The sequence below is a fragment of the Pseudomonas sp. RIT-PI-S genome (assembly GCF_025642975.1).
Lineage (GTDB): Bacteria > Pseudomonadota > Gammaproteobacteria > Pseudomonadales > Pseudomonadaceae > Aquipseudomonas.
Genome location: NZ_JANZKJ010000018.1, coordinates 56,776 through 105,490 on the forward strand (window position 1 = coordinate 56,776; position 48,715 = coordinate 105,490).

A 48,715-nucleotide genomic window follows, 5' to 3' on the forward strand; every position below is an offset into this window, starting at 1 on the left:
GGTGGTGGCGGCGATAGTGCGCAACTCGCCGCGCGCCAGTGCCGGCTTGAGCAGGTTGGCTGCGTCGTTCTGCCCGGCCTGGCCGCCGGAGCCAATCAAGGTATGGGCCTCGTCGATGAACAGGATGATCGGGTGCAGGCTGCGCTTGGTTTCCTCGATCACCCCCTTGAGGCGGTTCTCGAACTCGCCCTTCACCCCGGCGCCTGCCTGGAGCAGGCCAAGGTCCAGGGTATGGATAGCGACGCCTTTGAGCACCTCGGGGACGTCGCCTTGGACGATGCGCAGTGCCAGCCCCTCGACCACCGCGGTTTTACCCACGCCTGCCTCGCCGGTCAGGATGGGGTTGTTCTGGCGTCGACGGGTCAGGATATCGACCATCTGGCGAACTTCGAACTCGCGGCCCAGCACCGGGTCGATGTGGCCTTCGCGAGCGCTTTGGGTAAGGTTGACGGTGTACTGGTCCAGGGCCGGGGTTTTACCGTTGCCCGTGGCCAAGCTGCCCGTGCCTGCCAGCGGGGCGCCAGCCATGGCCTCGGCGGTTTTGCTTTCGGCCCCACCCTCGATCAGCGCAGCCAGGTTGGCGCGCAGGTCGTCCACGTTGATTTTTCCTAGCTCTGGCGCCGAGGCCAGCACCAGCTGGTGCAACTGTGCGTCTTCGAGCAGCGCCAGCAGTAGGTAGCCGGTACGGATCCGCGCCTGGCCGAACTCGATGGAAGCCAACAGCCAGGCTTGTTCGATCATGCGCGTGAGCTGCGGAGAGAGCGCCGGCGTGCGGGTGTTGCCTTTTTTGAAGGTGGCCAGGGCGGTCACCAGCTGCGCCTGCAGCCGCTCGGGCACCACCTCGTAATAGCGCAGGAGGGCAGGCAGGTCGTTATCGGTGCGTTCGAGCAATTGCAGCAGCAGGTGCTCGACCTCGACGTCGTAGTGCTGTTCGGACAGGCACAGGGCCGCGGCGCTTTCGGTGGCGGTGCGGGCGGTGTCGTTCAGCTTGGCGAAGAGGGACTTCAGGTTCACAGGCAAACCCCATCGAAAGGAATATGGAAGAGAGCGCAGCGGGTGGGTTCGACCTCGACTCCTGGGCGCTTGAGCCAGCCCAGCCAGCCCAGGGCGACATTGCCTTGGCGGCCCAGGCGCGCGGGCGGCACCGCCTTGGGTTCAAGCGTTGGGGCGAACTGGAAGTCCAGCTCGGCGCCCACGTAAAAGCGCACCAGCTCCACCAGCTTGCGGTAGTCGGCAGTGCCGGGCTGAAAGCGTTGGTAGTCGGCCAGGCCCAGCGGGCCCGCTTCGATGCGTACACAAGACTGGTAATCCCACACGCGGTTGCCGATGAGCGCACTCTGCCCCAGCACGGCGTTCTTGCGGCCCAGTTGCGTGCACTGCGCCGCTTCGAGCTTCAGCCAGCGGCCGGCGAACGGCTTGACCTTGAACGGCAAGGAAAACCAGAAGCAAAGGATCGCTTGCAGGTTCAGCGCGTTGCGCGGCTTTTGCGTAAACATCCCGGAGAAATAACTGAACAGTTCACCGCGCAGTGAGGTTCCACGGCCGTCGCGCATCCGTTGCTGAGCCACCGGGCCGAACCCCACCAGGTTGAGCAGGTACCGGTCGAAACTGGAGCGGCCAGTGCGCTCATGCTCGATATGAAACTTGTATTTCTGCCAGGCCTCGTAGAACAGCGTGGTCACGCGGTGCCCGAACAGGTCGAGGAATGCATGCGCGGCGTCGTCGCGGTGCTGGATATGTCGCTCCATCAACAGTTCGGTGTACGGCCGTGGCAGCACCCCGGACGGCCCGACCAGGCCCATGAAAGTAACCTGCACTTCCGTCAACGGCAGCCCGGCCGGCGATAGCTTGGCCTCCCGCTCGAAACGCAGGTCGCTGACTTCGCTGGCGGGGAAGTTGAGCGACAGCTGCGAGCGGAAACGCAGCGGATCCTCATGCGGCCGGGTTTGCGGATCTATTCGCCCGGCCCTGCTGTAATGCAAACGGAGCAAGCGCACCAGTTGAAAGAATTCAAACCGGTGCGGCTCAGCCCGTGCCTGGTCGATCAGACCAGGGGTTGATCGCCGGTTCGTGCGGGCCATTGGACCACTCTCTTTTCACGTTGCAGGGTGCGCAGGGTTAATTGGGTGAAGCTGTTCAACGTGCAGTACTGGCCGAAGAACTGGTTCAGCACCATGCCGAACAGGAACACGCCACTGCCGGTGTATTGGCTCTCGTCGAAGGTGAGGGTAACGCCTACGCCGCGGACGAAATTCGGTCGAGGATGGCCAATGCGCGCCACTACCGGCTCGCTGTTCACCGCAACGATGCCGTTGATCTGTTTGCGGATGGCCGAGGCGTTGCGGTAGTTGTACAGCGACAGCAGTTCGAGCAGCACTTCCCGGCCCTGGCTGACCAGCGACATATGGTTAAGCGACAGGTGCGCGATCAATCGCCAGATCACGCCTTTGCCCAGAGGCACGCGGACCGTCGGGCTCGGCTTGCGCAGGCAGCGGATGTGCGTGATTACCGAGTTCGATGGGATATTGAAGTCGCCACGCTCGCCGCCGAAGGGCAGCAGCAGGGGCAGGTCGCGATTGCTACAGGTCAGGCGCAGGCTCAGGGCGTCATTGCTGGCGCCAAGTAGCTCCAGGTCCCGGTCTACCACTCGGATGAACATGTCCGTGCCTTCGCGCTGCCGAGCGGGTGCCGGGCGGCGGCGGGCGACCCAGTAGCTCGCCCCCGGGCTCTGTTCGCCACGTGGCTCGAAGAATGGATGGCAGGTGTCTACCTGGTCGACGCCGCCGACCTTTTTGATCCGGCGCACACGGTCGATCGATATCACCTCGGCGGCGCCCTGAAGGCGAACGTCCGGCTTGACCGGGTACTCGTGCTGGGCATGGCTCAGCTTGATCGGCTCGGCCTGCTGGCGGAACAGGTTGATGATCGGGGTGCAATTGAGCTTGAAGTTGTTGCGGCCAATGTTCTGGGCCAGGCGCGCCAACCGGTCGCCCAGGTCGTAGTCGGAGAAATAGAAGTTGAGCTCCACCGTCTCCAGCGCCTTGCCCGCCAATATCCGGGCGAAACCCGACAGGTCGAAGAACATGAATTTATCGGGGTAAGTGAAGTATTCGTGCAGCAGCCGATAGCCGAGGAACGAGCGCTCGGAATAATCCACGAGCCCCTCTTCCAGGCCATAACCCACCGCTTTCAGGGCGTCTACCGGCAAGGCCACTTCCCGGGTGCGACCTTGGTCCTCGAACGCCAGGGTGACCTTGGCCAGGTTGTTGAACAGCATTTCGTAGAGCTGCAGCATCAAGGTGCTTTCGCCGTCGAGGAAAAACCGCAGGCTGTCCAGGGACATCTTGCCGAAGGGCACGTCGGACGTAGCCGCAAGGCTCAGGCGCAAGCGTGCCACCAGCTCGGCGCTGTGCCCGTTGAAGGCAGACCGCTCCATCTCCACGAAGGTGGCCTGGCGTACGGCCACTGGCCAGAGCTCAACCGGGTAACACGTGCGGAACTTGCATACCACGCCGTCGACCGGGTTGGCGTGCAACTCGGTATGCCGGGCGATCCGATAGCCCTCGGTAACTTTCTCGTGCTTGCCCAAGCTCATTTGCGCAATGGAAATCGACGGGGTAGGGCGCAGGTAATGCGGGTAAAGCACTTCGAGGAACGACTCGACGATTTCCGGGAATTCGTCGTCGAGCTTTTTATGCACGCGCGCGGCCAGGAACGAAAACGCCTCGATCAGGCGCTCAGTGTGCGGGTCTTCGCAGTTGTCGCCCTCGATCAGCAAGCGCGAGGCGATCTTCGGATACTGGCTCGCGAATTCCTGGCCGAGAAAGCGCAGGTGCGAAAGCTCCTTTTCGTAATAGGGGAGAAGATCGTCGAGCATCAGTTGAGGTTTTGCACTGTGTATTCTTGGGTGTTGACCTGCAACACCGCGTCGAAGGACACCTGCCGGGAGATGTCCTGCAGGCGCAGCACCGCATCCACGCGGAAGGTCAGCATGCGGCGGTTGGCCTGTTGCGCGAGCAGTTGCACCCTCACGCTGCGAAAACGCCGGTCGCCAACGCTGATTGCCTTTTCCAGTTGCCTCTGGATCAGCAAGCGATCCTGTGGGTCCAGAACGCTTTTGCTGGTGAAGTCCGGCATGCCGTAGTCCAGGATGGTCCCGCCCAGTTGGGCGAAGCCATCCAGATCGTTAGCGACCAGGCTCTGGCGGGTGTTCACCAGAATCTCCAGATCGCGCACGATGCTGGCCTTGTAGTCGGCCAGCGAACACAAGCGCTGCGACGCCGCCTCGGCGCGCTGCTGTGGGCTGTCGTCCAGCAGCCGGTCCAGCAGGGATGGCAACAGCTTGTGTTGACTACTCATTTCGCCTTCCTGGCAACGTTCGGGGTTCAGCCGCGGGTCGATTGCGGCAGTTCGGCGACCAGGCGCAACGAAGCGGTCAGTTCATCGAGCTGATAGTGCGGGCGCAGGTACGTCACGGCCTTGTACACACCAGGCTTGCCCGGCACCTCGACCACCTCGGCACGGGCTTCGCGCAGCGGGAACTTGGCTTTGGCTTCCTGGCTGGCGGTATCGTCGAGCAGCACGTAGGTGGCCAGCCACTTGTTGAGGTACATCTCTACGTCCTTGCGGGAGGCGAAGCTGCCGACTTTGTCCCGCATGATCGCTTTCATGTAATGGGCGATGCGGGAGGTGGCGAAGATGTACTGCAACTGCGCGGAAAGCCGGGCGTTGGCATTGGCGATATCGGTGTTGTACTGCTTCTGTTTCTGCGCCGACTGGGTGCCGAAGAAGGCCGCGTAGTCGGTGCCCTTGCAGTGCACCAGGGGAATGAAACCCAGGTCCGACAGCTCTTTTTCGCGACGGTCGGTGATGGCGATTTCGGTCGGGCACTTGAGGGCCACTTCACCGTCATCGGTCTTGAAGGTATGGGTCGGCAGGCCCTCGACCAGCCCACCGCCTTCTACCCCGCGGATCGCCACGCACCAGCCGTAACGGGAGAATGCATCGGTGACCCGTGTGCCCAGCGCGTAGGCGGCGTTCATCCACAGGTACTTGTTGTGGTCGCGGCCATCAACGTTCTCGACGAAGTTGAATTCCTCCACCGGCGTGGTCTCGGGGCCATAGGGCAGGCGGCCGAGCACGTGGGGCAGGGTCAGGCCCACATAGCGAGAATCTTCCGAGGCCCGGAACGACTTCCACTTGGCGTATTCGACGGTATCGAAAATTTTCGCCAGGTCGCGCGGGCCGGACATGTCCGTGAACGAGTCCCAGCCGAACAGTTCCGGCGAGGCCGCCGAAATGAAGGGGGCATGCGCGGCCGCGGCTACGTGCGACACCTCCTCGAGCAGGTACATGTCTTCCGGGGTACGGTTGAACTCGTAGTCGCCCACCAACATGCCGAAGGGGGCGCCACCGAAGGTGCCGTATTCCTCTTCGTAAACCTTCTTGAACAGCGCGCTCTGATCGAATTCCGACGCTGCCTTCAGGTCACGCACCAGGTCCTTTTTCGAGGCATTGAGCAGGTGGACCTTGAGCGTGGTGTTGGTCTCGGTCTGGTCGACCAGGTATTTCAAACCGCGCCACGACGCTTCCAGCTGCTGGAATTCGCTGGCATGCATGATCTCGTTCATCTGTTCGGACAGCATCGCGTCAATCTCGGCGATGCGGGCGTCGAGCACGGCGATCAGGTCTTTGCTGGGCGTAAGCTCGCCCTCCAGCACCTGGCCGACGAGCTCGCCGATCAGGTCGCGGGTACGGGTGCGCTCGGTTTCCGAGCGGGCCACGCGGCTTTCGGAAATGATGCTGTCCAGCAGCGAGGACTGGGGGGCGAAGTGTTCAACCTCCACCAATGCCGCGCCTTGCTCGGTCAGGTTTTGCTTGTCGTTCATGGTCAGGCTCCTGCTTGCTCTTTGCCGTCAACGGCGGCTTCGCGGCCGAATTCCTGGCCCAGGGTCTTGAGCTTCTCAGTGTTTTGCAGCACGTCCATCAGCAGCTCTTCGAGCTTGTCGTTGCCGCCCATCTTGTTGCGCAGGTCTGCCAGCTTGTTGCGCACTTCCAGCAGCTTGCGCAGCGGTTCGACCTGCTTGACCAGGTTCTGCGGCTCGAAGTCTTCAACGCTGTTGAAGTTGAGCTCTACACCCAGTTGGGTGCCGTCCTTGGCCAGGGTGTTTTCAACGCGGTAGCTCAAGCGAGGCTTGACGCCCTTGAGCACGCCGTTGAAGTTGTCTCGGTCGATATAAACGAACTTGCGCTCCTTCAATTTGGGCAACGGTTCCAGCGGGTTACCGGAGAAATCACCCAGCACGCCGACAACGAAGGGCAGCTCTTTCTTTTCCTGAGCGTCGCCGATGTCCACGTCGTACGTGATGTGCACCCGAGGCGCGCGAACGCGGTCGAGCTTGTGCTGGGTACTGTCCTTCTTCGCCATCGTTATCTCCAGTGCGAGCAAGTCGCTGCAAGTCGTTTGTTTTCGCCGCCGGGGCCGGCCTGGGGCTTACAGGCCTTCGATCATCAGCAATAGGCGCTGACGGATTTCGTCGTTCATGTTCAGGATGCTTTCGCGACCTACCAGCTCTTCGAAGCGGGTGTTGCCTGAGATCTGGGTGCTGCTGCGAATCACCGATTCATCGGGCAACCAGGCGCGCACCGGGGCATTGATCACGCAGAAAGGCAGGTCGCCGAAGTCCTTGAGGCGCTCGAAGGTGACCGGAAAACGCAGGCCCTCGAAGAGCCGGCCAAGGCCTGGGGACTGGCTGAGGCAGTAGAAGAGCACCAGGTAATGCACCACGTAGCGGTACAACTCGGCGCCGCTGCGGTTGGGGTCTTTGATCAGCTTGCGAAACGACGACAGGTCGAATGAGCTAAACCCCACCACCCAGCGTACCGGGCTGGTGATGCGGATGGCCTGGCCGTTGTCGTCGAGCGTTTTGTCGTACTCGAGCGCGAACAGCTCTGGCGTGGTGCTCAGCAGGTTCAACGGCACTTCGAGTTCGTTGACCAGTTGAAAAGGGGCGGCGCAGGCGATGCGGTCGTACAGCGCCTTGAGTTCTTTGAAGTGGTGCTGGGTTTCTCGCCCGCTGCTGCGAGGCGCGCCCTGCAGGTATTCGCCCAGCAAGGTTTGCGGGCGGATCAACAGGGCCAACGTGGCCAGGTAATCAGTGGCCTGGGCCTTGAGGGTGTCGGAAACGGCGCGGGTCTGCTTGCGCAGGCCGATCAATGCTTCCACATCGAACGTTTGATTCATCGTACATCGTCCTTGAACTGCCCTCGTCGGCGGCTTCAGGGCAACCGAAGGCGCAAGGACAGTTACGAATTTTCGGAGCCGCGCTGACACTCAAGGGCGGCTTACCGAGGCTTAACCTTGCAACCCACTGGGCAGCGGCCTCCGTTATGGCACTGCCGGCCGGATAGATCGCTGGTTAGGCTCACCATCTGGACGGCACTGGAGCGGGTACTTGCAAGGGCGCGGATTTTTCCTTGGATATCAGTTCCTTTGCAATGATGTTATTGCGCTATCACCGGTCGATTTCCTACCCTCCTTTTAGTTGAAAGCCAAGCGGCGCGCGGCTTTGAGTGGGCTCCATGGATCCATAAAAAAATTTATTCGAGGATATGTTTTCAGTGAGGCGCTGATTGACAGAGTTAGAAAACATCCGCGCCTCGAATCAGTCTGTCTCAGCGAGGGCTACACCTTAAAAGGCATTTTGTTCCCCGCTGCTCAGCTCATCGTACGACCGTTCGTCGGATTCGATTTCAGATAGTTCTCTCTCAGGCGATACACAACACGACCGGATTACCCAAAAACGTCACAGATGGAACGCGCTACCGCCCTGCGTGCATGCTCTGTCTATCGTCGATGCCTCTTATTGGAACGTGGAACGCATGGCCAGACAGCTCTCTCTGACGATCAAGTTTTCGATGCTGCCCGCGGTCGCGCTGACCGGGTTGTTACTCTTCGTTGGCTTTACGTACGTGCAGCTCTCTGCAAACGACCAGCGCCTGCTGGAAGTAGAGAACCAGAGCTATCCCACCCTGGAGAAGGCCGATGCGGTGCTTTTCCAGTTCTCGCGCATTCCAGCGCTGCTCAACAGTGGCGTGGCCGCCGGTGAGCAGGAAACCATCGAGGAAGCGCGCCGCGTGGTTGCCGCGATCGGCACCAAGCAGCAAGAGCTGCAGCAACTGACCGAGCACCAGCCGGAGCGCAGCGCCGAGCTCAAAGCATGGCGCGAGGCGATCCAGGCGTATGCCGATAACGCGCTCACGTCTTCATCTCAGCTGATCGCCGGCAAGGCCAGCTTCGACGACTTGCGCCCGAACCTGGACCGCATGGCGACCGACCTGACCAAAGCGCAGGGGCTGGGGGACAAATTCCGCGCCCAGGCCTATCAGGATTTCCGCCAGACGTTGGTCAAAACCCGTACCGACAACGCCGCCACGACTCAAGTGGGTATCGTGCTGACCGTTCTGCTGTTTGTGCTGGTCAGCCTGGCCTCGTGGCTGGTGATCCGCAGGATCATGGCGAACGTGCATGGCGTGATCGACTCGCTCAAGGCGATCGCCAACGGCGACGGCGATCTCACCCGCCGGGTGAACGTTGAGTCCAAGGACGAAATCGGCGAGATGACCCGCCTGTTCAATGCCTTCCTGGATCAGTTGCAGACCACCATCAGCCAGGTGATCGAGTCCGCCGGCCCGCTGGGTTCGATGTCCAAGGACCTCTACCGCCTGACCCAAGATTCGCGCAAGAACGCTAAGTCTCAGCAAGGCCATACCGATTCGATCACCCGAGATATCCAGACCATGACCGGCAGCATCCAGGAAGTCGCCCAGCGCTCGCGCCAGGCTTCCGACGAAGCCGGGGATGCGTCCCGTCAGGCCAGTGGTGCCCGTGAGAACATCGGTGGCTTGTCTACCAGCATCAGCGACCTAGGCAGCAGCGTGGTCAACGCTGTGAAGGCCATGGAGCAGTTGGAAGAAGAGACCCAACAAGTGGGCTCGGTGCTGACGGTCATTCGTAGCATCGCTGAACAAACCAACCTGCTGGCCCTCAACGCCGCCATCGAGGCCGCGCGGGCAGGGGAGCAAGGTCGTGGCTTTGCCGTGGTCGCCGATGAAGTGCGCAACCTCGCCCAGAAGACCGCAGCCTCCACCGCCGAGATCCAGCAGATCATCCAGCGCCTGCAGAACAGCGCCAATGGCGTGCTCGACGTGATGACCGTCAGCGGCGCCAAGGCCCAGAGCAGTATCGAACGCTCCATCGAAGCCACGCGCATGCTCGACGCCATCGCCGAAACGGTAGCTCGCATCGATGGCCTCAATGCTGGCATTGCCCAATTCACCCAAGAACAGATCGGCTTGTCCAACTCGATCCAGCAAGAAACCGGTGTACTTCAAAACGACGCCCAGTCCACGGCCGATGGCGCTCAAGCCACTGCTCGCCTGGGAGAACAACTTGTGGAAACGGGCGACCAGTTGCGCTCAGCCACCTCCCGCTTCCGTATTTGACCCTTTTAACCCCTAGGAGCTTACCTGCGATGAAACTTCGCACGCTCGCGCTCGCCATCACCGTGGTCAGTGCCCCCGCTTTCGCCCTCGAACAAGGCGAGACCCGTTTCAACGGCTTTGGTACCGCAGGTGTTTCCCACTTGGGCGGGGAAAGCGACGGCCATGGCTACGGCATCACCGGCCAGACCACCGACGGTTGGCGCGGCGACCAGCTGAGCAAGCTGGGCGGGCAGTTCCAATATGGCGTGACCGATAAGGTCGGCGTGACCGTGCAAGCGACCGCCAAGGCCGAGCAGGACGAATACAAAGCCAACCTGGAGTGGCTGTACGCCTCCTGGCAGGCCACCGATAACCTGATGCTGCGCGTTGGCCGCCTGCGCACTCCGGTTTACATGTACTCCGAGACGCTGGACGTAGGGTTCACCTACCCGTGGCTGCGCCTGCCGGATGAGGTTTACAGCCAGGTCCAGCTGTCCAACTACGAAGGCGCGGACGCGGTCTACACGCTGCCTCTGTCGTTCGGCTCGATGACCTTCCAGGCCGCCGGCGGCCAGGCGAAGAATCGCGATTACTTCAGCCTCGATGACCAGTACGACATCGACTACAGCAAGATCTTCGCCGCCAACGTGAGCCTGGCCACCAACGACTACGGCACCGTGCGCGTGGGTTATGTGGAGTCGGACCTGAAGATTGATGTGAACGACGCTGTGGTTACGCCCTTCGGCCGCCGCAACGTCACCTTCAACCAACTGGACGGCAACAAGGGCAAGTTCACCTCCGTGGGCTATCAGTACGACAACGGCACTTGGCTCACCTCCAACGAATGGACCCGCCGCGTGATCGAAGGCGACCAGCAAACCAGCGTCGAGGCCTTCTACCTGATGGCCGGCCGCCGCTTCGGTGACTTCCTGGCGCACGTGACCTATGCACAGCTGGATGCCGAGGGCCGCCAAAGCTCCTGGACCTACGGCCTGAACTACAACCTCACGCCGTCGGTGATCCTCAAGGGCGAATACAAACGTGTGAACACCAGCGGCGGCTACTCGGGCACTTTCGTGCGCACTTCGCAAGAGGCGTACAACAACGCCCTCAACGCGCAAACGGGTTTCTTCGGATCGCCCGCACGTAACTACGATGGCGACGTGATCAGCGTCGGCCTAGATTTCGTGTTCTAAGGAGTTCACATGAAACGCTCTATTCAAGTGCTCGGCCTTGGCCTGTTGATGGGCAGCGGCTTGGCCCAGGCCGGCGTGGCGGTGATCGTCAACCCGGCTGCCACGGCATCGCCGTCGCAATCGGACGTGGCGAACATCTTCCTGGGCAAGGACAAGTCCCTCAAGGGCGTGGACCAGAAAGACTGGAACCCGACCAAGGAAAAGTTCTACGCGGCAGTGGCCAGCAAGAACGAGTCCCAGCTCAAATCTTACTGGTCTGGCCTGGTGTTCACCGGCAAGGGCCAGCCACTGGCCAGCGAAGCCGGTGATGCCGGTGTGGCCGCGAAGGTGGCTGCCGAAGCGGACGCTATCGGCTATGTGGACAGTGCGGCGGTGACCGACAAAGTCAAAGTGCTGTTCACCCTGCCATAAGGCCGGGCCGCAACATCAAGCACCCCGTGAGCGCAACTGCGTTCGCGGGGTGTTTGCATTTTGCCCTGGTAGCCCTGCTTCTGCGGCGCCCGCCTAAGTGGGCGCGAACCAGGCCATGCAGATATCGTCGATCAAGCGGCCATTCGGCAGGCGCACGTGCTTGGCTTGGCGGCCTTCCTCGGTGAAACCGAAGCGCTCGTAAAGCCGCCGCGCGCTGGCGTTGGGTTCCCGCACCCGCAGTTCGATTTTCACCAGCCCGGGCCGTTCGCTCGCCCAGCCCAGCAAGCCTTGCATCAACGCGCTGCCCACGCCCTGCCCAACATACCCGGGATGCACAACGATGGTCAGGCTCATCACATGAGCCAGCGCTTGCAGCCCTAGAGGTTCAGCAAAGCGTGGCCAACGCAGCTGCCGTCACGCTCTGCCACCAGATAAAGCCCATCGCCGCTGAGCTTCTGAATTTTGCGTGCGAAAGCCTCCGGGCTGAATTCGCTTGGCTGCGAAATCAGCCGCCCCGGCACCCTAGCGGTTTCGCGTTCGGCCTCGCACAGAACGGCGGCGTCGGTTTCGATAGCACGGCGCAGGGTCAAATTGTTCAAGGGGAGCGTGCCTGGTTTCGGGGGCTATGACTGTTCAGTCGAATAGATGCCAGGCCGATGAACCTGCCATAGAAGATTCGGCTGATTGACGGCCGTGAAGCCAAGTTTCTCGTACAGCCACGGCGCGGTAGTGGTAGCCAACAGGATACGCCGCATGGTCTGAACCTCCGGCAGGTCAAGCAGCGCTGAGGATAAGCGCCGCCCCAGCCCTAGACCGCGATACTGAGCGTCGACAAACACGTCACAGAGATACCCAAAGGTGGCGAAGTCGGTAACGAGGCGGGCGAAGCCGACCTGTCGCCGCCCGTGGAAGGCACCGACGCAAAGGCTATTGGCGATGCTCTTTTCAACGCGCTCACGCGAAATGCCGGCTGCCCAGCTGGAAGTGGTCAGAAAACTGTGGATGAACTCGATATCGAGTTGCTCTTTATCCACGGTAAGCGTGATGGCGCGGGGTGCTTCGCTATTGTCGGTCATCCTTCATTCCTTGAGTTCAGAGTGCCGGATCATAAAGAACGCTCAGGGGCAGTTATTCCATCAAGCCCGGTGTAGCCGCCTGCACAAGGTGGGCGTGTTGTTGCCAGCCTACCGCCGCCCCGCCAGTGTCTTTCCTGGGCACTCCAGGAACAGCGCCCGATACGCCTGCGCGAAGCGCCCCAAGTGCCAGAACGAATACCCCATCGCCACTTCCGCTACGGTGGTTTCCCCCGGCAGGGCCGTCAACAGCGCCTGGCGTGCGAGGTTGAGCCTGCGCATGCGCAACCAGGTGGTGGGAGGCATACCCACGCACTCGGCGAAGGCCAAGCGCAGTTGCTGGAAGGAAGCGTCGGCGGTGTCGGCCAACTGCACCGCGCTGAAATGCTCGGTGGGGTGGGCGCTGACCAGATCGAACACCCGCTGCACGATCCGCCGGTTGTTCCGCACCCGGTGGATGGTAGAGGCGTGTTGGGCCTGGGCAGATTGCTCGAGCACGAACAGGCAGTCGTCGATCAATTGCTCCGCCAGCAGCTCGCCGGCGGCAGGGCTTTCGTCCGCCGCCTGGGCGATATGGCCGAGCATGGCACTGAGCCAACGCATGAACAGCGCGCCATGGGCGGATTTGAGCGGCGTCAGCAAGAGGTCTTCGAACGTGCGGTTCAACTGCCTGGCGCGGAGCTGATCCTGACGCACCACCACGGCGATTTCCCGGTAGTTCTCCGGCGTGATCCACAGGTTCTGGGTGCTGGCGTCGAGGAGATAGAGGCTGGCATCGGCCATGTCGAAGCTGAACACCAGCGCGTCGCCGGGCGCTTTGTAGTACTGCTCGATGCGGGTGTTCATGTGTTCTTCATACACCTGCACGCCGCCGAGCTCGGCCTCGATCAACCGGCCCTTGAACTGGCCCGCGGACATTTGCGCATAGTGCAGGTGCCAGCCAGTGCTGGACGCGCCTTGCTGATCGGCGGCGACGGTGTCGAGGACCTTGACCGACATGAATGGCCTGGCTTGGAGAAGGGAGGGGCTGCGCCACCTTAGCAGCAGGTTCAACGACCCGGCAAGGTGGCAGTCGCGAGCGTCGCAGCGGTATGAGGCCGCACCAAAAAGAGGCGCTGCGCTTCGGCGAAAGTGGATAGACCACCTTGCCTGCAATCTTCCAGCATGCGGGCAGCGAACCGGCAGCACGCCGGCGCATAAGCATAACGTCCCATCGAAGATGGCAGAGGCCACATGAACAGCAGTGTGAAAGCGCCCCTCACCGAGTGGTTGAAAACCTACGGCATCACCGAAGTGGAATGCGTGGTCAGCGACCTGACCGGCATTGCCCGCGGCAAGATCCTGCCCACTAAAAAATTCCTCGATGAGCACGGCATGCGCTTGCCCGAAAGCGTGCTGCTGCAAACGGTGACCGGCGACTTTGTCGACGATGACATTTACTACGCGCTGCTGGACCCGGCGGACATCGACATGACCTGCCGCCCGGACCCGCAAGCCGCTTATGTGCTGCCCTGGGCCATCGAGCCGACGGCGATGGTGATTCACGATACCTTCGACCGCTATGGCAACCCTATCGAGCTGACCCCTCGCAACGTGCTGAAGAAAGTGCTGGCGCTCTATGCCGAACAAGGCTGGCGGCCGGTGGTGGCCCCGGAAATGGAGTTCTACCTGACCCAGCGCTGTGACGACCCAGACCTGCCGCTGCAAGTGCCGCTGGGGCGTTCGGGGCGCCCCGAAAGTGGCCGGCAATCGTTCTCGATCGAGGCGGCTAACGAATTCGACCCGCTGTTCGAAGACGTCTACGACTGGTGCGAGGCGCAGGGGCTGGACCTGGATACGCTGATCCACGAAGACGGCCCGGCGCAGATGGAGATCAACTTCCGCCACGGCGACGCACTGGACCTGGCCGACCAGATCACCGTGTTCAAGCGCACCATGCGTGAGGCCGCGCTCAAGCACAACGTGGCGGCCACCTTTATGGCCAAGCCGATCACCGACGAGCCGGGCAGCGCCATGCACATCCACCAGAGTGTGGTCAGCATAGAGACGGGCGAAAGCATCTTCAGCACCCCTGAAGGCGAACCCAGCGCGCTCTTCCTGCATCACATCGGCGGCTTGCAGCGCTACATCCCCGAAGTGCTGCCGCTGTTCGCGCCCAATGCCAACTCGTTCCGCCGTTTCCTGCCAGACACTTCGGCGCCGGTGAACGTGGAATGGGGCGAGGAGAATCGCACCGTGGGCCTGCGGGTGCCCGGCTCCAGCGCCCGAGCGCGCCGTGTGGAAAACCGCCTGCCCGGCGCCGACGCCAACCCTTATCTGGCCATCGCGGCCAGCCTGCTGTGCGGCTACCTGGGAATGATCGAAGGCTGCGAACCGAGCGCGCCGGTGCAGGGCCGCGGCTATGAGCGCCGCAACCTGCGCCTGCCGCTGACCATCGAAGACGCCCTGGAGCGCATGGAGGGCAGCACCGCGCTGCGCCGCGTGCTGGGTGAGAAATTCGTTCAAGGCTACGCCGCGGTAAAACGGGCCGAGCATGAAAACTACAAGCGCGTGATCAGCTCCTGGGAACGTGAGTTCCTGATGATGAGCGTTTAATCGAGCCCACCTTCCCACCTTAGTTGGAGGCACCATGAAGTCGATCGTTGCAGCGTTGTGTTTACCGGCGGTTCTGCTCGGTGCAGCCGCCCAGGCCCAGGCCGCTGGCGGCACCGTGAAGATTTACAACTGGACGGACTACATCGGCCCGACCACCCTGGAAGACTTCCAGAAAGCCACCGGTATCAAGCCGGTCTACGACGTGTTCGACTCCAACGAGACCTTGGAAGGCAAGCTGCTGGCTGGCCGCACCGGGTATGACGTGGTGGTTCCGTCCAACCACTTCCTTGGGCGCCAGATCAAGGCGGGCGCGTTCCAGAAGTTGGACCGCAGCAAGCTGCCGAACTGGAAAAACCTCGATCCGCAATTGATGAAGCAGCTCGAGGCCAACGACCCCGGCAACCAATACGCCGTGCCTTACCTGTGGGGCACCAATGGCATCGGCTACAACGTGGAGAAGGTCAAAGAAGCACTGGGCGTCGACAAGATCGACTCCTGGGCCGTGCTGTTCGAGCCGGAGAACATGAAGAAGCTGCAAAAGTGCGGCGTGACCTTTATGGACTCGCCCGATGAACTCTTCCCGGCAGTCCTCAATTACATGGGCCTGGACCCGCGCAGCACCAAGCCCGATGACTACAAGCGCGCGACCGAGAAGCTGAAAGCCGTAGCGCCGTACGTGACCTACTTCCACTCCTCGAAGTACATCGGCGACCTGGCCAACGGCAACATCTGCGTGGCCTTCGGGTACTCCGGAGACGTGATCCAGGCGGCGAGCCGCGCCAAGGAAGCCAATAACGGCATCAACGTGGCTTATATCGTGCCCAAGGAAGGCGGCAACTTGTGGTTCGACATGCTGGCCATTCCCAAGGATGCCGATCATCCCGAGCAGGCCATGGCGTTTATCAACTACGTGTTGGACCCCAAAGTGATCGCTGGCATCAGCGAAACGGTGGGTTATGCCAACCCGAACCCGCCTTCCAATGCCCTGATGGGTGAAGAGATCACGGCTAACCCTGGCGTTTATCCGCCGCCGGAAGTCATGGCCAAACTTTATATTTCCACCGAGCTGCCCAAGGAGATCATGCGCCAGATGACCCGCGAGTGGACCGACGTGAAAACCAGCCGGTAAGGGAGCCTGTGATGTCTACTGCATTGCCGCATACCGGCTCTTATTACGCAGCGTCTGTGCCGCCAGCAACACCGCGCGCGCCGTTGCACGGCCAGGTTCATGCCGATGTGTGCGTGATCGGTGGCGGCTTTACCGGGGTCAATACCGCGCTGGAACTGGCCGAGCGCGGCTTGACCGTGGTGCTGCTGGAAGCCCAGCGCATCGGCTGGGGCGCCAGCGGCCGCAACGGCGGGCAACTGATTCGCGGGCTTGGCCACGATGTCAGCCGCTTCGCCCACTGGGTGGGCGAGGAGGGCGTGCGCTTCTTGCACGACGCAGGCTCGGCCTCTGTGGATATCGTGCGCCAGCGGGTGCAACGCAATGGCCTGGAGTGTGACCTGCGCTGGGGGTATTGCGACCTCGCCAATACCCAACGTCACTGGCAGGGTTTGCACGAGGAGCTGCAGGAGCTGCAGGCACAGGGGTATCCCCACACACTGCGGCTGGTGGAAAAACAGGACCTGCACCAAGTGGTCGCCTCCGACGTGTATGCCGGCGGGCTGATCGACATGGGCTCCGGGCACTTGCACCCGCTCAAGTTGATCCAGGCCGAAGCGGCGCTGGCGCAAGCCCGTGGCGCGGTGATCTATGAGGCAAGCTCGGTGCGGCGCATCGAAAAAGGCCCCAAGGTGAAGGTGTTCACCGACCATGGCCAGGTGACCGCCACCACGTTGGTTCTCGGTTGCGATGCATTCCTCGAAGACCTGGAGCCCGCGTTGGAAGGCAAGTTATTGCCCGCGGGCAGTTACGTCATCGCCACCGAGCCGCTGGGCGAGGCGCGCGCGCGCGCCTTGATCCCGCAGAACATGGCGCTGTGCGACCAGCGAGTGGCGCTGGATTACTACCGGCTCACCGCCGACCACCGGCTGCTATTCGGCGGGGCCTGCCATTACTCCGGGCGAGATCCGGCCAATATCGCTGAATACATGCGGCCCAAGATGGAGCGGGTGTTCCCTCAGCTCAAGGGCGTGGGCATCGAGTTCCAGTGGGGTGGCATGATCGGCATCAGCGCAAACCGTTTTCCGCAGATCGGCACGCTACCAAGCGCGCCCAATGTGTATTACGCCCAGGGTTACTCAGGGCACGGCCTGAACGTCACGCACTTTGCCGCGCGCATCCTCGCACAGGCGATTGCCGAGCGGGAAAGCCGGGCCGTGGACTTGTTCGCTCGCGTGCCGCATCGCACCTTCCCCGGGGGCAAACGCCTGCGCTCGCCACTGCTGGCGCTGGGCATGCTGTGGTACCGATGCAAGGAGTTGATCTAAGCGCGCCGCTCGCCGGGTGGCGCCCGTTTCCAAATGGCTCAGCCGCACCCTGTGGGATGCGGACGCAGCCCGCGAACCTCCGGATGGTGGTTCGCAAGCTGCGCCGGATGTGCGGCTACAGCGCCTACTCGCTGCCCCGGTTCTCGGGATTGGCGAAATCCAGGCAGCCCACCACCCCGGGGTGTGCTGCTTCAAAGCGCAACGTGCCGCCCAGTTGGCGGGCCAGCGAGCGCATGATGGTCATTCCCAGCGAGCGGCCCTTGCGGTGGTCGAACCCCACCGGAAGGCCGGGGCCGTAATCGCGCACCTGCAGGCGAAGGCGGCCATCGGCGACCGTAAGGAACACGTCCACCGCTCCAGGCGCCCCCGGCGGGCAGGCATATTTGACGGCGTTGGTGATCATTTCATTGGCGATCAGCGCCAACGGCGTTGCGTGGTCCAGCGACAACGCCACGGCCTGCGCCTGCAGGCTGAATGCAACCTGCGGCGCGGTTGCCTGGGCGCCCTCGATCACCCCCTGGATATAAGCGGCGGCGTCGACCGCTTCGGCCTCATCAGCGCGGTACAGCTTGTCGTGAACGTTGGCGATGCTGGAAATCCGGCCGGAGATGTCCAGCAGTGCCACACGGGTTTCCGCGTGGGTGGCGCGCCGCTGTTGCAGCTGGATCAAGCTGCTGATCAGCTGCAGGTTGTTCTTGGTGCGGTGATTCACCTCGGCCAACAGGGTTTCGTTGCGTTTTAGCAACTCACTGCGCAGGCGAAGGGTCCGGCGCAGCTCCAGCTGCGTCATGACCTGGTTGGCCAGGGTCTTGAGGGCCAGGCGCTGGTCCTCGTTGAGGTCACGCGGCACCGTATCGAGAACGCACAGGGTGCCAAGGCCATGCCCTTCCGGCGTTTGCAGCAGGCACCCGGCATAGAAGCGCAGCCCATCTTCGCCAGTGACCAAGGGGTTGTCGCACATTCGGGGATCGTCGCGCAGGTCGTGGATCACCGTCAGGCCGGGCTGCAATAGCACATGGCGGCAAATGGAAACATCCAATGGGGTTTCGCGGATCCCCAGGCCCACTTCCGCCTTGAACCACTGGCGGTGCTCTTCGATGAGGTTCACCACCGAAATCGGCGCGTTACAGATGCGCGAGGCCAACGCCACCAAGTCATCGAAGTCTGCTTCGCGGGGGGTATCGAGTATCCCGTAACCGCGCAAGGCAAGCAGGCGTGTTTGTTCGCGAAGGAAAGGCGGCGGACCGGCGGGCAGCATCGCAGACATCATCTACCTCTGTGCAACAGCCGCAGCCGTTGAGCTATGCCTAATGAAGGGTGGGGCGCGGCACGGCGCGGATTATTCCACAGCGCGCGCGTGCCGTATCGCTGCCAGGGACGGCAGGGCGTGCGACTCGTCGGAGCGGGGCCCCCGCCGGTTCGGAAAACGCCACGCCGTGCCGATACAGCGAAGAGGCCAAGTGGGTGCCAGGTATGATTCGGAAAATTTCGCTCGCTGATCTGACAGTGGGCATGTTCATCCATGAGGGTGCGGGCGACGGCATCACTCAATCGCTATGGAAGGTGGGGTTCAAGGTCCAGCATCCGGTGGACCTGGAGCGCATTCGCGCCGCCGGCGTGGCCGAAGTGTTCATAGACACCTGCAAGGGCCTGGATGTTGCGCAGAGCGAGCCGATTGCCGAGATGCCCCCGGGCGGCTTGCAAGAGGAAGTCGACCGCGCCCTCGCGGTTTGTGCCCGGGCCAAGCGCGCGGTGGTCAGCATGTTCAACGATGCCCGCCTGGGCCATGCCGTCAATTGCGAGGCGTCGATGGCCGTGGTCGAGGACATCGCCGCCTCGGTCATGCGCCATCCCCATGCGCTGATCAGCCTGGCCAGGCTGAAGACCGCCGACGAATATACCTATATGCATTCGGTGGCGGTATGCGGGCTCATGGTGGCGTTGGCGCGCCAAATGGGCCAGCCCGATGCACTGGTGCGCGAAGCCGGAACCGCCGGGTTGCTGCACGACATCGGCAAGATGGCTATCCCCAATGACGTTCTCAATAAGCCCGGGCGGCTCACCGACGACGAGTTCGCCCTAGTGCGGACCCACCCCTTGAGCGGGCTTGAAATCCTCCAGCGCAGTGGCTTCTTGAGTGTCGCGGCGATCGACGTGTGCATGCACCACCATGAGAAGGTCGATGGCACCGGCTACCCCTATGGCCTGGCGGGCGACGAGATCAGCCCCATGGCCCGGATGGCGGCCATCTGTGACGTATACGACGCCGTGACCTCGCCGCGGCCCTACAAGAAGCCGTGGGGGCCGGCGCACTCGCTCAAGGAGATGGCTTCGTGGAAGGGGCATTTCGACCGTCACCTGTTCCAGGGCTTCGTGCGCACCGTAGGCATCTATCCGGTAGGGGCGCTGGTGCGGCTGGACAGCGACCGCCTTGCTATCGTGGTAGACCAGAACGAGGGCGCCTTGCTGACACCGAAAGTGCGGCTACTGCTCGATTGCAAACGGCGGCAGTTGCTCAGCCCGGCCTGCATCGACCTGGCCACTGGCGAGGACCGCATCGTGCGCATTGAAATGGCCGAAGCCTGGGGCCTGCCCGACTTGGACCAAGCCTGGTCAGGGATCGCGGAGCAGCGCCATCCGCTGTTTGGCTAAAGGCCCGGCGGGGGGAAACTTGCGAGCATAGGGTGACGAACGCTCAATAAACCCGCAAAATGGTCAGTCTTCTCGTGGCTGCGGCCGCGGTGCACACCTTGGATTGGACCTGTTGATTCTATGCGAATGCGCCTAATGCTGTTGGGCGGCGGTAGCGCCCTTGGTCAAGCGCTGATTCGCCAGGGAGCGGAGGAAGACATAGGTTTTCTCGCCCCACGCCCACCGGACACCGGCTGGGACGCCCCAAGCCTGACCCAGCTGCTCGACGACACTCGCCCCGACGCGTTGGTCAACCTGGCCTATTATTTCGACTGGTTCCAGGCCGGCGAAGTCAGCGAAGCACGGCTGACCGCCCAGGAGCGCGCCGTGGAGCGCCTCGCCGAGCTTTGCCAGCATCACGGCATCGTGCTGGTCGAGCCTTCCAGTTATCGAGTGTTCGATGGCGCCCGCGCCACGGCTTACAGCGAAAAAGACGAGCCGCTGCCCTTGGGCGTGCGTGGCCAGGCTTTGTGGCGAATAGAGCAAAGCGTGCGGGCCATCTGCCCTCAGCATGTGCTGCTGCGCTTCGGCTGGCTGCTCGACGACAGCCCCGACGGGCTGTTGGGGCGTTTCCTCAGCCGTGCGGAACACGCCTCCGAGGTATTGCTGGCCGATGATCGGCGCGGCAATCCCACGCCTGTGGATGACGCTGCCCGGGTGATCCTCTCGGTACTCAAGCAGCTGGACTGCGCCGCGCCGCTGTGGGGCACCTACCATTACGCTGGCAACGAGGCGACCACCGCGGTCGCCCTCGGCCAGGCGATTCTTGCCGAAGCCGCTGGCCTGCGCCGCCTGGGCGTGCAAACGCCCACCCCCCAGGCGCACGCCGCCCGCGCCGATGCCGCCGAAGAGCCGCAGCACGCGGTGCTCGCCTGCAAGAAAATCCTTCACACCTTCGGCATCAAGCCTCGCGCCTGGCGCGCCGGCCTGCCGACCCTGCTGGACCGGTACTATCGCCATGGCTGAGGGCCCCGTTCTTATCACCGGCGGTGCCGGTTTCATTGGCTCTCATCTGGTCGAGGCGCTGTTGGCGCGCGGCTATGGGGTGCGGGTGCTGGATAACCTGTCCACCGGCAAGCGGGAAAACCTGCCGCTGGAACACCCGCGTTTGCAGCTGTACGTGGGGGACGCGGCCGATGCCAGCCTGCTGGGGCAGGCGGCCCAGGGCTGCAGCGCGGCGGTGCACCTGGCGGCCGTGGCCTCGGTGCAGGCCTCGGTGGAAGATCCGGTGGGCACCCACCAGAGCAATTTCATCACCACCCTTAACCTCTGCGAAGCGCTGCGCACCCACGGCGTGCGTCGAGTGCTGTTCGCCTCCAGCGCGGCGGTGTACGGCAATAACGGCGAAGGCCAGGCCATCGACGAAGACCTGCCCAAGGCGCCCCTTACCCCCTACGCGGCCGATAAGCTCGCCAGCGAGCATTACTTGGACTTTTACCGCCGCGAGCACGGGTTGGAACCTGTGGTGTTCCGCTTCTTCAATATCTACGGCCCCCGGCAGGACCCTTCCTCGCCGTACTCGGGGGTGATCAGCATCTTTGCGCAGCGCGCGCAGGCGGGCCTGCCAATCACGCTGTTCGGCGATGGTGAGCAAACCCGGGACTTCTTCTACGTGGAGGATCTGGTCGAGTTGCTAGTGCAGGCGCTGGAAATGGCCAAGGTGCCGCCCGGGCCGTTCAACGTGGGGTTGAACCAGGCGACCTCACTCAACCAACTGCTCCAGGCCCTGGGCAACGTGCTCGGCGGCTTGCCCGCAGTGAGCCACCAGGCGCCCCGGGCTGGGGATATCAAGCACTCCCGCGCAGGTAACCAGCGCTTGCTGGCGCACTTCCAGCTGGGTGAAATCACCCCGCTGGAGGTTGGGCTGCGGCGGCTGTTGCGCGGCGACTAGGCGCGGGGCCTGCCATTTGGCGACGCCCGGGACTGACCGTGTCAGGTCCAGTTCACGGGCTGGCGCCCATTCCTGTAAAGGGGAAGGGTTAGAACTTGTAGCCCAGGCCTACCATATACACCCACGGGTCGACTTCCACATTGACCTTGGTGCGGCCTACGCCCAGCGCGGTAGGGCCGTCCACGCTCGCCTTGGTGTTGATGTCGGCGTACCACACCGCGGCGTTGAACATCAGGTGATCGGTGAGCATGTAGTCCACGCCGACCTGCCCGGCCAGGCCGATCGAATCCTGCAGCTTGAAGTTGCTGAAACCTTCAGCCTTGCGCTGGCTGCTCAGGTCTTCGTCGTAGAACAGGGTGTAGTTCACACCGATCCCTGCATACGGCTGAAAGCGCGACGTGGGCGCCATCGGGTAGTACTGCAGCGACAGGGTTGGCGGCAGTTGGCGGATATCCCCAAGCTTGCCGTCCAGCCCATTGATGCCGGTGGCTGAGTCGAGGCCTTTGACGCCTACCCGGTGTTGGAACGGGGTTGCCGCGAGCAACTCGATGCCCACGTGGTCGGTCAACATGTAGGCCAGGGCCAGGCCCAGTTGGGTGTCGCCGTCCAGGGTCGCCTTGGTGCCGCTGATGCGAGCGCCGTCGAGCTTCAGCTCGCCGCTGTCCTCGTTGGGCGACACCTTGGCGGCGCCAGCGCGGATGATGAAATCCCCGGCCTGGTGAGCGAAGGCAGTGGGGGCAGCCAGTGCCATGGCAAGTACGGCGGCACTGAACACAGACGTTTTCATGAAAGCTCCATTGGCAAACTAACTTGGATGCAATCCTGAACGCGCACAGGCCCCTGATTATTGATCTAGCTCAAGAAACGCCGGCCGTTGGCCTGCGACCGAGCGCCGCAGGCCGGGCCTCAATCCGGCAGCTCGTAGGCGAAGATCTTCTGCGCCTGCATCTGGTAACCGGCTTCGGCCAGCTCGCTGCTGCTGGGTTTGACCTGCATCTGGCCTTCGACCCAGTAAGGCTGGTACAGCTCCTCGACCTTCACCCCTAGCTCTGTGACCACGTGCACGATCTGGTTCGAAGGCGGCGGAGGCACATGGATACAGGCACCGTAATACGGCACCAGAAGGAAGTCCGTGGTGCGGCCGTCTTCGCCCACCTCCAGCGGCACGATATACCCCGGCAGGCGCACGTGTTGGCCGTCCAGCGCCTTGACCACAGGCGCATGGGGCGCCAGCTGGTGGGCCGCTGGCGCCGCCTCCGCCAGCGCGGTGCCGAGGGTGGACAGATCGTGCATGGGGGTGAGCACTGGGGCGATCTTCGGCGCATCTGGCGGAACCAGGGCCTCCCAGGTCAGCACCTGAACCTCTCCGGCGCTGGCGATACCGGTGAACGCGAGCAAGGCAGCGATGAACAACACACGCATGGCGATATCCTAGAGATGAACCGTAAGGCCGTCGGCTAGCGACTGCCGATACGCCCGCCAGGCGGGCAGGGCGCCCATCAGCAATGCCGCGGCGAACACCAGCGCCAACAGCGACCACTCATATCCACTCGGCAGGGCCAGTGGCAGGTACAGGCCGTAGCTGGCTTGCACATAACCCTGGGCGCAGGCGATACCTGCATACAACAGCGCCACACCCGCGACTATGCCCGCCGCGGCCAACGCACCAGCCTCGGCGATCAGCAGCACGGCGATCTGCCAAGGCCGGGCGCCTACCGAACGCAGGATAGCCATTTCGCGGCGGCGCTCGTTAAGGCTGGTCAGGATAGCCGTGAGCATGCCAATCAACCCGGTGAGCACCACGAACAGCGAGACCACGAACAAGGCTTGCTCGGCGGTGCCCATCAGGCTCCACAGCTCTTGTAGCGCCACCCCGGGCAGGATCGCCAGCAGTGGTTCGTCCAGGTACTCGTTGATCTCCCGCTGCAAGGCAAAGGTGGTCACCCGGTTGTTGAGCCCCAGCAGCATCGCGGTAATGGCCTTGGGCGTCAGGTCCATCGCCCTTGCCTGGTCCGCACTCACGCGCTCGGCGCCCCTTGCCGGCATGCCGTTGTGCCAGTCCACATGGATGGCTTCCATGCCGCCCAGGCTGATATGCAGGGTGCGGTCCACTGGCGTGCCAGTGCGCTTGAGAATACCCACCACGGTGAACGGCTTGTCGTCATGCTTCACCAGGCTGATCGTCGCTACGCCATGCGCCAACACCAGGTGGTCTCCCAGTTGATAGTGCAAAGCGTCCGCCACTTCGGCACCCAGCACTACCTCGAACGGGTCGTCGGCGAACGGCCGGCCCTGCGCCAGTTCCAGCGCCTGGCCACGGCCATAGTGGTAGTGCTCGAAATAATTGTGGTCGGTGCCCATCACCCGGTAGCCGCGGTGAGAGTCCCCGAGGGAAATGGGGATGGCCCACTTGACCCGGGGGTCTTGGGCGTAGTGCTGATAGCTGCTCCAGCGGATGTTGTTGGTGGCGTTGCCGATACGAAACACCGAGTACAGCAGCAGGTTGATCGACCCGGAGCGGGCGCCGACCACCAGGTCGGTGCCACTGATGGTGCTGGCGAAGCTGGCACGGGCCTCGGTGCGGACGCGTTCCACCGCCAGCAACAGGCAAACGGACACAGCGATGGCGAAGGCGGTCAGGCCGGCGGTGAAGCGGCGGTTGGCCAGGCTTGCCAGGGCAATGCGGAACAAAGGCATCAAGCCTCCCTAGGGCGCGCGGCGCGGTTAAGGTCGATCAGGGACTCGGCACGGTCGAACAGCGGCGCCAGGCTTTGGTCGTGGCTTACGAACAGCAGCCCGGCACCCGCGGCCTGGCACTCGTCGAACAACAAACGCAAAAAGGCTTCGCGGGCGTCGCTGTCCAGCGCCGAGGTAGGCTCGTCGGCGATCACCAGCTCGGGCTGGCCGATCAAGGCACGGGCCGCTGCCACCCGCTGCTGTTGGCCGATCGACAATGCATCGGCACGCCTGTCCCACAGCCCGGCAGGCAAGCCAAGGTGCCCCAGCAGCGTTTGCGCGGCTTCGTTCAGGCTGCCGTGGCGCTGCTCGGCACGTTGCCTGCGCAGGGCTGAGAAACGGCACGGCAGCAGCACGTTCTCGCGCACCGAGAGGAAAGGCAGCAGGTTGAACTGCTGGAAGATGTAGCCGGTGTGGTCCACCCGGAAGCGGTCCCTCGCGCCTTGGCGCAACCGTGCCAGGTCTTGCCCGAGCAAGTGAACCTGGCCGCGGCCGGGCAGCTGCACCCCACCCAGCAGGCCTAGCAGCGTGGTTTTGCCACTGCCGCTGGGGCCGCGCAGGAACAGGCTTTCACCGGCCCCCAGGCGCAGCGCGGGGAGGTCCAGCAGCTCGGGCTGGCCGGGCCAGGCAAAGCCGAGGTCGTGTAGCTCGATCAGCGCATGGGTCATGGCTTAGAACGCCAGCTTGCTGTTGCCGGGTTCTGCCTCGAGCGCCGCTTGGCCATTCGGGGTAATGGCTTGCACCAACACCTTGTGCGTGGCCGGGAAGGCAGCGAGGAAACGCGTCAGGTCCAGCCCGGCAAGGGCTTCGGGGTGTTCGCAGTGGAATTGGAAATGGCCGTCCACGTCGCTGTGCGCGTGGTGATCTGCGTCTTGGTCTTCACCCTCATCGTGCTCGGCGGGCTGCGGCGCTGCGTTGCCAAACAGCGGGCTTTGCAGCTCCTGACGGGTCACGCTGCATTTGGCGGAGGCGGGCAGATCGAACAACTGCAGCGGCGCTGCCAGCAGTTCACGCGCCTTGGCGATCGCGGCGCGGTCTGCATCGCTTGCGGGAGCGTGCTCGAAGCCGACCAAGTTCATGCCCGGGCTGTCCAAGTCCAGTGCTAACGTTTGTCCGTCCAGGGCAACGTCCAGCCGGGCTGTGCCATGTTCATGTGGCGCCAGGCTCCCATGGACATGGGGCGCTTCGGCCGCGGGTTGGCCGGCAGTAGTAGCGGCGTAACTGGCTACAGGGAGCAGGGCAAGGGTGATGGCGAGCAGGGTAGGGCGCATGGGAAGCTCTATCTAAAGAATGTGTTTCGTTATGTTATAACGAATTGAAGCCTGCGGCCAACCCCAGGATCGAGCGCCACTGCCTGCACGCATGATAAGGTCGCGCCATCGCTTGGGAGGTGAAGGGATGATCAGAATTACAGGCACCATCGGTACGTGGCCGGTCGATCTGAATATTGAGTTGCAAGCCAGTGACTGGGCGCATTTGCAGGCGGCCGTGCAAAACACGCCGCCGCTGGCCGATGCGGCGCCGCGGGAGGCACCAGGCCACACGCCCACGGCAAGGCCCGCGCCAAACGACGCGCTTTGGCAGAACGCATTGGCGCTAGTGAAGGGAAGTGGGCAGATCAGCGGCCCGGAATTGTTCGAGCAACTTGAAGCGCTGGCAGGTAGCCCGGCGGCTGGCAAGCGCTTGCTGGTGCGCTTGCGCCACTGTGAGCAGGTGCGGGTGCAAAGCGGCGGTGATGCGCCGCTCTATACCTGGCTAGGGGATTTCGGTTTGCATCCGTAACCGCAGGCCCGGGCGTGGCCAATCCCGGCACAGGTTATCGCCCGTCGCCGGCAAGCCGTGCTGCTGCGTTTCGGTGGGCGATGCATTTCTGTAGCAGCCGGGCTTGCCCGCGACGGGCGTTGCGCAGCGGTGCCCTTGGCAAGCCGGTTTGTCACGCGCCTCAGTACAGTGCTGCGAACAGCTTGCGGCGGTAGGTGGTGACCAAGGGGTGGTCATTCCCGAGCAGTTCGAACACCTGTAGCAGGGTCTTGTGTGGCAAGCCTTCGTTGTAGTTGCGGTTGCGCTTGAACAGCTTGAGCAGGCCATCGAGGGCGGCTTCATATTGCTGACGGGCCAGTTGGCGGATCGCCAGTTGATAGGCCGCTTCGTCGTCTTCCGGGTTTTGCGCCAGTCGGGTTTTCAGGTCCGCGGCGTCGGGCAGGTCCCCCGCCTGGCGCAGGAAGGTTAGCTGCGCCTTGGCCCCGGCCAGGGCGGCCTTGTGCGCGTCGCCGGTGATCGAGTTGAGCACGGTTTCGGCCTCGGCCAGCGCGTTGCGCTCGGCCAGGCAGCGGGCGTAGAGGATGAGCGCGGCGGTGTTGCTGTTGTCTGCGCTCAGCAGGCTTTGCAGCAGGGCTTCCGCCTCGCTGAAGCGACCTTCGGCGAACAGTGCCTGGGCTTGCTCGAACGGGTCTGCGGCTGCCGGGGCCGGCTCCGCTACATGAGGTTCGAGCATCGCCCGGATGGCCGATTCCGGCTGCGCGCCGGCAAAGCCGTCCACGGGCTGACCATCCTTGAACAGCACCACGGTGGGCAGGCTGCGCACGCCGAACATGGCCACTACCTGCTGCTCCACGTCGCAATTCACCTTGGCCAGCAGCAGTTCGCCCTGATAGCCCTCGGTGATCTTCTGCAACACGGGCATCAGCGCCTTGCAGGGCGCGCACCAGTCGGCCCAGAAGTCCACCAGCACCGGCTTGTGGAACGAGTTTTCGAGCACCAACTGCTGAAAGTTCGCGTCGGTGGCGTCGAAGATGTACGGGGTGTCCTGACTCATGGTGAATCTCGAAGAAGACAAGTTGCCCACACTATAAAGGCTGAGCAGGCGGGCTGAAAGCCGCAGCTTTCGAACCTAAATACAGGCTCACGTGGCGAAACTCTTCCGGCTCGGCCAGGTCTGGCAGTGTCAGCGCCTGCAGCTGGGCCAGCCGCCGGTACGAAGGATGGCTGAAGTCGCGCACGCGTGAGTCGGCCACTAGCGCCTGGCTGGCGCGTTCGAGGAAGGCATCGAGCAGCGGCAGGTTTTCCCGGTCGTAGAGCACGTCGGCTACCAGCACCAAGTCAAAGTCCCTGGGGGCGGTGAAGAAGTCCTCGCTGTAGCTCAGGTTCACACCGTTGAGCTGCGCATTGGCGCGGCAGGCGTCGAGGGCGAGCGGGTCCAGGTCACAGGCCACCACCTCGGCAGCGCCCGCGCGCGCTGCGGCGATCGCTACCACGCCGGAACCTGAGCCGAAGTCCAGCACGCGCTTGCCCCGGACCCACCCCGGTTGCGCGGCGAGCCAGCGGGCCATCGCCAGACCGCTGGCCCAGCAGAAGCTCCAGTAAGGTGGCGCTTCCAGAATGCGCCGGGTTTCGTCGCTGCTGAACGGGCGGGCCATGTGGGCGGGGTCCAACAGCCAGAGGCTGAGGTCAGTCTCGGGCAATGCCACTGGCGCGAGCCGAGCATCCCCGAGCAGTTCACCCAGAGCGGCGTGCAGGCGTTGGAGGGGCATTTCATCCACGATCAAGGCGCCTTGGTCATTTCCAGGGTGCCGACCGCTTGCGTCGTGGGGCCGCCGATCTGCCGCGGGGCCAAATGCAGAATCAACTGCCCGGACTGGCTCGCCCGCCCGCGCAGTTCCACGCGTGCATCCTGCGGGAACGCATCGGGGTTGAAGCGCAGGCGGAACGGCAAGGGCCGGCCCGTGCCGGCGAGGGTGGTGTTGGCCAGCAGTTGTTGCGGCCGGCCACGCTCGTCTACCGTCAGCAGCGCCAGCTCCACCTCTGCCCCCTGGGGCACGGCGCTCAGCGTGCCGCTCAGCTCACGCTGGTAAGCGGGCAGCGGCCCGAGCGGTTCGGGGTCGCGGATATCCGGTGCCGGATTCTTCACCACGGCTGGCGCCGCTGGGGGTTTGGCGGGCTCGCCCGCGCAGGCGGCGAGCAGGCCGAGGCAGCAGAGCAAGGCAAGTGAGCGTACTGTCATGAGGCCTGATTCCTGTAGGCGTGTGCGATCGCATCATCGCGCCTGCCTGTATACCGCAAAGCCTTGGCTGTGTCTTGCCGGCGGGCGATGCGCTAACATTGGCGTCCATTTCCGAACGTACTGGCCACCATGCACTGCCCCTTTTGCAGCGCCAACGACACCAAAGTCATCGATTCGCGTTTAGTCGCCGAAGGCGAACAAGTGCGTCGCCGTCGCGAGTGCGTGGCGTGTGGCGAGCGTTTCACCACCTTCGAAACCGCCGAGCTGGTACTCCCCAGGCTGATCAAGCAGGACGGCAGCCGGCAACCCTTCGACGAAGACAAACTGCGCGCCGGCATGCAGCGGGCGTTGGAAAAGCGCCCGGTGAGCATCGAGCGCCTCGAAGCCGCGCTTGGCCATATCAAGGGCCAGCTGCGCGCGACCGGCGAGCGCGAGGTCAAGTCTCTGGTGGTCGGCGAGCTGGTGATGGCCGAGCTGCGCAAGCTCGACGAAGTCGCCTATATCCGCTTCGCCTCGGTGTATCGCCGCTTCCAGGCGCTGGATGAGTTTCGCGAAGAACTCGACCGCCTTGCCCGGGAACCGGCCAGCAAATGAGCGACCTGCACCAGGATAGCCTCGACCACCGGTTTATGGCCCGAGCACTTGAGCTGGCCCGGCAGGGCCTGTATTCCACCGACCCGAACCCTCGCGTGGGTTGCGTGATCGCCCATGGCGATCAGGTGCTCGGCGAAGGCTGGCACGTTCGCGCCGGCGAGCCTCACGCCGAGGTGCATGCGCTGCGTCAGGCGGGCGCGGGCGCCCAGGGCGCTACCGCCTATGTCACTCTCGAACCTTGCAGCCACCATGGTCGCACCCCGCCGTGCGCCGATGCCTTGCTCGCCGCGGGCGTGGGGCGGGTGGTCGCGGCCATGCAGGACCCTAACCCCCAGGTCGGCGGCCAGGGCTTGGCACGCCTGGCCGCTGCGGGGGTGAGCGTGCGCTGCGGGGTGCTCCAAACCGAAGCGCGCGCGCTTAATCCAGGTTTTATCAAGCGCATGGAACAGGGCTTGCCCTTTGTACGGGTGAAGCTTGCCATGAGCCTGGACGGCCGCACCGCCATGGCCAGCGGCGAGAGCCAGTGGATCACCGGGCCGGAGGCGCGCCGCGCGGTGCAGCGCCTGCGGGCACGCTCGAGCGTGGTGCTCAGCGGAGCCGACACCGTGCTGGTTGACGGCGCACGCCTGACCGTGCGTGCCGCCGAGCTGGGCCTGGCCGAGCCGCAGGCAGCGCTGGCGGCAAGCCGAGCGCCGCTGCGGGTATTGGTGGACGGGCGCCTGCGGGTGCCGGCCAGCGCGCCCTTTTTTATTTCCGGCCCCTCGCTGTTGGCCTGCGCGCAGGCCCCGGCGGACCCTGGTGTTTACCAAGCCGTTGGCGCAGAGCCTCTGGTGCTGCCCGGCATCCAGGGCCAGGTGGACCTTGCCGCGCTGCTGCGCGAGCTGGCCCGGCGGGGCGCCAATGAAGTGCTGGTAGAGGCTGGCCCGCGCCTGGCCGGTGCCTTTGCCCAGGCGGGGCTGGTGGACGAGTACCGGCTGTTCGTCGCCGGGACGTTCCTGGGGTCCAGTGCGCGCCCGCTGCTGGACTGGCCGCTGAGCCGCATGGCCGAGGCGCCCAGGTTGAAGATCGTGCAAATGCGCGCGGTCGGCGACGACTGGCAAGTCATCGCCGTGCCAGCGCCCACCGTGCCCGTATAATTCCCCGTTTTCCCGGAGGTTCTCATGTTCACCGGTATCATCGAATCCATCGGCAGCATCCGTGCGCTCACCCCCAAAGGCGGTGACGTGCGCGTTTATGTGCACACCGGCAAGCTGGACCTCGCCGACGTCAAGCTCGGTGACAGTATCGCGGTCAATGGCGTGTGCCTGACCGCCGTGGAGCTTCCGGGCGATGGCTTCTGGGCGGACGTCAGCCGCGAAACGCTGGACTGCACCGCTTTCAATGACCTGAAAACCGGCAGCCCGGTGAATCTTGAAAAAGCACTGACCCCGAGCAGCCGGCTGGGCGGGCACCTGGTCAGCGGCCATGTGGACGGCGTGGGTGAAGTGGTCGCTCGCAGCGATAACGCCCGCGCCGTGCAGTTCACCCTGCGCGCGCCGAAAGAGTTGGCGCGTTATATCGCTCACAAAGGTTCGATCACCGTCGATGGCACCAGCCTGACCGTAAACGCGGTCAACGGCGCCGAGTTCGAGCTGACCATCGTGCCGCACACCCTGGCCGAAACCATCATGGCCGACTACCGCCCCGGCCGCCGGGTCAACCTCGAGGTCGACCTGCTGGCCCGCTACCTGGAGCGCTTGCTGCTCGGCGACAAGGCCGCCGATGCGGGCCAGGGCGGCATTACCGAAAGCTTCCTGGCCGCCAACGGCTACCTCAAATAACAAGCAAGGGGGTGCCGCGTGGCGCTCAACACGATTGAAGAGCTGGTCGAAGACATTCGCCAGGGCAAGATGGTCATCCTCATGGATGACGAAGACCGCGAAAACGAAGGCGACGTGATCATGGCGGCCGAGTGCTGCCAGGCCGAGCACATCAACTTCATGGCGCGCTTTGCCCGTGGGCTGATCTGCATGCCCATGACCCGCGAGCGCTGCGAGACCCTCAAGCTGCCGCTGATGGCGCCGCGCAATGGCTCAGGCTTCGGTACCAAGTTCACCGTGTCCATCGAAGCGGCCGAGGGCGTGACCACCGGCATTTCCGCGGCGGACCGGGCGCGCACCGTGCAAGCGGCGGCGGCCAAGGACGCCGTGGCCGATGACATCGTCAGCCCTGGGCATATCTTCCCGCTGATGGCGCAGCCCGGCGGTACCCTGGCCCGGGCCGGCCACACAGAAGCGGCCTGCGACCTGGCGCGCATGGCCGGTTTCGAGCCCGCGGGGGTGATCTGCGAGGTGATGAACGACGACGGCACCATGTCGCGCCGCGCCGAGCTCGAAGCCTTCGCGGCCGAGCACAACATCAAGATCGGCACCATCGCCGATCTCATTCACTATCGGATGATCCACGAGCGCACCGTATTGCGGGTCTCCGAACAACCACTGGACACCGACCTGGGCCAGTTCAACCTGGTGACGTACCGCGACTCGGTGGAAGGTGACGTGCACATGGCGCTGACGCTGGGCAAGGTTCAGCCCGACGTGCCAACCCTCGTGCGGGTACATAACATGGACCCGCTGCGCGACCTGCTGATGGTTCGCCAGCCCGGCCGCTGGAGCCTGCGCGCGGCCATGACCCACGTGGCGCAAGCTGGTGCCGGCGTGGTCCTGCTGCTGGGGCATCCGCTGGACGGTGACCAGCTGCTGGCGCATATCCGCGAGGTCGCCGAGCACGTGCCGCTGAAAAAACCCAACACCTACAGCACTGTCGGTGCCGGTTCGCAGATCCTGCGCGACCTGGGCGTACGCAAGATGCGCCTGATGAGCTCGCCGATGAAGTTCAACGCGATATCCGGATTCGACCTGGAAGTTGTAGAATACGTGCCCTCTGAATAAACAGGCCCCTGCGCCTGCTTTTGGACTTTACTTACCCACAGGCCGCCCGGCAGGCAAAAACCTGCCAACGCGGCCTGGCTCTTTAAAGATGAGAACCCCGAATGACCCTGAAGACCATCGAAGGTACCTTCATTGCCCCCAAAGGGCGCTATGCGCTGGTAGTCGGCCGCTTCAACAGCTTCGTCGTTGAAAGCCTGGTCAGCGGCGCTGTCGATGCCCTGGTTCGCCATGGCATCAATGAAAGTGACATCACCGTGATCCGCGCTCCGGGCGCCTTCGAAATCCCGCTGGTTGCGCAGAAAGTTGCCCAGCGCAGCGAATTCGACGCAATCATCGCGCTGGGCGCGGTCATTCGTGGCGGCACCCCGCACTTCGAATACGTCGCTGGCGAATGCACTAAGGGCCTGTCCCAGGTGTCCATGGAGTTTGGCGTGCCGGTCGCCTTCGGCGTACTGACCGTCGACACCATCGAACAGGCCATCGAGCGCTCCGGCACCAAGGCGGGTAACAAAGGCGCTGAAGCTGCCTTGTCCGCCCTCGAGATGGTCAGCCTGCTGGCGCAGTTGGAGGCCAAGTGATCAACGACGAAAGCGAGCGTTTCAACCCTCGGGAAGCCAAGGACCCGGCAACCGCCAAAAGCAAGAGCGCCAAGCGCCGCGAGGCTCGCAAGCTCGCGACCCAGGCGCTTTACCAATGGCACGTGGCCAAGCACTCGCTCAATGAAATCGAAGCGCAATTCCGCGTCGACAATGACTTCAGCGACGTGGACGGCGCGTACTTCCGCGAGCTGCTGCACGGCGTGGCGACCAACAAGACCGAAATCGACGAGGCGCTCAAGCCCTGCATGGAGCTGACCCTGGACGAACTCGACCCGGTGGAGCTCTCCGTGCTGCGCTTGTCCACGTTCGAGCTGCTCAAGCGAGTGGACGTCCCCTACCGTGTGGTCATCAACGAAGGCATCGAGCTTGCGAAGATCTTCGGCGCCACTGACGGCCACAAGTTCGTCAACGGTGTGCTGGACAAGCTGGCGCCGCAGCTGCGCGCGCCGGAAGTGAAAGCGCACAAGCGCTGAGTGGCCGTGGCGCTCGGTGAGTTCGAATTGATCCGCCGCTTCTTCGCGGCGGCAGCCTGCGCTCGCGGCGGCGAAGGCGTGGCGCTGGGGATCGGCGACGACTGCGCCTTGCTGGCGCCGCCCCCTGGCGAGCAGTTGGCGGTGTCCACCGACACCCTGGTGGAGGGGGTGCATTTTCCGCATGACCCGCCGCCCTTGGCCCTTGGCCAGCGCGCCCTGGCAGTCGCCGCCAGTGACCTGGCCGCCATGGGCGCCGCTCCGCTGGGGTTCACCCTGGCGCTGACCCTGCCTCAAGTCGATGCTTCTTGGTTGCAGGCCTTCGCCGAAGGGCTTGATGCCATGGCGCTGGCGTGCGGCTTGCAACTCGTGGGGGGTGATACCACTCGCGGGCCGTTGAGCCTGACCGTGACGGTGTTCGGCACCGTGCCGGCAGGCCTGGCGCTGACCCGGGCCGGCGCGCGGCCAGGGGACCTGCTCTGTGTAGGCGGCACCTTGGGTGATGCCGCCGGTGCCTTGCCGTTGGTGCTTGGGCAACGCTCGGCGCCTGCCGCGCTCAGCGAACCCTTGCTCGCCCGCTACTGGGCCCCGCAGCCACAGTTCAGCCTTGGCCTGGCGTTGCGCGGTTTGGCTAGCGCGGCCCTGGATATCTCCGACGGGCTGCTCGCCGACTGCGGCCATATCAGCGCCGCCTCCGGCGTGGCATTGCAGATCGAACAATCTCGTGTGCCGCTGTCAGATGCCTTGCAGGCCTTCGCTGGCGCCCCCGCCGCGATGCAGGCAGCCCTTGCCGGCGGCGACGATTACAGGCTCGCCTTTACCCTGCCGGCCATGTACCTGCCGCGGCTGCGACAGCTTGGGCATGAGCCTTCGGTGATCGGCAAGGTGGTCGCCGGCAGCGGCGTGTACCTGATCGACGATGCCGGCCGGGACATTACCCCACGCCAACGGGGTTACCAACATTTTCAGGAGCAACCGTGACAGACCATCCGAACCAGGTGCCCGCGGAGTTCGTGCCGCCGTCGGTGTGGCGCAACCCATGGCATTTTCTCGCGTTCGGCTTTGGCTCCGGTACCTTGCCCAAGGCGCCCGGCACCTGGGGCTCATTGGTGGCCGTGCCGTTTATCCCGCTGTGGCAGATGCTCCCAGACTGGGGCTACTGGCTGATGCTGGGCATCACCATGCTGTTCGGCTTCTGGCTGTGCGGCAAGGTCGCTGATGACCTGCGGGTGCATGACCATGAAGGGATCGTCTGGGACGAGATGGTCGGCATGTGGATCACCCTGTGGCTAGTGCCCGAAGGATGGTACTGGCTGCTCGCAGGCTTCCTGGTATTCCGCTTTTTCGACATCCTCAAGCCATGGCCGATCCGCTGGGTGGACCGCCATGTGCATGGGGGCGTCGGCATCATGCTCGATGATGTACTCGCCGGCGTATTTGCCTGGCTAGCCATGCAGGGGTTGGTTCTGCTGTTAACCTGAGCAACGTTTTGGATCAAGGTGGATCTGCGCCAAAGGGAGGAGGCAATGTTCAAGTGGCTGCTGGCGTTGTTGTGTGGCTTGGTCGTGGGATGGGTGCCCGCGGCTCAGGCTGCTGGCCCCAAGCCCGGAACCGTGGAAATCGTCAGCGAAGCCTGGAACGATTACACCGGCGCCGATGGCACTGGGCTGGGCTGGGACCTGATGCGGATTATTTTCGAGCCCGCCGGGTATCGCGTGGTGTGGCGGATAGAACCGTACCTGCGTTCCATGGGGCTGGTGCAGCGTGGCGAGGCGGATGCCTGGGTCGGCTCTTACCAGGATGAACAAGCCGCGCTCTACCCTCGCTGGTATTACGACACCGACCACATCTATGCGTTAAGCCTTGCCAGCCTGCCAGCACCGGCATTGGCCTCGCTGGGTGACTACCGTCTGGCGTGGGTGCGAGGCTACGAGTTCGAACGCTACTTGCCCGCCGTCAAGCATTACGAGGAAATTCGCCGGCGCGACGGCATCCTGGAAATGCTCAAGCGTGGCCGCGCTGATTACTACATCGATGCAGAGCAGGAGATGGACTACATCCAGCAACATATGCCGGACCCGGCCGATTATCGCCTGACCCACCTGATCGACCTGCCCCTGTACCTGGGTTTTTCCAATAACGCGCGGGGGCGGGAACTGCGGGACGTGTTCGATAAGCGGATGGACGAACTCGTCGCCAGCGGCCAGCTGCGCCCGCTCTACCGGCGCTGGAAAATGCCTTATCCCTTCGACCACGCCCCCGCCCCCAAGGCGCCTTGATAGAACGCTTCGATAGGTAGGGTCGAAAATTCGAGCTGAGTCAGCCCGTGGCGCTGATGTTACAATGTGACATTTTCAGCCTTACTACAGATAGGAGCACAAGGTGCCCGTCGCTTTCGTTGCCGCTTCCAAGCTGCCCACGCCTTTCGCCACCTTCATGATGCACGGCTTTCTCGAGAAGGCCACCGGGCGGGAACACGTCGTTCTCAGCCTGGGCGACGTTGCCGATGGCGACCCGGTGCTAGGCCGGGTTCACTCCGAATGCCTGACAGGGGATGCCCTGTTCAGCCAACGCTGCGACTGCGGCTCGCAGCTGGAGGCGGCGCTGCAGGCGATTGCCCGTGAAGGCCGTGGCGTGCTTTTGTACTTGCGGCAGGAAGGGCGCGGCATCGGCTTGCTGAACAAGATCCGCGCCTACGAGCTGCAAGACCAGGGAGCCGATACGGTAGAAGCCAACGAACGCCTGGGCTTCGCCGCCGACCAGCGCGACTACTCCATTTGCCTGCCAATGCTGGAGCATCTAGGGGTCAAGGCGCTGCGCCTGATGACCAACAACCCGCGCAAGGTCAAGGCGCTGACGGACATGGGCATCACCGTTGCCGAACGGGTGCCGCTGCATACCGGGCACAACCCCCATAACAAGTATTACCTGGCGACCAAGGCCGGCAAGCTGGGGCACATGATGGGTAGCTGAGGGGGGGCGCCTGGGTTTGCGGGCTGTCGCCCGCTCCTCCAGGGCCAATCGTCGAGCGATAGGCGCTGGCGCCGGCCCCTACAAGGCCCGCCGTGCGCGAATCGCCGCTTCTATACCGGCCTCGTCCAGCCCGCACTCAGCGAGCATCTGCGCCGGTTTGGCGTGTTCGACGTAGGTATCGGGCAAGCCCAGTTGCAGCAGCTGCACCAGGATACCTTCCCGGGCCAGGAACTCGCCCACCGCCGAACCCGCACCGCCCATGATGGCGTTCTCTTCGAGGGTCACCAGCAGCTCGTGCTGGCTGGCCATCTCGCGCACTAATGCTTCGTCCAGCGGCTTGACGAAGCGCATGTCCACCACGGTTGCATCCAGGAGCTCGGCCACGGCCAGCGCTTCGGTCAATTGCACACCGAACACCAGCAGCGCCACGCCCTGGCCGCGCCGGCGAACCACGCCCTTGCCGATCTCCACCGTGTTCAAGCCTGGCTCCAGCGGCGCGTTGGGGCCGCTGCCGCGCGGGTAGCGCACGGCGGCGGGGCCAACATGCTGGAAGCCAGTGCTTAGCATCAGGCGCAACTCGTTTTCGTCGCTCGGCGCCATGATCACCAGCCCGGGTACGCAGCGCAGGTAGGACAAATCGAAGCTGCCAGCGTGGGTCGGGCCGTCCTCGCCGACCAGGCCGGCACGGTCGATGGCGAACAGCACATCCAGGCCCTGCACGGCCACGTCATGGATGAGCTGGTCGTAGCCGCGCTGGAGGAAGGTGGAATAAATCGCCACCACCGGCTTCACGCCGTCGCAGGCCAGGCCCGCGGCGAGCGTCACCGCATGCTGCTCGGCGATCGCCACGTCGAAATACCGCGCTGGGAACTGCTCGCTGAATGCGACCAGGTCCGAGCCTTCCTTCATGGCCGGGGTGATCCCCACCAGACGCTCGTCCGCCGCGGCCATGTCGCACAGCCACTGGCCGAACACGGCGGAATATTTCGGCCCGGACGGTTTTTTCGCGGTGGCCGCCGCCGGGGCCAAGGGTTCGAGCTTGGTGATCGCGTGATAGCCGATCGGGTCGACCTCTGCCGGGGCGAAGCCCTTGCCTTTCTTGGTGACCACGTGCAGGAACTGCGGCCCCTTGAGGTCGCGCATGTTGCGCAGAGTGGCGATCAGCGTGGGCAGGTCGTGGCCGTCGATGGGGCCGATGTAGTTCCAGCCCAGCTCTTCGAAGAGGGTGCCTGGCACCAGCATGCCCTTGGCATACTCTTCGGTACGGCGGGCAATCTCCCAGGCGCCGGGCAGGCGCGACAACACCTTCTTGCTGCCTTCACGCATGCTGGCGTAAGTGCGGCTGGAGAGGATTTTCGCCAGGTAGTTGGAGAGGCCGCCGACGTTGCGTGAGATGGACATGTCGTTGTCATTGAGGATGACCAGCATGTCTGCGTTCACTTCCGGCGCATGGTTGAGCGCTTCGAAGGCCATGCCAGCGGTGAGCGCGCCGTCGCCGATTACCGCGATGGCCTTGCGCTCGCTCCCTTGCAGCCGGGCGGCGATGGCCATGCCCAGGGCGGCGCTGATGGACGTGCTGGAATGGCCCACGCCGAAGGTGTCGTAGGGGCTTTCGCTCCGGCGCGGGAACGCCGCCAGGCCGTCTTTCTGGCGCAGGCTGTGCATCCGCTCGCGGCGCCCGGTCAGGATTTTATGCGGGTAGGCCTGGTGGCCCACGTCCCAGACCAGGCGATCGTCAGGGGTATCGAAAACATAATGCAAGGCGATGGTGAGCTCGATCACCCCAAGGCCCGCGCCAAAGTGCCCGCCGGTTTGCCCCACGCTGTAGAGCAGCTCCTGGCGTAGTTCGTCGGCAAGGCCTTCGAGTTCGGCTTCGCCCAGCCGACGCAACCCGGCCGGGGTGTCGGCGCGGTCCAGCAGCGGGGTCAGCGGGCGCTCACGGGGGATCTCTTGGAACGTGGTAGGCATCAGGCGGATCGTTTTGGAAGCCATAAAGGGCAAGAGTTTACCCTACACCACTGACTTGTAGGAGCAGGCAGGGCCCGCGAACTCGCTAACCCCTGAAAATTAACTGCGCCGCTCGACGATATACCGTGCCAGTTCGCGCAGCGGTTCGGCGCTGGCGCTGAACGGCCGTAGCGCGTGCAGGGCCTGGTCGCGTAGCTCCTCGGCGTAGGCCTTGGCCGCTTCGAGCCCCAGCAGCGCCGGGTAGGTAGGCTTGTCGCGGGCGATGTCGGCGCCTTGGCGTTTGCCAAGGGTGGCGGTATCGCTTTCCACGTCGAGAATGTCGTCCTGCACTTGGAACGCCAGGCCTACGGCGCGCGCGTAGGTTTTCAGTGCCTTGAGGTCGTCCGGGCGAGCGCGCTCGCTGGCGAGGGCACCCAGCACCACGCTGGCTTCGATCAACGCGCCGGTCTTGTGCCGATGCATCTGTTCCAGCGCGGCCTGGTCCAGCTTCATGCCTACCGAGCCGAGGTCGATCGCCTGGCCGCCCACCATGCCGGCCGCGCCCGCGCCCTGAGCGAGGGCGCGGACCATCTGCAGCCGGGTGCTGTCGCCCAACTGGCCAAGCGTGGCATCGCTCAAGGCGCTGAAGGCCAGCGCCTGCAAGCCGTCCCCGGCCAGGATCGCGCAGGCTTCGTCGAAGGCTTTATGGGTAGTGGGTTGGCCACGGCGCAGGTCGTCGTCGTCCATGGCCGGCAGGTCATCGTGGACCAGCGAATAGGCATGGATCAGCTCCACCGCGCAGGCCGCGCCGTCCGCATTGGCGAGGTCGCCGCCGAGGGCCTCGCAGGCGCCATACACCAGCAGCGGGCGTATTCGCTTGCCGCCGTTCATGACGCTGTAGCGCATGGCTTCGTAGAGCCTGGCCAGTTCATCGAGCTGCGGGCGCAACAGCTGTTGCAAGGCGGTGTCGACACGTGCCTGGCAGCGGCCCTGGTAACTTGCGATCATTCGGTTTCGTCCACGTCCAGCGGGGCTTCCACCAGTTCGCCGTCACGCTCCAGCAGCTGCTGGACCTTCACTTCCGCCGCGGCGAGGGCATCCTGGCAGTCGCGGGTCAGGCGAATTCCTTGCTCGAACGCGGTGAGCGAATCCTCCAGGCTCAACTGGCCATTTTCCAGGCGCTCGACCAGCGTTTGCAGGTCCGTGAGGGACTGCTCGAAGTCCAGAGCGGTTTTCTTTCGGGCCATGGTGGCACTCTCGGCAGGCTTGATTAACCGCGCGACGTTAGCAGAGCCCGGCAAGGGGGGCAAACCGGCGCGGCACACGGGCTCAGTTCTTGATGATGGAGATGCTGCCGTTACGTTCCAGGATGGCATAGCGGATGTCTTCCATGCGCTCCACGCCCTGGTTGGTGCGTGCGGTTTCCATGATGTCATCCTCGGTCAAACGCGCCTTCTGCAGCCGCCGGGACAGTGGCCGGCCATTTTCCACAAGGATGATCGCGCCATCGTCGAGCAGTTTGGAAAGGCTATCGAAGCGCTCCTTGGCCATGGAAAAGCCGATGTCCATGGCGAACAGCGTGGCGATCACCAGCACCGCGTTAGTAAAGGAGAAGTCATCGCCGAGCAGGGCTTGCTGGGTGGCTTCGCCGATGATCAGCAGCAGCACGAAGTCGAAGGTAGTCAGGTCCACCAGCGACCGCCGGCCGGCGATCTTGAACAGGATGATCAGCGCGATATACATCGCGCCTGCGCGCAGGGCGGCGTCCATGGAAGGCTCCGGAGGTCAGGGGTAGATGAACTTCGGCACCGCAACACGGGCACCGGTGGAAAGGGCGATTTCGCTGCGATACATCCAGGCGCCGTTGCTGCGCAGGGTCAGGTAGAGGATCGCCTCGCCGTTGTTGTCGGCCCGCAACGGGATCACCAGGTCCCTGCCTTGGCTATGGGCTGGGCCGCTTTCTGGTTGTAGCGCCTCGATGGCCATGCCTTCGAGCAGGCGCGCGCCCAGCACAACCTGCAAGGGTTCGCCGGGATGGCCCTTGGCCGTAATTGTCATGGTTTCTTCCGCGCCGTTGCGGCTGAAGCGCTCGTATTCCACCCGCAGAGCGCCATCGTCGCTCGCGACCGTTACCGAGGACAGCGGCCCTTTGGAAAACAGCCCGAGCAGGGTCAGCGCCACGATCAGCATCAGCACGTACCAGCCGGCGCGCTCTACCCGCCACGCCCAGCGCTCCCGGGTCATGTCCTCCTTGACCGGGTAGGTGCGGTTGTCGAAGTCGTCTTGCTGGTCCATGCCCGCCAGGCCTCAATGGGTTTGGCTATTGGAGGCAGGTGCGAGTAAAGCGTTCCGCTGTAGCACCGCGACCGCTCGTCCGATCCCGCGGCAACGCCCTGAACGATCTTCGGCCACAGGCGCCGACAGTATTAACGGGCGACAGGGGTCGCCTGGGCTTTCGGGCAATGCGGAGTACTACCATGGACTCATTACTTTCCGGGCTGATCGGCTTCGTTATCTTGGTGGCAGACATCTGGGCAATCGTCAGCGTATGGCGCAGCGACAAAGCCTCTGGCACTAAGGTGGGCTGGACAGTGCTGATATTCATCCTGCCAGTGGTAGGGCTGGTGATCTGGGGCATTCTCGGCCCACGCGGCATGCACCCCGGCCCCAGCTCGCCCACGCACAGCAAGGGCTGATTACAAGTCGGCCGCCAGCGCCGCGCCGTTTTCGAAGGCGCTGGTTATCTCGTCGATCACTGCCCGGACCCGGGCGCTGTGGCGCAGGTCGCCATGGGTGACCAGCCATAAGTCGTAGCCGGGTTGGGCAGTGCGCTCTGGCCACAAGCGAATCAACCCCGCTTGTTCGGCCGGAATTACCGGCAATTCACCCAAGCCCATCCCCAGGACAACGCACCTGCGCACCAGCAGGCTGGAGTTCACTGCCGCCACCAGTTGGCCGTTATCGATCGATTCGCCCACCAAGGTGCCTCCGCCTGGCCGCTCCAGGTAGGGCTGATACATCACGATCTGGTGGCCGGCGAAGCGCGTGCCGGGTTCCGGCATGCCCTGGCGCTGGAGGTAGCCTTCGGATGCGAAAAGCCCCACCGGCCAGGTGATGAGCCGCCGGGCGATCAGGTCCGGGTTGTCTGGCTTCACATTGCGGATGGCGATGTCTGTTTCCCTTTGGCTCAGGCTCACGATGCGGGTAGATGCATCCAACCGCACCTGCAGGCCGGGATGACGGCGCGCGAGCCTGGCCATGACAGGAATCATCAGGTCCATGGCCACGGTTTCGGTGCAAGCGATGCGTACCAACCCTTGCAGGCGCTCATCCTGGCCCTGGACCTGCCGCTCCAGCGCCAGCGCCGCTTGTTCCATGGCCTGCGCCGCCTCCAGCGCTACCTCTCCGGAGCGGGTGAGCCGGTAACCCTTGGAAGTGCGCAGGAACAGGGTAGTGCCCAACGCCTGTTCCAGTGCCGCCAGGCGCCGGCCTACCGTCGCCTGATCTACCCGCAGGGCCCGGGCGGCGGCGCGCAAGGTGCCGTTGCGGCTAAGGGCAAGCAGCACGCGGGTATCATCCCAGTTCATCGGGGGCAGTACCCCGAACGGGCAAAACCGGAAAAGGCGGTTGGCATGGCAGGGGCTCGAGCGGCGGTGCGGTCGAGATTACGGGCTATGCCCAAGCGCGCCAAGTAGCGTGCAACAAAGCCGGCACAGGCATTCCACCCAGGCACACCCGTGCAAGCCTTGCCCGTTGCCAAGGGCGATGCTGGCAGCCAAACACCCCTTGGAGCCCGCTCGCATGTCTTTATTCTCCCTTCAGCGTTACCGCCCGCTCGGCCTGCTGGCCTTGGCCGTGGCCAGCCTTGCCCAGGCGCAACCGGTGGCCCAGGTCAAAACCCAGGTACCGGGTTATTTTCGCCTTGCCGTGGGCGACTATGAGGTCACCGCCTTGTTCGATGGCTACAACGACTTGTCCCCGGACCTGCTGCAAGGGCTGAGCAAGGACGCTATCCGCGCGTTGCTGACCCGCCAGCATGTGGACCCCGCGCGCATGCGCACCCACTTCAATACCTTTTTGGTCAACACCGGCAGCCATCTGATCTTGGTGGACACCGGGGCAGGGCAGTGCATCGGGGAGACTGCCGGCAGCCTGGTTGGCAACCTGCGCGCCGCTGGCTACGAGCCCGAGCAAGTGGACACCATCCTGCTCACCCATTTGCACCTGGACCACGTGTGCGGGCTGGTGGATGGCCAAGGCGCAGCGCTGTTCAACCAAGCCAAGGTATACGTGGAGCAGGCCGAAGCCGATTACTGGCTCAGCAGCGCCAACATGGCCAAGGCCCCAGCTGCAGCGCGGGAGCTGTTCGAGATCGCGCAACGTTCGGTGGCGCCTTACAAGGCCGCGGGGCGCCTGCAAACCTTCGTGCCGCCGGCGGCGCCGGTGCCCGAAGTGCAAACCCAGCTGGAAGCGGGCCATACCCCGGGCAGCACCACCTATCGGTTCACCTCCGCGGGCCACTCCATCGTGTTCATCGGCGACCTGGTGCATAGCCTGGCAGTGCAGTTCGAGCACCCCGAGGTGGGTATCCATTTCGACAGCAACAGCCCCCAGGCGATCGCAACGCGCCGGGCTGTATTCGGCGGGCTGGCGGACGGCGACGCCTGGGTGGGAGCGGCGCACCTGCCGTTCCCTGGGTTGGGCCATATCAGCCGCCACGGCAAGGTGTTCGAATGGGTGCCGGCGCTTTACGGCCCGTACCAACCGGCCGCCCAGGTGCCGCTCTTGAAGTGATCCGCATAGGGCCTACGCCTGGGCTTTGTCAGGCGCGCCGGCTCGTCGGGCCCTGGCGCTTGGCAGGTAAGCCGCCACCTCTTGGGCCAGCCAGGCGAGCACCAGCACCGCGCTGGCAATGGCGAACAACAGGCCATAACGCCCGCCGCTGGCAGTGAAGATGATCGAGTAGGCGATCCCCGATAGCGCCTGGAAAGTAGCGAAGCTCACCGTCGCGCGGCTCCAGGCAACCTGCTGTTGGGCAGGCGTGGCGCACAGCTCATGCACCCGAGCCAGCGCCAGCGGCACGATGCCCGGCGGGAACGAGCCGATCACCACCGCGACCACGGCCAGCAGCCAAAAGGCCCCGGCCAGTGGCAGTGTGGCCACCGCCAGCGCCTGCACGATCAGCGCCACGCGGATCGCCGGGCGGGCACCCAGATGGTCCGCCAGAACGCCATACACCATCGGGCCCAGAATGGCGCCCATGCCATACAACACCCACACCAGCGCTGCCTCGTGGCTGCCAGCACCCAGCCCGCGGGCGACGTAATCCACCAAGAACACCATCGCCGGCACCAGCCCGGCCGCCATCAGAGCGTATTGGCCGAACAACAGGCGTAGCCCGGGGGCCAAGGGTACCCGCTTGTGGCTGGCTGCAGCCTCGCGGTGTGGCGCCGGCCAGCCGAACCAGCTGACGGCGGTGAGCAGCAATGCCAACACCCCCAGCCCCAGCCAGGTGTCGCGCAGGCCGAACTGCAGCAGCGTCGGCACCAAGGTGCCGGAGGCGGCGATACCCAGGCCGGCGCCCACGAAAATCGCGCCGCTGGCCAACCCCCGCCGGGCCGCTGGCACATGAGGCAGTACCGTGGCGGCTACCAACACCATGACCGCACCGCCGGCGATGCCTGAGAGCAGCCGCCAGGCGAAGAACCAGGCGGTGGATAGCGGCCAGGCACAAGCGAAGAACGACAGCGTGACGGCCACCAGCATCAAGCGCAGTACTGCTGTGTTGGACAGGCGCCGGGCCAATGGATGGCCCAGCAGCGCACCGAGCAGGTAACCGGCAAGGTTAGCGGCACCGAGGTAGACCACCTGGGCTTCGGCGAACCAATGCGCCTGGATCAGCGGCGGAATCAGTGGGGTGTAGGCGAAGCGCGCCAGGCCGATGCTGACCAGGCTGGCGCACAGGCCTGCGAAGATTGCCAGCCAGGGGGTGGTGGCGGGCGGAGAATGCGCGTTGGGGGTGTGCATGTTCGGCTCCTTGAAAGGGCGGCGCCAGGGGTCACTGGCCCGGTCGCTCTATCTTAGGCGCCGATGGGAAGGGGTTCGCGCAGCGATTTCTCGCGCCAGGGCTGCAGAAATGCAGCACGCATAAGACGCCAGGTGATGGCAGCCGCGCAGCCTGCAAAAGGGCCACCGCTGGCTTCGCGGCGACCTTTTGCGAGCTGCGCTGGCTCCCAGAACTTCAGCGGGAGGTCAGGGTGGTGTAGCTGTTCATCAGGTTGCGGTAGTTAGGCAGGCGCTCGGACAACAAATGGCCCAAGCCTTCGATGTCGTTGCGCCAGTCGCGTTGCAGTTCGCAGGCAACCGAGAACCAGTTCAGCAATTGCGCGCCCGCGGCGCTCATCCGCGCCCAGGCCGCTTGCTGAACGGTTTCGTTGAAGGTGCCGGACGAGTCCGTGACCACGAACACGTCGAAGCCTTCAGCGATGGCCGAGAGCGTAGGGAAGGCCACGCATACGTCGGTAACCACGCCGGCGATGATCAGCTGCTTGCGGCCAGTCGCTTTCACAGCCTTGACGAAGTCTTCGTTGTCCCACGCGTTGATCTGGCCGGGACGAGCGATGTACGGCGCGTCTGGGAAGGCTTCTTTGAGTTCGGGCACTAACGGCCCGTTGGGGCCTTGTTCGAAGCTGGTGGTCAGGATCGTCGGCAGGTTGAAGAACTTGGCGATGTCCGCCAGGGCCAGCACGTTGTTCTTGAATTCGTTCGGGGAGAAGTCCTGCACCAGCGAGATCAGCCCGGTCTGGTGGTCCACCAGCAGGACCACGGCGTCGTCTTTGTTCAGGCGGTTGTAGGGAACGGTCATGGTATGGCTCCTTGGGGTAGAAGTAAGGCGCGCAGGCGCCGTTTAGAACGCGAAACACGAGCAGCCGAATGCCCCCCAGAACTCCTGGAAGCGGCTGACAGGTACGTTGGATAGCCGTGCCCGGTCGTGGCTATGGGCATGCACCGCACAGGCGCCGCGGCACTGATGCACGGCCATGGCGGCTGGGGTGGGGCGGTAATGCCCCGGCACCAGCGCCACCGGCGACCACTCCGGTAGCACAGGGATCGCCGGAGGTGACAGCTCGCGGAAATCGCCGTCGGCATACACCACCTTGCCGCCCACGACCGTGAGTACTGACTCGATCCACTTGATGGCTTCGGCCTCGACGCTGAAGAAATCCGCCGAGAGCACGGCCAGGTCCGCCAGCTGGCCGACCTTGATCTGGCCCTTCTTGCCCTGCTCGGAGGAGAACCACGCGCTGCCGTGGGTGAACAGCTCCAGCGCGGTGGCGCGCGGCAGGCCTTCGGGGTACAGCTCCAAGCCGCCGACCGTGCGGCCGCTGACCATCCAGTAAAGGGAAGTCCAAGGGTTATAGCTCGACACCCGGGTGGCGTCGGTGCCGGCCCCAACGGGCACGCCTTCGGCCAACATGCGCTGGATCGGCGGCGTGGCCTCGGCCGCTGAGGCGCCGTAGCGTTCCACGAAATATTCACCCTGGAAGGCCATGCGGTCCTGGATGGCGATACCGCCGCCCAGTGCCCGCACCCGCTCGATGTTCTGCGGGGTGATGGTTTCGGCATGGTCGAAGAACCATGGCAGGCCGTTGAAGGGGATGTCCCGGTTGACCTTCTCGAACACATCGAGCATGCGCGAGATGGACTCGTTATAGGTTGCGTGCAGGCGGAAGGGCCAACGGTGTTCCACCAGGTGGCGCACCACCGGCTCAAGTTCCTGCTCCATGGTTTGCGGCAGGTCCGGGCGGGGTTCCAGGAAGTCCTCGAAGTCTGCCGCAGAGAACACCAGCATCTCACCGGCGCCGTTGTGCCGCAGGAAATCGTCGCCCTGGTGCAGCTTCACGCTGCCGGTCCAGTTCTTGAAGTCGGTCAGTTCTTCCTTGGGTTTTTGCGTGAACAGGTTGTAGGCGATGCGCAGGGTAAGTTGCTGCTCACGCGCCAGCGCTTCGATGACCGCGTAGTCATCTGGGTAATTCTGGAAGCCACCGCCGGCATCGATGCAACTGGTGAGCCCCAGGCGGTTGAGCTCGCGCATGAACTGGCGGGTGGAGTTCACTTGGTGCTCGAGCGGCAGCTTCGGGCCTTTGGCCAGGGTCGCGTAGAGAATCATCGCGTTCGGCCGGGCAATCAGCATGCCCGTCGGCTCCCCGCGGCTGTCGCGTACGATCTCGCCCCCAGGCGGGTTGGGGGTGTCGCGGGTGTAGCCCACCACCCTCAAGGCGGCGCGGTTGAGCAGCGCGCGGTCATACAGGTGCAGCACGAAAACCGGGGTGTCAGGCGCGGCCTTGTTCAGCTCTTCCAAGGTTGGCATGCGCCGCTCGGCGAACTGGAATTCGTTCCAGCCGCCCACCACCCGTACCCATTGTGGCGAAGGGGTGCGTTCGGCCTGTGCCTTGAGCATGCGCAGGGCGTCGGCCAACGACGGCACACCTTCCCAGCGCAGCTCCAGGTTGTAGTTAAGCCCGCCGCGGATCAGGTGCAGGTGGGAGTCGTTCAGGCCAGGGATGACCGTGTGGCCCTTGAGGTCGATGATCTGGGTGGTGTCGCCGCGTTGCGCCAGCACCTCTGCTTCATCGCCAACGGCGACGAACTTGCCGCCGCTGATCGCAACGGCGCTGGCCATGGGCTTTTGCCTGTCGACGGTATGGAAGCGGCCGTTGAGAAGAATCAGTTCTGCGGACATGGGCGTTCCTTTCGAGCAGTTCAGTAGTAACCGCAGCGGCCTTGGCGATGCCGGCGGGGGCGGGCCATGGCCGTACTGGGGGGAGTTGCAGTCATATTCAGCTGGCCTGGCGGCGGTGGCTTGCATCGGTGTGCTTGTTTTGCAACGGCCCGGCGCTTAAGGCCAATTACCCCTTGAGGTGTTACCCCCAAGGGTAATGGCCAATTTGCCGTGGGCCGGCAACCGGCGCCTGGGCGGCGGCCTCGGCCTGACGCCAGTTCAGCGGCGTGCAGCCGGCCAGCCGGCTGAAGGTGCGGGTGAAATGGGACTGATCGGCAAAGCCGCATTCCTCACCGATCTGAGCGATCGGTAGCGGGCTCGCAGCCAGCAGTTGCTTGGCACGGTCCACCCGCGCGGAGAGCAGCCAGTCTCGCGGGGAAACGCCAGTGTTTTTCTTGAAGGCGCGGGAGAAGTGGCTGCGCGAGAGGGCGCAGGCCTGGGCGACCTTGGCGATCGAGAGTTGCCCAGCGATGCCTTGGGCCATCATCTCCTTGGCCCGGCGCTCCTGCCATGGGGCCAGGGCGACCTTGGCGGGCGGGCATGCCGCTGGCGCGGCATAGCGCGACAGCAGATGCGAACACAGCTTCAGGCCACTGCGGTACACGGCTTGAGGCGCGGCGCTTTCTTGCGCGGCGAGGGCTTCGCGTAGCGACTCGATCAGGCGGTAAGACACTGCATCGAGGGTTGGAATCGACGGCTGAGTGAATGCGTTCATGCCCGGGCTCCTTGGCTAAGTAGTGACCGGGTCAGTGTGGCAAGGGTGCGCCAGCAAGTACTTTAGAGAACCTTAAACAGGCGCGCAGGCGCACTGGTCTGTGGGGCACTCGCTGGGGCGCCGCAGGCAGGGCCCGGCGGCTACTTCAAGGTAGGTTTGGAAGGGAAAGGCCGCGAAGGGTCAGGGCTTGCCTTGCATGGCAGCTTCTATGGCGTTGAGCAATGTTTCGCCGGTAAAGGGCTTGGCCAGAAAACAGGCAGCGCCTTCAGCCAGGGAGCGGGTGTCGGCGCCGTTGCCGTTGGCGGAGATGCACACCACTGGCAGCTTCTTGCCCCGGGCGCGCAGCTGTTGTTGCACCTGGTGGCCCGACAAACCCGGCATGCATAGGTCGAGCACCACGCAGGCCGCGGTATCGATTGCCGGCGAAGCAAGGAAGGCTTCGCCGCTGTCGAAGCAAATGGGCTGATAACCTGCGGATTTGAGCAGGTTGGCCAGGCTTTTTCGCACGGAAAAATCGTCGTCGACGACGCACACCACATGCATGGGCAGGGCTCTTGGCGGCAGGAGATACGGCGTTGGTAGCTCCCCTAGCCGCAAGATGCTCAGGTGAGCTCAAGCCCGGCCAGGTCGGGGACCATGCCGAGCATTGTGCATAGGTTCACCAGCTCGACCAACGTGCGAGCGCGCATTTTGGCCATTACGTGCTTTTTATGCACCTTCACCGTGACCTCGCGAGTGCCGAGCAGGGCCGCCACCTGCTTGCTCTGCCGCCCTTGGATGAGCAGGTCCAGCACTTCGCGCTCGCGCGTGGTCAAGGCCGCCAGCCGCTGTGCGATCTGCGCTTGCCGCTGGCGCTGGGCATACGCCTGGCCGGCTTGCTCGATCGCGTCGCGCACCACCTCCAACAGCAGTTCGTCATTGAACGGCTTGGTCAGAAACTCTTTGGCACCGGCTTTCATCGCCTTTACCGACATGGCGATGGTGCCGTAACCGGTCATGAAAATGATTGGCAGGTGAACACCGCGCCTGGCCAGTGCCTCTTGAACGTCGAAGCCTGTGCCTTGGCGCAGGTTGACGTCCAGCAGCAGGCACCCGGGCCGCTCGGCGCACACCTGCTCGAGAAAGCTGGCGGCATCGGCATAGCCAGCGGCATCCAGGCCCTCGGCGCGCAGCAGGCGGGTCATGGCCGCGCGCAC

54 protein-coding genes (1 of these 54 cut by a window edge) are annotated in these 48,715 nt (G+C 64.0%); 22 read left to right on the plus strand and 32 right to left on the minus strand.

The window, feature by feature from the left end:
• The 7 genes from tssH to OGL93_RS20195 form a co-directional block, all read right to left on the minus strand.
• Nucleotides 1-1,014 carry the start of a type VI secretion system ATPase TssH gene (gene tssH, locus OGL93_RS20165; RefSeq protein ID WP_263264703.1) on the minus strand. 1,581 nt of this gene lie to the left of the window's left edge, so 1,014 of the gene's 2,595 nt are visible here — the first part of the coding sequence; its start codon is at nucleotides 1,012-1,014; its stop codon lies beyond the left edge, outside the window.
• Entirely contained in the window at nucleotides 1,011-2,081 is a 1,071-nt protein-coding gene (gene tssG / locus OGL93_RS20170; protein WP_263264705.1) for a type VI secretion system baseplate subunit TssG, read from the minus strand. Before tssG ends, tssH begins: the two co-directional genes overlap by 4 nt.
• A complete protein-coding gene (tssF, locus tag OGL93_RS20175) occupies nucleotides 2,045-3,877 on the minus strand; it encodes a type VI secretion system baseplate subunit TssF (protein WP_263264707.1) in 1,833 nt (610 codons plus the stop codon). Before tssF ends, tssG begins: the two co-directional genes overlap by 37 nt.
• Entirely contained in the window at nucleotides 3,877-4,359 is a 483-nt protein-coding gene (gene tssE, locus OGL93_RS20180; RefSeq protein WP_263264709.1) for a type VI secretion system baseplate subunit TssE, read from the minus strand. Before tssE ends, tssF begins: the two co-directional genes overlap by 1 nt.
• Nucleotides 4,360-4,385: 26 nt before the next feature.
• Nucleotides 4,386-5,888 (minus strand): type VI secretion system contractile sheath large subunit, encoded by a 1,503-nt coding sequence (gene tssC, locus OGL93_RS20185; RefSeq protein ID WP_263264711.1) that lies wholly within the window; start codon nucleotides 5,886-5,888, stop codon nucleotides 4,386-4,388.
• A gap of 2 nt (nucleotides 5,889-5,890) precedes the next feature.
• The gene (gene tssB, locus OGL93_RS20190; protein WP_263264713.1) at nucleotides 5,891-6,427 is read right to left on the minus strand and encodes a type VI secretion system contractile sheath small subunit; all 537 of its coding nucleotides are present in this window, start codon (nucleotides 6,425-6,427) and stop codon (nucleotides 5,891-5,893) included.
• 66 nt (nucleotides 6,428-6,493) lie between these two features.
• The gene (locus OGL93_RS20195) at nucleotides 6,494-7,243 is read right to left on the minus strand and encodes a hypothetical protein (protein ID WP_263264715.1); all 750 of its coding nucleotides are present in this window, start codon (nucleotides 7,241-7,243) and stop codon (nucleotides 6,494-6,496) included.
• 638 nt (nucleotides 7,244-7,881) lie between these two features.
• Here OGL93_RS20195 and OGL93_RS20200 point away from each other — a divergent pair.
• The 3 genes from OGL93_RS20200 to OGL93_RS20210 are packed head-to-tail and all read left to right on the plus strand — an operon-like array spanning nucleotide 7,882 to nucleotide 11,090.
• Nucleotides 7,882-9,504 (plus strand): methyl-accepting chemotaxis protein, encoded by a 1,623-nt coding sequence (locus OGL93_RS20200; RefSeq protein ID WP_263264716.1) that lies wholly within the window; start codon nucleotides 7,882-7,884, stop codon nucleotides 9,502-9,504.
• 29 nt (nucleotides 9,505-9,533) lie between these two features.
• A complete protein-coding gene (locus OGL93_RS20205; RefSeq protein ID WP_263264718.1) occupies nucleotides 9,534-10,679 on the plus strand; it encodes a hypothetical protein in 1,146 nt (381 codons plus the stop codon).
• A 9-nt stretch (nucleotides 10,680-10,688) separates the two neighbouring features.
• Nucleotides 10,689-11,090 carry a phosphate ABC transporter substrate-binding protein gene (locus tag OGL93_RS20210; RefSeq protein WP_263264719.1) on the plus strand — a complete coding sequence of 134 codons (402 nt, stop codon included), beginning with the start codon at nucleotides 10,689-10,691 and terminating at the stop codon, nucleotides 11,088-11,090.
• 93 nt (nucleotides 11,091-11,183) lie between these two features.
• Here the strand turns inward: OGL93_RS20210 and OGL93_RS20215 are convergent, their stop codons facing one another.
• From OGL93_RS20215 to OGL93_RS20230, 4 genes are all read right to left on the minus strand, one after another.
• The gene (locus tag OGL93_RS20215) at nucleotides 11,184-11,444 is read right to left on the minus strand and encodes a GNAT family N-acetyltransferase (protein WP_263264720.1); all 261 of its coding nucleotides are present in this window, start codon (nucleotides 11,442-11,444) and stop codon (nucleotides 11,184-11,186) included.
• 23 nt (nucleotides 11,445-11,467) lie between these two features.
• Nucleotides 11,468-11,689, minus strand: a complete 222-nt coding sequence (locus OGL93_RS20220) for a hypothetical protein (protein ID WP_263264722.1) — start codon at nucleotides 11,687-11,689, stop codon at nucleotides 11,468-11,470.
• 24 nt (nucleotides 11,690-11,713) lie between these two features.
• A complete protein-coding gene (locus OGL93_RS20225; protein WP_263264723.1) occupies nucleotides 11,714-12,166 on the minus strand; it encodes a GNAT family N-acetyltransferase in 453 nt (150 codons plus the stop codon).
• A gap of 108 nt (nucleotides 12,167-12,274) precedes the next feature.
• Complete coding sequence (locus OGL93_RS20230) at nucleotides 12,275-13,162, minus strand: helix-turn-helix domain-containing protein (protein WP_263264724.1); 888 nt, start codon at nucleotides 13,160-13,162, stop codon at nucleotides 12,275-12,277.
• A gap of 234 nt (nucleotides 13,163-13,396) precedes the next feature.
• On the opposite strand from OGL93_RS20230, the gene OGL93_RS20235 reads away from it, so the two are divergent.
• The 3 genes from OGL93_RS20235 to OGL93_RS20245 are packed head-to-tail and all read left to right on the plus strand — an operon-like array spanning nucleotide 13,397 to nucleotide 17,191.
• Nucleotides 13,397-14,758 carry a glutamine synthetase family protein gene (locus OGL93_RS20235; RefSeq protein WP_263264726.1) on the plus strand — a complete coding sequence of 454 codons (1,362 nt, stop codon included), beginning with the start codon at nucleotides 13,397-13,399 and terminating at the stop codon, nucleotides 14,756-14,758.
• Between the two features lie 34 nt (nucleotides 14,759-14,792).
• Nucleotides 14,793-15,887 carry a polyamine ABC transporter substrate-binding protein gene (locus OGL93_RS20240; protein ID WP_263264727.1) on the plus strand — a complete coding sequence of 365 codons (1,095 nt, stop codon included), beginning with the start codon at nucleotides 14,793-14,795 and terminating at the stop codon, nucleotides 15,885-15,887.
• Between the two features lie 11 nt (nucleotides 15,888-15,898).
• Nucleotides 15,899-17,191 carry an FAD-binding oxidoreductase gene (locus OGL93_RS20245; protein ID WP_263264728.1) on the plus strand — a complete coding sequence of 431 codons (1,293 nt, stop codon included), beginning with the start codon at nucleotides 15,899-15,901 and terminating at the stop codon, nucleotides 17,189-17,191.
• 124 nt (nucleotides 17,192-17,315) lie between these two features.
• Here OGL93_RS20245 and OGL93_RS20250 read toward each other — a convergent pair whose 3' ends face one another.
• Nucleotides 17,316-18,449 carry a histidine kinase dimerization/phosphoacceptor domain -containing protein gene (locus OGL93_RS20250; RefSeq protein WP_263264730.1) on the minus strand — a complete coding sequence of 378 codons (1,134 nt, stop codon included), beginning with the start codon at nucleotides 18,447-18,449 and terminating at the stop codon, nucleotides 17,316-17,318.
• A gap of 215 nt (nucleotides 18,450-18,664) precedes the next feature.
• Here OGL93_RS20250 and OGL93_RS20255 point away from each other — a divergent pair, with 215 nt between their 5' ends.
• The 3 genes from OGL93_RS20255 to OGL93_RS20265 all read left to right on the plus strand — a co-directional run bounded on the left by OGL93_RS20255 (nucleotide 18,665) and on the right by OGL93_RS20265 (nucleotide 21,773).
• Complete coding sequence (locus OGL93_RS20255; protein ID WP_263264731.1) at nucleotides 18,665-19,843, plus strand: HD-GYP domain-containing protein; 1,179 nt, start codon at nucleotides 18,665-18,667, stop codon at nucleotides 19,841-19,843.
• 120 nt (nucleotides 19,844-19,963) lie between these two features.
• The gene (locus OGL93_RS20260) at nucleotides 19,964-20,848 is read left to right on the plus strand and encodes an NAD(P)-dependent oxidoreductase (RefSeq protein WP_263264732.1); all 885 of its coding nucleotides are present in this window, start codon (nucleotides 19,964-19,966) and stop codon (nucleotides 20,846-20,848) included.
• The gene (locus OGL93_RS20265; protein ID WP_263264733.1) at nucleotides 20,841-21,773 is read left to right on the plus strand and encodes an NAD-dependent epimerase/dehydratase family protein; all 933 of its coding nucleotides are present in this window, start codon (nucleotides 20,841-20,843) and stop codon (nucleotides 21,771-21,773) included. The genes OGL93_RS20260 and OGL93_RS20265 overlap by 8 nt, the downstream gene beginning before the upstream one ends.
• An 88-nt stretch (nucleotides 21,774-21,861) precedes the next feature.
• Here the strand turns inward: OGL93_RS20265 and OGL93_RS20270 are convergent, their stop codons facing one another.
• From OGL93_RS20270 to OGL93_RS20290, 5 genes are all read right to left on the minus strand, one after another.
• On the minus strand, nucleotides 21,862-22,560 hold the full coding sequence (locus OGL93_RS20270; protein ID WP_263264734.1) for an OmpW family outer membrane protein: 699 nt from the start codon (nucleotides 22,558-22,560) through the stop codon (nucleotides 21,862-21,864).
• Nucleotides 22,561-22,679: 119 nt separating this feature from the next.
• Entirely contained in the window at nucleotides 22,680-23,195 is a 516-nt protein-coding gene (locus tag OGL93_RS20275) for a DUF3299 domain-containing protein (RefSeq protein WP_263264735.1), read from the minus strand.
• Nucleotides 23,196-23,204: 9 nt separating this feature from the next.
• Complete coding sequence (locus OGL93_RS20280; RefSeq protein WP_263264736.1) at nucleotides 23,205-24,470, minus strand: ABC transporter permease; 1,266 nt, start codon at nucleotides 24,468-24,470, stop codon at nucleotides 23,205-23,207.
• Nucleotides 24,470-25,177: an ATP-binding cassette domain-containing protein gene (locus tag OGL93_RS20285; RefSeq protein ID WP_263264737.1), complete on the minus strand. Its 708-nt coding sequence runs from the start codon at nucleotides 25,175-25,177 to the stop codon at nucleotides 24,470-24,472. Before OGL93_RS20285 ends, OGL93_RS20280 begins: the two co-directional genes overlap by 1 nt.
• A gap of 3 nt (nucleotides 25,178-25,180) precedes the next feature.
• Nucleotides 25,181-25,780 carry a DUF2796 domain-containing protein gene (locus tag OGL93_RS20290; RefSeq protein WP_263264738.1) on the minus strand — a complete coding sequence of 200 codons (600 nt, stop codon included), beginning with the start codon at nucleotides 25,778-25,780 and terminating at the stop codon, nucleotides 25,181-25,183.
• A gap of 127 nt (nucleotides 25,781-25,907) precedes the next feature.
• Here OGL93_RS20290 and OGL93_RS20295 point away from each other — a divergent pair, with 127 nt between their 5' ends.
• Nucleotides 25,908-26,291, plus strand: a complete 384-nt coding sequence (locus OGL93_RS20295) for a hypothetical protein (RefSeq protein ID WP_263264739.1) — start codon at nucleotides 25,908-25,910, stop codon at nucleotides 26,289-26,291.
• A 160-nt stretch (nucleotides 26,292-26,451) separates the two neighbouring features.
• Here OGL93_RS20295 and trxA read toward each other — a convergent pair whose 3' ends face one another.
• Genes trxA through OGL93_RS20310 form a run of 3 tightly spaced genes read right to left on the minus strand, consistent with a single transcriptional unit; the run spans nucleotide 26,452 to nucleotide 28,509 of the window.
• A complete protein-coding gene (gene trxA / locus OGL93_RS20300; RefSeq protein WP_263264740.1) occupies nucleotides 26,452-27,324 on the minus strand; it encodes a thioredoxin in 873 nt (290 codons plus the stop codon).
• A gap of 31 nt (nucleotides 27,325-27,355) precedes the next feature.
• Nucleotides 27,356-28,039 (minus strand): 50S ribosomal protein L11 methyltransferase, encoded by a 684-nt coding sequence (locus tag OGL93_RS20305; RefSeq protein WP_263264766.1) that lies wholly within the window; start codon nucleotides 28,037-28,039, stop codon nucleotides 27,356-27,358.
• 11 nt (nucleotides 28,040-28,050) lie between these two features.
• Nucleotides 28,051-28,509: a YbaY family lipoprotein gene (locus OGL93_RS20310; RefSeq protein WP_263264742.1), complete on the minus strand. Its 459-nt coding sequence runs from the start codon at nucleotides 28,507-28,509 to the stop codon at nucleotides 28,051-28,053.
• Nucleotides 28,510-28,638: 129 nt separating this feature from the next.
• Between OGL93_RS20310 and nrdR the strand changes: the two genes are divergently transcribed.
• The 10 genes from nrdR (at nucleotide 28,639) to ribA (ending at nucleotide 36,075) form a co-directional block, all read left to right on the plus strand.
• Entirely contained in the window at nucleotides 28,639-29,103 is a 465-nt protein-coding gene (nrdR, locus tag OGL93_RS20315) for a transcriptional regulator NrdR (protein WP_263264743.1), read from the plus strand.
• Nucleotides 29,100-30,239: a bifunctional diaminohydroxyphosphoribosylaminopyrimidine deaminase/5-amino-6-(5-phosphoribosylamino)uracil reductase RibD gene (gene ribD / locus OGL93_RS20320; protein WP_263264744.1), complete on the plus strand. Its 1,140-nt coding sequence runs from the start codon at nucleotides 29,100-29,102 to the stop codon at nucleotides 30,237-30,239. The genes nrdR and ribD overlap by 4 nt, the downstream gene beginning before the upstream one ends.
• Nucleotides 30,240-30,263: 24 nt before the next feature.
• The gene (locus OGL93_RS20325) at nucleotides 30,264-30,923 is read left to right on the plus strand and encodes a riboflavin synthase (protein ID WP_263264745.1); all 660 of its coding nucleotides are present in this window, start codon (nucleotides 30,264-30,266) and stop codon (nucleotides 30,921-30,923) included.
• Between the two features lie 18 nt (nucleotides 30,924-30,941).
• Complete coding sequence (gene ribBA, locus OGL93_RS20330; RefSeq protein WP_263264746.1) at nucleotides 30,942-32,033, plus strand: bifunctional 3,4-dihydroxy-2-butanone-4-phosphate synthase/GTP cyclohydrolase II; 1,092 nt, start codon at nucleotides 30,942-30,944, stop codon at nucleotides 32,031-32,033.
• A gap of 101 nt (nucleotides 32,034-32,134) precedes the next feature.
• Nucleotides 32,135-32,611 carry a 6,7-dimethyl-8-ribityllumazine synthase gene (ribE, locus tag OGL93_RS20335; protein ID WP_263264747.1) on the plus strand — a complete coding sequence of 159 codons (477 nt, stop codon included), beginning with the start codon at nucleotides 32,135-32,137 and terminating at the stop codon, nucleotides 32,609-32,611.
• Nucleotides 32,608-33,105, plus strand: coding sequence for a transcription antitermination factor NusB (gene nusB, locus OGL93_RS20340; protein WP_263264748.1), 498 nt, complete (start codon nucleotides 32,608-32,610; stop codon nucleotides 33,103-33,105). The genes ribE and nusB overlap by 4 nt, the downstream gene beginning before the upstream one ends.
• Nucleotides 33,106-33,111: 6 nt before the next feature.
• A complete protein-coding gene (gene thiL, locus OGL93_RS20345) occupies nucleotides 33,112-34,083 on the plus strand; it encodes a thiamine-phosphate kinase (RefSeq protein ID WP_263264767.1) in 972 nt (323 codons plus the stop codon).
• Nucleotides 34,080-34,583, plus strand: coding sequence for a phosphatidylglycerophosphatase A (locus tag OGL93_RS20350; protein WP_263264749.1), 504 nt, complete (start codon nucleotides 34,080-34,082; stop codon nucleotides 34,581-34,583). Before thiL ends, OGL93_RS20350 begins: the two co-directional genes overlap by 4 nt.
• A gap of 45 nt (nucleotides 34,584-34,628) precedes the next feature.
• The gene (locus OGL93_RS20355; RefSeq protein WP_263264750.1) at nucleotides 34,629-35,381 is read left to right on the plus strand and encodes a transporter substrate-binding domain-containing protein; all 753 of its coding nucleotides are present in this window, start codon (nucleotides 34,629-34,631) and stop codon (nucleotides 35,379-35,381) included.
• Nucleotides 35,382-35,484: 103 nt separating this feature from the next.
• On the plus strand, nucleotides 35,485-36,075 hold the full coding sequence (gene ribA / locus OGL93_RS20360) for a GTP cyclohydrolase II (protein WP_263264751.1): 591 nt from the start codon (nucleotides 35,485-35,487) through the stop codon (nucleotides 36,073-36,075).
• Nucleotides 36,076-36,153: 78 nt separating this feature from the next.
• Here the strand turns inward: ribA and dxs are convergent, their stop codons facing one another.
• The 5 genes from dxs to OGL93_RS20385 all read right to left on the minus strand — a co-directional run bounded on the left by dxs (nucleotide 36,154) and on the right by OGL93_RS20385 (nucleotide 40,317).
• Nucleotides 36,154-38,043, minus strand: a complete 1,890-nt coding sequence (gene dxs, locus OGL93_RS20365) for a 1-deoxy-D-xylulose-5-phosphate synthase (protein ID WP_263264752.1) — start codon at nucleotides 38,041-38,043, stop codon at nucleotides 36,154-36,156.
• A gap of 99 nt (nucleotides 38,044-38,142) precedes the next feature.
• Nucleotides 38,143-39,030 (minus strand): (2E,6E)-farnesyl diphosphate synthase, encoded by an 888-nt coding sequence (gene ispA, locus OGL93_RS20370; protein WP_263264753.1) that lies wholly within the window; start codon nucleotides 39,028-39,030, stop codon nucleotides 38,143-38,145.
• Nucleotides 39,027-39,269 carry an exodeoxyribonuclease VII small subunit gene (locus tag OGL93_RS20375; RefSeq protein ID WP_263264754.1) on the minus strand — a complete coding sequence of 81 codons (243 nt, stop codon included), beginning with the start codon at nucleotides 39,267-39,269 and terminating at the stop codon, nucleotides 39,027-39,029. Before OGL93_RS20375 ends, ispA begins: the two co-directional genes overlap by 4 nt.
• A gap of 82 nt (nucleotides 39,270-39,351) precedes the next feature.
• A complete protein-coding gene (locus OGL93_RS20380; protein ID WP_263264755.1) occupies nucleotides 39,352-39,792 on the minus strand; it encodes a YetF domain-containing protein in 441 nt (146 codons plus the stop codon).
• Between the two features lie 15 nt (nucleotides 39,793-39,807).
• Entirely contained in the window at nucleotides 39,808-40,317 is a 510-nt protein-coding gene (locus tag OGL93_RS20385) for a hypothetical protein (protein ID WP_263264756.1), read from the minus strand.
• Between the two features lie 182 nt (nucleotides 40,318-40,499).
• Here OGL93_RS20385 and OGL93_RS20390 point away from each other — a divergent pair, with 182 nt between their 5' ends.
• Nucleotides 40,500-40,718: a PLD nuclease N-terminal domain-containing protein gene (locus tag OGL93_RS20390; RefSeq protein WP_263264757.1), complete on the plus strand. Its 219-nt coding sequence runs from the start codon at nucleotides 40,500-40,502 to the stop codon at nucleotides 40,716-40,718.
• Here OGL93_RS20390 and OGL93_RS20395 read toward each other — a convergent pair whose 3' ends face one another.
• Complete coding sequence (locus OGL93_RS20395; protein ID WP_263264758.1) at nucleotides 40,719-41,609, minus strand: LysR family transcriptional regulator; 891 nt, start codon at nucleotides 41,607-41,609, stop codon at nucleotides 40,719-40,721. It abuts the gene before it with no gap.
• A 214-nt stretch (nucleotides 41,610-41,823) separates the two neighbouring features.
• Here OGL93_RS20395 and OGL93_RS20400 point away from each other — a divergent pair, with 214 nt between their 5' ends.
• Entirely contained in the window at nucleotides 41,824-42,816 is a 993-nt protein-coding gene (locus OGL93_RS20400) for an MBL fold metallo-hydrolase (RefSeq protein ID WP_263264759.1), read from the plus strand.
• 12 nt (nucleotides 42,817-42,828) lie between these two features.
• Here OGL93_RS20400 and OGL93_RS20405 read toward each other — a convergent pair whose 3' ends face one another.
• From OGL93_RS20405 to OGL93_RS20430, 6 genes are all read right to left on the minus strand, one after another.
• Nucleotides 42,829-44,049, minus strand: coding sequence for an MFS transporter (locus OGL93_RS20405; protein ID WP_263264760.1), 1,221 nt, complete (start codon nucleotides 44,047-44,049; stop codon nucleotides 42,829-42,831).
• Between the two features lie 214 nt (nucleotides 44,050-44,263).
• The gene (gene ycaC, locus OGL93_RS20410) at nucleotides 44,264-44,887 is read right to left on the minus strand and encodes an isochorismate family cysteine hydrolase YcaC (protein ID WP_263264761.1); all 624 of its coding nucleotides are present in this window, start codon (nucleotides 44,885-44,887) and stop codon (nucleotides 44,264-44,266) included.
• 42 nt (nucleotides 44,888-44,929) lie between these two features.
• Nucleotides 44,930-46,765, minus strand: a complete 1,836-nt coding sequence (locus OGL93_RS20415) for an amidohydrolase (RefSeq protein ID WP_263264762.1) — start codon at nucleotides 46,763-46,765, stop codon at nucleotides 44,930-44,932.
• A gap of 181 nt (nucleotides 46,766-46,946) precedes the next feature.
• Complete coding sequence (locus OGL93_RS20420) at nucleotides 46,947-47,519, minus strand: AraC family transcriptional regulator (protein WP_263264763.1); 573 nt, start codon at nucleotides 47,517-47,519, stop codon at nucleotides 46,947-46,949.
• A 180-nt stretch (nucleotides 47,520-47,699) separates the two neighbouring features.
• Nucleotides 47,700-48,062 carry a response regulator gene (locus tag OGL93_RS20425; RefSeq protein WP_263264764.1) on the minus strand — a complete coding sequence of 121 codons (363 nt, stop codon included), beginning with the start codon at nucleotides 48,060-48,062 and terminating at the stop codon, nucleotides 47,700-47,702.
• 59 nt (nucleotides 48,063-48,121) lie between these two features.
• Nucleotides 48,122-48,715: response regulator (locus OGL93_RS20430; RefSeq protein WP_263264765.1), on the minus strand; the 594-nt coding region annotated here is incomplete at its 5' end.

Coding starts and splice junctions, on each gene's coding strand:
- OGL93_RS20245 (WP_263264728.1), top strand. CDS start 15,899: ATGTCTACTGCATTGCCGCATACCGGCTCTTATTACGCAGCGTCTGTG.
- OGL93_RS20240 (WP_263264727.1), top strand. CDS start 14,793: ATGAAGTCGATCGTTGCAGCGTTGTGTTTACCGGCGGTTCTGCTCGGT.
- tssC (WP_263264711.1), bottom strand. CDS start 5,888: ATGAACGACAAGCAAAACCTGACCGAGCAAGGCGCGGCATTGGTGGAG.
- OGL93_RS20355 (WP_263264750.1), top strand. CDS start 34,629: ATGTTCAAGTGGCTGCTGGCGTTGTTGTGTGGCTTGGTCGTGGGATGG.
- OGL93_RS20255 (WP_263264731.1), top strand. CDS start 18,665: ATGATTCGGAAAATTTCGCTCGCTGATCTGACAGTGGGCATGTTCATC.
- OGL93_RS20380 (WP_263264755.1), bottom strand. CDS start 39,792: ATGGACGCCGCCCTGCGCGCAGGCGCGATGTATATCGCGCTGATCATC.
- tssE (WP_263264709.1), bottom strand. CDS start 4,359: ATGAGTAGTCAACACAAGCTGTTGCCATCCCTGCTGGACCGGCTGCTG.
- OGL93_RS20270 (WP_263264734.1), bottom strand. CDS start 22,560: ATGAAAACGTCTGTGTTCAGTGCCGCCGTACTTGCCATGGCACTGGCT.
- OGL93_RS20250 (WP_263264730.1), bottom strand. CDS start 18,449: ATGCTGCCCGCCGGTCCGCCGCCTTTCCTTCGCGAACAAACACGCCTG.
- OGL93_RS20260 (WP_263264732.1), top strand. CDS start 19,964: ATGCGAATGCGCCTAATGCTGTTGGGCGGCGGTAGCGCCCTTGGTCAA.
- OGL93_RS20310 (WP_263264742.1), bottom strand. CDS start 28,509: ATGACAGTACGCTCACTTGCCTTGCTCTGCTGCCTCGGCCTGCTCGCC.
- ispA (WP_263264753.1), bottom strand. CDS start 39,030: ATGATCGCAAGTTACCAGGGCCGCTGCCAGGCACGTGTCGACACCGCC.
- OGL93_RS20210 (WP_263264719.1), top strand. CDS start 10,689: ATGAAACGCTCTATTCAAGTGCTCGGCCTTGGCCTGTTGATGGGCAGC.
- ribD (WP_263264744.1), top strand. CDS start 29,100: ATGAGCGACCTGCACCAGGATAGCCTCGACCACCGGTTTATGGCCCGA.
- OGL93_RS20375 (WP_263264754.1), bottom strand. CDS start 39,269: ATGGCCCGAAAGAAAACCGCTCTGGACTTCGAGCAGTCCCTCACGGAC.
- OGL93_RS20400 (WP_263264759.1), top strand. CDS start 41,824: ATGTCTTTATTCTCCCTTCAGCGTTACCGCCCGCTCGGCCTGCTGGCC.
- OGL93_RS20215 (WP_263264720.1), bottom strand. CDS start 11,444: ATGAGCCTGACCATCGTTGTGCATCCCGGGTATGTTGGGCAGGGCGTG.
- OGL93_RS20415 (WP_263264762.1), bottom strand. CDS start 46,765: ATGTCCGCAGAACTGATTCTTCTCAACGGCCGCTTCCATACCGTCGAC.
- OGL93_RS20285 (WP_263264737.1), bottom strand. CDS start 25,177: ATGACCCATGCGCTGATCGAGCTACACGACCTCGGCTTTGCCTGGCCC.
- OGL93_RS20195 (WP_263264715.1), bottom strand. CDS start 7,243: ATGAATCAAACGTTCGATGTGGAAGCATTGATCGGCCTGCGCAAGCAG.
- OGL93_RS20390 (WP_263264757.1), top strand. CDS start 40,500: ATGGACTCATTACTTTCCGGGCTGATCGGCTTCGTTATCTTGGTGGCA.
- OGL93_RS20265 (WP_263264733.1), top strand. CDS start 20,841: ATGGCTGAGGGCCCCGTTCTTATCACCGGCGGTGCCGGTTTCATTGGC.
- OGL93_RS20290 (WP_263264738.1), bottom strand. CDS start 25,780: ATGCGCCCTACCCTGCTCGCCATCACCCTTGCCCTGCTCCCTGTAGCC.
- OGL93_RS20325 (WP_263264745.1), top strand. CDS start 30,264: ATGTTCACCGGTATCATCGAATCCATCGGCAGCATCCGTGCGCTCACC.
- dxs (WP_263264752.1), bottom strand. CDS start 38,043: ATGCCTACCACGTTCCAAGAGATCCCCCGTGAGCGCCCGCTGACCCCG.
- OGL93_RS20200 (WP_263264716.1), top strand. CDS start 7,882: ATGGCCAGACAGCTCTCTCTGACGATCAAGTTTTCGATGCTGCCCGCG.
- tssF (WP_263264707.1), bottom strand. CDS start 3,877: ATGCTCGACGATCTTCTCCCCTATTACGAAAAGGAGCTTTCGCACCTG.
- OGL93_RS20225 (WP_263264723.1), bottom strand. CDS start 12,166: ATGACCGACAATAGCGAAGCACCCCGCGCCATCACGCTTACCGTGGAT.
- OGL93_RS20295 (WP_263264739.1), top strand. CDS start 25,908: ATGATCAGAATTACAGGCACCATCGGTACGTGGCCGGTCGATCTGAAT.
- OGL93_RS20235 (WP_263264726.1), top strand. CDS start 13,397: ATGAACAGCAGTGTGAAAGCGCCCCTCACCGAGTGGTTGAAAACCTAC.
- OGL93_RS20405 (WP_263264760.1), bottom strand. CDS start 44,049: ATGCACACCCCCAACGCGCATTCTCCGCCCGCCACCACCCCCTGGCTG.
- OGL93_RS20305 (WP_263264766.1), bottom strand. CDS start 28,039: ATGCCCCTCCAACGCCTGCACGCCGCTCTGGGTGAACTGCTCGGGGAT.
- OGL93_RS20385 (WP_263264756.1), bottom strand. CDS start 40,317: ATGGACCAGCAAGACGACTTCGACAACCGCACCTACCCGGTCAAGGAG.
- ycaC (WP_263264761.1), bottom strand. CDS start 44,887: ATGACCGTTCCCTACAACCGCCTGAACAAAGACGACGCCGTGGTCCTG.
- OGL93_RS20425 (WP_263264764.1), bottom strand. CDS start 48,062: ATGCATGTGGTGTGCGTCGTCGACGACGATTTTTCCGTGCGAAAAAGC.
- trxA (WP_263264740.1), bottom strand. CDS start 27,324: ATGAGTCAGGACACCCCGTACATCTTCGACGCCACCGACGCGAACTTT.
- OGL93_RS20395 (WP_263264758.1), bottom strand. CDS start 41,609: ATGAACTGGGATGATACCCGCGTGCTGCTTGCCCTTAGCCGCAACGGC.
- OGL93_RS20205 (WP_263264718.1), top strand. CDS start 9,534: ATGAAACTTCGCACGCTCGCGCTCGCCATCACCGTGGTCAGTGCCCCC.
- OGL93_RS20420 (WP_263264763.1), bottom strand. CDS start 47,519: ATGAACGCATTCACTCAGCCGTCGATTCCAACCCTCGATGCAGTGTCT.
- nrdR (WP_263264743.1), top strand. CDS start 28,639: ATGCACTGCCCCTTTTGCAGCGCCAACGACACCAAAGTCATCGATTCG.
- tssG (WP_263264705.1), bottom strand. CDS start 2,081: ATGGCCCGCACGAACCGGCGATCAACCCCTGGTCTGATCGACCAGGCA.
- OGL93_RS20230 (WP_263264724.1), bottom strand. CDS start 13,162: ATGTCGGTCAAGGTCCTCGACACCGTCGCCGCCGATCAGCAAGGCGCG.
- OGL93_RS20280 (WP_263264736.1), bottom strand. CDS start 24,470: ATGCCTTTGTTCCGCATTGCCCTGGCAAGCCTGGCCAACCGCCGCTTC.
- OGL93_RS20275 (WP_263264735.1), bottom strand. CDS start 23,195: ATGCGTGTGTTGTTCATCGCTGCCTTGCTCGCGTTCACCGGTATCGCC.
- tssB (WP_263264713.1), bottom strand. CDS start 6,427: ATGGCGAAGAAGGACAGTACCCAGCACAAGCTCGACCGCGTTCGCGCG.
- ribE (WP_263264747.1), top strand. CDS start 32,135: ATGACCCTGAAGACCATCGAAGGTACCTTCATTGCCCCCAAAGGGCGC.